General features: G+C 56.2%; 58 protein-coding genes, 1 tRNA gene and 1 riboswitch. Of the genes, 36 read left to right on the plus strand and 23 right to left on the minus strand.

Features of this window, described 5'->3' with window-relative positions; translation table 11 throughout:
- From T363_RS15985 to serC, 7 genes are all read right to left on the minus strand, one after another.
- On the minus strand, nucleotides 1–392 hold a 392-nt coding region (locus T363_RS15985; protein ID WP_031473929.1), incomplete at its 3' end, for a helix-turn-helix domain-containing protein.
- A 165-nt stretch (nucleotides 393–557) separates the two neighbouring features.
- Complete coding sequence (nagB, locus tag T363_RS0104960) at nucleotides 558–1,295, minus strand: glucosamine-6-phosphate deaminase (RefSeq protein WP_031473820.1); 738 nt, start codon at nucleotides 1,293–1,295, stop codon at nucleotides 558–560.
- A 122-nt stretch (nucleotides 1,296–1,417) separates the two neighbouring features.
- On the minus strand, nucleotides 1,418–1,675 hold the full coding sequence (locus T363_RS0104970) for an HPr family phosphocarrier protein (protein ID WP_031473822.1): 258 nt from the start codon (nucleotides 1,673–1,675) through the stop codon (nucleotides 1,418–1,420).
- Nucleotides 1,676–1,716: 41 nt separating this feature from the next.
- Nucleotides 1,717–2,211: a PTS sugar transporter subunit IIA gene (locus tag T363_RS0104975; protein ID WP_034971733.1), complete on the minus strand. Its 495-nt coding sequence runs from the start codon at nucleotides 2,209–2,211 to the stop codon at nucleotides 1,717–1,719.
- A 429-nt stretch (nucleotides 2,212–2,640) separates the two neighbouring features.
- Nucleotides 2,641–2,787 carry a hypothetical protein gene (locus T363_RS15990; RefSeq protein ID WP_154658744.1) on the minus strand — a complete coding sequence of 49 codons (147 nt, stop codon included), beginning with the start codon at nucleotides 2,785–2,787 and terminating at the stop codon, nucleotides 2,641–2,643.
- Between the two features lie 20 nt (nucleotides 2,788–2,807).
- On the minus strand, nucleotides 2,808–3,959 hold the full coding sequence (locus T363_RS0104985) for a 3-phosphoglycerate dehydrogenase family protein (protein WP_031473826.1): 1,152 nt from the start codon (nucleotides 3,957–3,959) through the stop codon (nucleotides 2,808–2,810).
- A gap of 240 nt (nucleotides 3,960–4,199) precedes the next feature.
- A complete protein-coding gene (serC, locus tag T363_RS0104990) occupies nucleotides 4,200–5,291 on the minus strand; it encodes a 3-phosphoserine/phosphohydroxythreonine transaminase (protein ID WP_031473828.1) in 1,092 nt (363 codons plus the stop codon).
- Nucleotides 5,292–5,554: 263 nt separating this feature from the next.
- Between serC and T363_RS0104995 the strand changes: the two genes are divergently transcribed.
- The 4 genes from T363_RS0104995 to T363_RS16695 all read left to right on the plus strand — a co-directional run bounded on the left by T363_RS0104995 (nucleotide 5,555) and on the right by T363_RS16695 (nucleotide 9,302).
- Nucleotides 5,555–6,976: an aminotransferase class I/II-fold pyridoxal phosphate-dependent enzyme gene (locus T363_RS0104995; RefSeq protein ID WP_051643104.1), complete on the plus strand. Its 1,422-nt coding sequence runs from the start codon at nucleotides 5,555–5,557 to the stop codon at nucleotides 6,974–6,976.
- Between the two features lie 25 nt (nucleotides 6,977–7,001).
- Nucleotides 7,002–7,325 carry a cyclic-di-AMP receptor gene (locus tag T363_RS0105000; protein WP_031473832.1) on the plus strand — a complete coding sequence of 108 codons (324 nt, stop codon included), beginning with the start codon at nucleotides 7,002–7,004 and terminating at the stop codon, nucleotides 7,323–7,325.
- Nucleotides 7,322–8,200 (plus strand): DNA polymerase III subunit, encoded by an 879-nt coding sequence (locus T363_RS15055; protein WP_051643105.1) that lies wholly within the window; start codon nucleotides 7,322–7,324, stop codon nucleotides 8,198–8,200. The genes T363_RS0105000 and T363_RS15055 overlap by 4 nt, the downstream gene beginning before the upstream one ends.
- A 67-nt stretch (nucleotides 8,201–8,267) precedes the next feature.
- Nucleotides 8,268–9,302, plus strand: coding sequence for a PSP1 domain-containing protein (locus T363_RS16695; RefSeq protein WP_078096919.1), 1,035 nt, complete (start codon nucleotides 8,268–8,270; stop codon nucleotides 9,300–9,302).
- A gap of 116 nt (nucleotides 9,303–9,418) precedes the next feature.
- Here the strand turns inward: T363_RS16695 and T363_RS0105015 are convergent.
- Nucleotides 9,419–9,494 (minus strand) — tRNA-Thr (locus T363_RS0105015).
- Nucleotides 9,495–9,789: 295 nt separating this feature from the next.
- Between T363_RS0105015 and rpsF the strand changes: the two genes are divergently transcribed.
- The 3 genes from rpsF to rpsR are packed head-to-tail and all read left to right on the plus strand — an operon-like array spanning nucleotide 9,790 to nucleotide 10,886.
- Nucleotides 9,790–10,086, plus strand: a complete 297-nt coding sequence (rpsF, locus tag T363_RS0105020) for a 30S ribosomal protein S6 (protein ID WP_031473838.1) — start codon at nucleotides 9,790–9,792, stop codon at nucleotides 10,084–10,086.
- A 14-nt stretch (nucleotides 10,087–10,100) separates the two neighbouring features.
- Nucleotides 10,101–10,592 carry a single-stranded DNA-binding protein gene (locus T363_RS0105025; RefSeq protein WP_031473840.1) on the plus strand — a complete coding sequence of 164 codons (492 nt, stop codon included), beginning with the start codon at nucleotides 10,101–10,103 and terminating at the stop codon, nucleotides 10,590–10,592.
- 21 nt (nucleotides 10,593–10,613) lie between these two features.
- A complete protein-coding gene (gene rpsR, locus T363_RS0105030) occupies nucleotides 10,614–10,886 on the plus strand; it encodes a 30S ribosomal protein S18 (protein WP_031473842.1) in 273 nt (90 codons plus the stop codon).
- Between the two features lie 713 nt (nucleotides 10,887–11,599).
- Here rpsR and gyrA read toward each other — a convergent pair.
- The 8 genes from gyrA to dnaA form a co-directional block, all read right to left on the minus strand.
- The gene (gene gyrA, locus T363_RS0105040) at nucleotides 11,600–14,152 is read right to left on the minus strand and encodes a DNA gyrase subunit A (RefSeq protein ID WP_031473846.1); all 2,553 of its coding nucleotides are present in this window, start codon (nucleotides 14,150–14,152) and stop codon (nucleotides 11,600–11,602) included.
- 157 nt (nucleotides 14,153–14,309) lie between these two features.
- Nucleotides 14,310–14,600 carry a GIY-YIG nuclease family protein gene (locus tag T363_RS0105045; protein ID WP_031473848.1) on the minus strand — a complete coding sequence of 97 codons (291 nt, stop codon included), beginning with the start codon at nucleotides 14,598–14,600 and terminating at the stop codon, nucleotides 14,310–14,312.
- Entirely contained in the window at nucleotides 14,601–16,541 is a 1,941-nt protein-coding gene (gene gyrB, locus T363_RS0105050) for a DNA topoisomerase (ATP-hydrolyzing) subunit B (RefSeq protein WP_242840234.1), read from the minus strand.
- 73 nt (nucleotides 16,542–16,614) lie between these two features.
- Nucleotides 16,615–16,875: an extracellular matrix regulator RemB gene (gene remB / locus T363_RS0105055; protein WP_031473852.1), complete on the minus strand. Its 261-nt coding sequence runs from the start codon at nucleotides 16,873–16,875 to the stop codon at nucleotides 16,615–16,617.
- 155 nt (nucleotides 16,876–17,030) lie between these two features.
- Nucleotides 17,031–18,131, minus strand: a complete 1,101-nt coding sequence (gene recF / locus T363_RS0105060; RefSeq protein ID WP_031473854.1) for a DNA replication/repair protein RecF — start codon at nucleotides 18,129–18,131, stop codon at nucleotides 17,031–17,033.
- A 41-nt stretch (nucleotides 18,132–18,172) separates the two neighbouring features.
- Nucleotides 18,173–18,379, minus strand: coding sequence for an RNA-binding S4 domain-containing protein (locus tag T363_RS0105065; RefSeq protein ID WP_031473856.1), 207 nt, complete (start codon nucleotides 18,377–18,379; stop codon nucleotides 18,173–18,175).
- Complete coding sequence (dnaN, locus tag T363_RS0105070; RefSeq protein ID WP_031473858.1) at nucleotides 18,372–19,481, minus strand: DNA polymerase III subunit beta; 1,110 nt, start codon at nucleotides 19,479–19,481, stop codon at nucleotides 18,372–18,374. Before dnaN ends, T363_RS0105065 begins: the two co-directional genes overlap by 8 nt.
- Nucleotides 19,482–19,759: 278 nt before the next feature.
- Nucleotides 19,760–21,040 (minus strand): chromosomal replication initiator protein DnaA, encoded by a 1,281-nt coding sequence (gene dnaA, locus T363_RS0105075; RefSeq protein ID WP_051643106.1) that lies wholly within the window; start codon nucleotides 21,038–21,040, stop codon nucleotides 19,760–19,762.
- 313 nt (nucleotides 21,041–21,353) lie between these two features.
- Here dnaA and rpmH point away from each other — a divergent pair, with 313 nt between their 5' ends.
- The 17 genes from rpmH (at nucleotide 21,354) to trxB (ending at nucleotide 36,401) form a co-directional block, all read left to right on the plus strand.
- Nucleotides 21,354–21,488, plus strand: coding sequence for a 50S ribosomal protein L34 (gene rpmH, locus T363_RS0105080; protein ID WP_031473862.1), 135 nt, complete (start codon nucleotides 21,354–21,356; stop codon nucleotides 21,486–21,488).
- 397 nt (nucleotides 21,489–21,885) lie between these two features.
- The gene (rnpA, locus tag T363_RS0105085; RefSeq protein WP_034971737.1) at nucleotides 21,886–22,230 is read left to right on the plus strand and encodes a ribonuclease P protein component; all 345 of its coding nucleotides are present in this window, start codon (nucleotides 21,886–21,888) and stop codon (nucleotides 22,228–22,230) included.
- Nucleotides 22,227–22,439: a membrane protein insertion efficiency factor YidD gene (yidD, locus tag T363_RS0105090; RefSeq protein ID WP_031473866.1), complete on the plus strand. Its 213-nt coding sequence runs from the start codon at nucleotides 22,227–22,229 to the stop codon at nucleotides 22,437–22,439. The genes rnpA and yidD overlap by 4 nt, the downstream gene beginning before the upstream one ends.
- A 75-nt stretch (nucleotides 22,440–22,514) precedes the next feature.
- A complete protein-coding gene (locus T363_RS0105095) occupies nucleotides 22,515–23,534 on the plus strand; it encodes a YidC/Oxa1 family membrane protein insertase (RefSeq protein WP_031473867.1) in 1,020 nt (339 codons plus the stop codon).
- A 3-nt stretch (nucleotides 23,535–23,537) separates the two neighbouring features.
- The gene (gene jag, locus T363_RS0105100) at nucleotides 23,538–24,506 is read left to right on the plus strand and encodes an RNA-binding cell elongation regulator Jag/EloR (RefSeq protein ID WP_031473868.1); all 969 of its coding nucleotides are present in this window, start codon (nucleotides 23,538–23,540) and stop codon (nucleotides 24,504–24,506) included.
- Nucleotides 24,507–24,523: 17 nt separating this feature from the next.
- Nucleotides 24,524–25,885, plus strand: a complete 1,362-nt coding sequence (gene mnmE, locus T363_RS0105105; protein ID WP_031473870.1) for a tRNA uridine-5-carboxymethylaminomethyl(34) synthesis GTPase MnmE — start codon at nucleotides 24,524–24,526, stop codon at nucleotides 25,883–25,885.
- Nucleotides 25,886–26,142: 257 nt separating this feature from the next.
- Complete coding sequence (gene mnmG / locus T363_RS0105110; protein ID WP_031473872.1) at nucleotides 26,143–28,020, plus strand: tRNA uridine-5-carboxymethylaminomethyl(34) synthesis enzyme MnmG; 1,878 nt, start codon at nucleotides 26,143–26,145, stop codon at nucleotides 28,018–28,020.
- A gap of 110 nt (nucleotides 28,021–28,130) precedes the next feature.
- A complete protein-coding gene (gene rsmG, locus T363_RS0105115; protein WP_031473874.1) occupies nucleotides 28,131–28,835 on the plus strand; it encodes a 16S rRNA (guanine(527)-N(7))-methyltransferase RsmG in 705 nt (234 codons plus the stop codon).
- Nucleotides 28,836–29,075: 240 nt separating this feature from the next.
- Entirely contained in the window at nucleotides 29,076–29,906 is an 831-nt protein-coding gene (locus tag T363_RS0105120; protein ID WP_031473876.1) for a ParB/RepB/Spo0J family partition protein, read from the plus strand.
- A 244-nt stretch (nucleotides 29,907–30,150) separates the two neighbouring features.
- Nucleotides 30,151–30,927, plus strand: a complete 777-nt coding sequence (locus tag T363_RS0105125) for a ParA family protein (RefSeq protein WP_031473878.1) — start codon at nucleotides 30,151–30,153, stop codon at nucleotides 30,925–30,927.
- Entirely contained in the window at nucleotides 30,927–31,805 is an 879-nt protein-coding gene (locus T363_RS0105130; RefSeq protein ID WP_031473880.1) for a ParB/RepB/Spo0J family partition protein, read from the plus strand. The genes T363_RS0105125 and T363_RS0105130 overlap by 1 nt, the downstream gene beginning before the upstream one ends.
- A 12-nt stretch (nucleotides 31,806–31,817) precedes the next feature.
- Nucleotides 31,818–32,378 carry a hypothetical protein gene (locus T363_RS0105135; protein WP_031473882.1) on the plus strand — a complete coding sequence of 187 codons (561 nt, stop codon included), beginning with the start codon at nucleotides 31,818–31,820 and terminating at the stop codon, nucleotides 32,376–32,378.
- Between the two features lie 30 nt (nucleotides 32,379–32,408).
- On the plus strand, nucleotides 32,409–33,704 hold the full coding sequence (gene serS, locus T363_RS0105140; RefSeq protein WP_031473884.1) for a serine--tRNA ligase: 1,296 nt from the start codon (nucleotides 32,409–32,411) through the stop codon (nucleotides 33,702–33,704).
- Between the two features lie 101 nt (nucleotides 33,705–33,805).
- On the plus strand, nucleotides 33,806–34,198 hold the full coding sequence (locus tag T363_RS0105145; protein WP_031473886.1) for a thioesterase family protein: 393 nt from the start codon (nucleotides 33,806–33,808) through the stop codon (nucleotides 34,196–34,198).
- 157 nt (nucleotides 34,199–34,355) lie between these two features.
- Nucleotides 34,356–34,967 carry a DNA-3-methyladenine glycosylase family protein gene (locus T363_RS0105150; RefSeq protein ID WP_031473888.1) on the plus strand — a complete coding sequence of 204 codons (612 nt, stop codon included), beginning with the start codon at nucleotides 34,356–34,358 and terminating at the stop codon, nucleotides 34,965–34,967.
- A gap of 157 nt (nucleotides 34,968–35,124) precedes the next feature.
- Nucleotides 35,125–35,448 carry a thioredoxin family protein gene (locus T363_RS0105155; RefSeq protein ID WP_031473890.1) on the plus strand — a complete coding sequence of 108 codons (324 nt, stop codon included), beginning with the start codon at nucleotides 35,125–35,127 and terminating at the stop codon, nucleotides 35,446–35,448.
- 32 nt (nucleotides 35,449–35,480) lie between these two features.
- A complete protein-coding gene (gene trxB / locus T363_RS0105160; RefSeq protein ID WP_031473892.1) occupies nucleotides 35,481–36,401 on the plus strand; it encodes a thioredoxin-disulfide reductase in 921 nt (306 codons plus the stop codon).
- A gap of 136 nt (nucleotides 36,402–36,537) precedes the next feature.
- Here the strand turns inward: trxB and T363_RS0105165 are convergent, their stop codons facing one another.
- The 3 genes from T363_RS0105165 to T363_RS0105175 all read right to left on the minus strand — a co-directional run bounded on the left by T363_RS0105165 (nucleotide 36,538) and on the right by T363_RS0105175 (nucleotide 40,265).
- Complete coding sequence (locus T363_RS0105165) at nucleotides 36,538–37,911, minus strand: penicillin-binding transpeptidase domain-containing protein (protein ID WP_031473894.1); 1,374 nt, start codon at nucleotides 37,909–37,911, stop codon at nucleotides 36,538–36,540.
- Nucleotides 37,912–39,663 carry an FtsW/RodA/SpoVE family cell cycle protein gene (locus T363_RS0105170; protein WP_031473896.1) on the minus strand — a complete coding sequence of 584 codons (1,752 nt, stop codon included), beginning with the start codon at nucleotides 39,661–39,663 and terminating at the stop codon, nucleotides 37,912–37,914. It lies immediately after the preceding gene.
- Nucleotides 39,664–40,046: 383 nt separating this feature from the next.
- The gene (locus T363_RS0105175) at nucleotides 40,047–40,265 is read right to left on the minus strand and encodes a putative signal transducing protein (RefSeq protein ID WP_031473898.1); all 219 of its coding nucleotides are present in this window, start codon (nucleotides 40,263–40,265) and stop codon (nucleotides 40,047–40,049) included.
- 265 nt (nucleotides 40,266–40,530) lie between these two features.
- A riboswitch (glycine riboswitch) is annotated at nucleotides 40,531–40,636 on the plus strand.
- A gap of 126 nt (nucleotides 40,637–40,762) precedes the next feature.
- Between T363_RS0105175 and T363_RS0105180 the strand changes: the two genes are divergently transcribed.
- Nucleotides 40,763–42,130, plus strand: coding sequence for an alanine/glycine:cation symporter family protein (locus T363_RS0105180; protein WP_031473900.1), 1,368 nt, complete (start codon nucleotides 40,763–40,765; stop codon nucleotides 42,128–42,130).
- 182 nt (nucleotides 42,131–42,312) lie between these two features.
- Nucleotides 42,313–42,684 (plus strand): DsrE family protein, encoded by a 372-nt coding sequence (locus T363_RS0105185; RefSeq protein WP_031473902.1) that lies wholly within the window; start codon nucleotides 42,313–42,315, stop codon nucleotides 42,682–42,684.
- Nucleotides 42,685–42,795: 111 nt separating this feature from the next.
- Here the strand turns inward: T363_RS0105185 and T363_RS0105190 are convergent, their stop codons facing one another.
- The gene (locus T363_RS0105190; protein ID WP_051643107.1) at nucleotides 42,796–43,383 is read right to left on the minus strand and encodes an ECF transporter S component; all 588 of its coding nucleotides are present in this window, start codon (nucleotides 43,381–43,383) and stop codon (nucleotides 42,796–42,798) included.
- A gap of 152 nt (nucleotides 43,384–43,535) precedes the next feature.
- Here T363_RS0105190 and spoVAC point away from each other — a divergent pair, with 152 nt between their 5' ends.
- From spoVAC to spoVAE, 3 genes are read left to right on the plus strand one after another with little or no spacing between them, the layout of a single operon-like run.
- On the plus strand, nucleotides 43,536–43,988 hold the full coding sequence (gene spoVAC / locus T363_RS0105195; protein ID WP_031473906.1) for a stage V sporulation protein AC: 453 nt from the start codon (nucleotides 43,536–43,538) through the stop codon (nucleotides 43,986–43,988).
- Entirely contained in the window at nucleotides 43,985–45,013 is a 1,029-nt protein-coding gene (locus T363_RS0105200; protein WP_031473908.1) for a stage V sporulation protein AD, read from the plus strand. The genes spoVAC and T363_RS0105200 overlap by 4 nt, the downstream gene beginning before the upstream one ends.
- Before the next feature lie 5 nt (nucleotides 45,014–45,018).
- Nucleotides 45,019–45,375 carry a stage V sporulation protein AE gene (gene spoVAE, locus T363_RS0105205; protein WP_031473910.1) on the plus strand — a complete coding sequence of 119 codons (357 nt, stop codon included), beginning with the start codon at nucleotides 45,019–45,021 and terminating at the stop codon, nucleotides 45,373–45,375.
- A gap of 278 nt (nucleotides 45,376–45,653) precedes the next feature.
- Here spoVAE and T363_RS0105210 read toward each other — a convergent pair whose 3' ends face one another.
- The gene (locus tag T363_RS0105210; protein WP_031473912.1) at nucleotides 45,654–46,577 is read right to left on the minus strand and encodes a calcium/sodium antiporter; all 924 of its coding nucleotides are present in this window, start codon (nucleotides 46,575–46,577) and stop codon (nucleotides 45,654–45,656) included.
- A gap of 284 nt (nucleotides 46,578–46,861) precedes the next feature.
- Between T363_RS0105210 and prfB the strand changes: the two genes are divergently transcribed.
- Genes prfB through T363_RS16700 form a run of 3 tightly spaced genes read left to right on the plus strand, consistent with a single transcriptional unit; the run spans nucleotide 46,862 to nucleotide 48,855 of the window.
- Entirely contained in the window at nucleotides 46,862–48,001 is a 1,140-nt protein-coding gene (prfB, locus tag T363_RS0105215; RefSeq protein WP_031473914.1) for a peptide chain release factor 2, read from the plus strand.
- A gap of 31 nt (nucleotides 48,002–48,032) precedes the next feature.
- A complete protein-coding gene (locus T363_RS0105220; protein WP_031473916.1) occupies nucleotides 48,033–48,698 on the plus strand; it encodes a Crp/Fnr family transcriptional regulator in 666 nt (221 codons plus the stop codon).
- A 25-nt stretch (nucleotides 48,699–48,723) separates the two neighbouring features.
- Complete coding sequence (locus T363_RS16700) at nucleotides 48,724–48,855, plus strand: hypothetical protein (RefSeq protein ID WP_278246990.1); 132 nt, start codon at nucleotides 48,724–48,726, stop codon at nucleotides 48,853–48,855.
- Nucleotides 48,856–48,963: 108 nt separating this feature from the next.
- Here T363_RS16700 and rny read toward each other — a convergent pair whose 3' ends face one another.
- The gene (rny, locus tag T363_RS0105225) at nucleotides 48,964–50,508 is read right to left on the minus strand and encodes a ribonuclease Y (RefSeq protein WP_031473918.1); all 1,545 of its coding nucleotides are present in this window, start codon (nucleotides 50,506–50,508) and stop codon (nucleotides 48,964–48,966) included.
- A gap of 284 nt (nucleotides 50,509–50,792) precedes the next feature.
- Here rny and pgeF point away from each other — a divergent pair, with 284 nt between their 5' ends.
- From pgeF to T363_RS0105245, 4 genes are all read left to right on the plus strand, one after another.
- Nucleotides 50,793–51,596 (plus strand): peptidoglycan editing factor PgeF, encoded by an 804-nt coding sequence (pgeF, locus tag T363_RS0105230; protein ID WP_051643108.1) that lies wholly within the window; start codon nucleotides 50,793–50,795, stop codon nucleotides 51,594–51,596.
- 19 nt (nucleotides 51,597–51,615) lie between these two features.
- Entirely contained in the window at nucleotides 51,616–53,241 is a 1,626-nt protein-coding gene (locus tag T363_RS0105235) for an ABC transporter substrate-binding protein (protein ID WP_031473922.1), read from the plus strand.
- A gap of 65 nt (nucleotides 53,242–53,306) precedes the next feature.
- Complete coding sequence (gene mnmA, locus T363_RS0105240) at nucleotides 53,307–54,335, plus strand: tRNA 2-thiouridine(34) synthase MnmA (protein ID WP_031473924.1); 1,029 nt, start codon at nucleotides 53,307–53,309, stop codon at nucleotides 54,333–54,335.
- 13 nt (nucleotides 54,336–54,348) lie between these two features.
- A complete protein-coding gene (locus T363_RS0105245; RefSeq protein ID WP_034971742.1) occupies nucleotides 54,349–55,254 on the plus strand; it encodes a DMT family transporter in 906 nt (301 codons plus the stop codon).
- A gap of 163 nt (nucleotides 55,255–55,417) precedes the next feature.
- Here the strand turns inward: T363_RS0105245 and T363_RS0105250 are convergent.
- A partial coding sequence (locus T363_RS0105250) for an IS3 family transposase (RefSeq protein ID WP_031473927.1) occupies nucleotides 55,418–55,672 on the minus strand: 255 nt, incomplete at its 5' end.

Raw genomic sequence — 55,672 nt, forward strand, 5'->3', positions numbered from 1 at the left:
CGCTCTTCCAGCGTTGTCTTTCTTCTTGCGTTTGCCATATAGACCTCCCGTTTCGGATCATAATCCTTGAGTTCTTTATTGGCATTATAACGCTGAATCCACTTTCGGAGCACCTCTCTGTTTGAAATATTGTATTTGGCTACGATATCATCCACACTGCCAATTCCGCTAAGATACTCTTCAATGCAATGAATCTTAAATTCCTTGGAATACCTTCTGTTTCCACTTACAAAGGCTTCAATACCGTTCGCTTCGTACTTGGATATCCATCTATATATCTCGTCACGATTCATTCCATAAACATCTTGTAATTGAGAATAGGCAACCTTACCCGACTTATACGCTTCTATGATTTCTATTTTCTTCTCTGGAGTGAATTTTATTTTGCCCATAAAAAATCCTCCTAAAGTAGATTTTGGTTTTTTCCATGGTCTACTTTAGGAGGATCATATCAGTATGCCTGACTTTTTTCATTTGCGCTGCAAATGCTGTTTCACATACGCAGCAGCGTGGTTTTGATCGAGAGACAGTCGAAAAACTGGATTTTTCGACTGTTTTCAAATCAGATCCCTGCACTTAGAGAACGCCGCTTCATCAGCTACCACCGTAACATCGGGGTGCAGCTGCAAAATAGAGGCCGGTACCTGCGGGGTGATCGGGCCAAAGAAGGCTTCGCGCACGATATCCGCCTTGTTTTCACCCGAAATGATAATCAGGATCTTACGCGCCTGCATAATGGTCTGCACACCCATGGTATATGCCTGACGCGGTACATCATCCGCCGAAGCGAAAAAGCGCTTGTTGGCTTCAATGGTCGAGGTGGTCAAATCGACACAGTGCGTCCCCTTAGAGAACACCTCATCCGGCTCGTTAAAGCCGATATGGCCGTTCAGACCCATGCCGAGCAGCTGCAGGTCCACGCCGCCCGCCGCAGCAATGGCTGCATCGTAGCGCGCACACTCGGCGGCGGCATCCATCTGTGCGCCGTCCGGCAGGTCGATGCGCTCGGCCGGGATATTGATTGCATCAAACAGGTGCTGATGCATGAAATAATGATAGCTCTGATCATGGTCGGCGGTCAGGCCGCGGTATTCATCCAGATTAAAGCTGCTGCACTGCGAAAAATCCAGATCGCCCTGCCGGTGCCAGACAACCAGCTGCTCATAAATGCCGATAGGCGACGAGCCGGTTGCCAGACCGAGGATGCTGTCCGGCTTCAAAACGACCTGCGCCGCAATGACCGAGGCAGCCTTACGGCTCATCTCCTGATAATCCTTTGCACAAATAAATTTCATTGATTTTTCTCCTTGCTGTAAACCAAAATCAGTAAATGGAAAGGCGGGCCGTCTGCGCCCGCCTTTTTCTGCACCTGCACGTCCGCCATGGTATAGGCCGGCCTGCCTGTGCCCGGACGGTTTTACAGATTTTCCTTCAGGAACTGCTCCAGCTTTTCTGCTGCTGCTGCCTCATCCTCACCCTCGATGGTCAGGCGGATGGCGTCGCCCTTCTTCACGCCCATGCTCATAACACCCATAATGCGCTTGGCGTCAACTTCCTTGGCAGGGCCGATCAGCTTGATGTTGGACTTGAACTGGGACGCTTCCTTTACCAGCATGCCGGCCGGACGCGCGTGGAGACCCAGTGCATCCGTAATGGTGTAGAATACAGTTTTCATAATACATTTTCCTTTCTAAAAAAAGCATTTTGCTTGGGTTATTATATTTTGCGCAGCAAGAACAGCGGCTCTCCCGCATGGATCCCGCCTTCCGGCGCCATACGGATCGCAGCATATTCGCCTGCATTGCACACAAGCACCGGTGTAATCGGATCGCACCCATCCGCCCGGATAGCCTCCGGATCAAATTCGACCAACGTCTGTCCCCGTGTGACCCAGCTTCCGCTTTCGCAGCACACCCGATAGTGTTTGCCGCACAGCCGCACCGTATCCAGCCCGATATGGATCAGCAGCTCCACGCCGTCCTCCGTTGTCATACTGACGGCATGACCGGTTTCCATCACCAGCTCGACCGTACCGTCCGCCGGGGCAATGACACGGCCTTCGTCCGGCCGGATTGCAACCCCTTTGCCGAGGATTCCTTGTGCAAAGGTTGGATCGGACAGCTCAGACAGCGGAATGACCACACCGGATACAGGTGCTATGATATGGATATCGGCGGGGCTGCCGGACAGCCTCTTCCATTTGCCAAACATGATAACACACCTTTTAACCGATCATCCTCTGTGAACAGCAGCAGATTTCAGCGTAAAAATGAAAAAAACCAAATTCCTGCGCTGCCGAACACCATTTTCAGGCTGGCCGCGAGAAATTTGGCATTGTCCGCCGTTACGACAGCAATCCAATCACAACGAGGACGATGTTCGCTTGTTAGTTTTATTTTAACAAACTGTTCCTATTTTTTCAACCCGCAGCGACCGTGCATTATGCCCGAAAAAATAATATAGTTTTATACAGTATGCACAATAAAAACAGAACTTATACCAAATGAACCAAAATAACTTCATAAAATAACACAAAAAAACCGGAAAGAAACAAAAATTCCCCTGCCGCTTGGCAGGGGAACACAGCTTGTCGAAAAGTATTTTGCCGATGAACGCGCACCATACGCGCCGCAGCGAGCATCAAACAGAAAATGGCAGCAAGCTGCCATTTTCATCAAAACCCGCAACCGGTGCGTGGATTTTATCCAAGATAACGGAGAATTTTACCCAACGGGTGCGGTTCGCAATCGCACATTCGATCGAAAACGCGGTTGCGATCGAGACCAAAGTCTCAATTCCCCTGCGGCTTACAGCGCACGAACCGAAATCATGCCTTCGATCGCGCGAAGCTCATTCAGATTCTCCTCGGTCGGCTGCTCGGCCGTGTCGATAATGGTATAAGCATAATCGCCCTTGGAGCGGTTGCCCATGTTTTCGATATTGCAGCGTACCGAATGGGTGATCGAAGAGATCATGTTCGGAATATTCTTATGGATCAGGCAGATACGGTAGCCGCCCTCATACGGTACCTTCAGGTTGGGGAAGTTGACCGAATTGCGGATGGTGCCCTTCTCCAGATATTCCGTAATTTCATAAACCGCCATCTTAGCGCAGTTGTCCTCGCTCTCGGGCGTAGAAGCGCCGAGGTGGGGCAGCGTGATCGCATTTTTCTGCGCAAGGATGCAGTCGGAAGCAAAGTCGGACACATACGCCGCGATTTTGCCGCTGGCCAGTGCATCTGCGACCGCCTGTTCATCCACCAGCTCGCCGCGCGCCAGATTGATCAGGCGCACGCCGTCCTTCATCTTGGCAATGGCTTCCGCCGAAATGGTGTGCTTGGTATCCGCATTGAGCGGCACATGGATGGTGATATAATCGCAGTTGGCAAAAATCTGATCCAGATCGGTCACGTGCTTGACCGAACGGGACAGGCTGAGCGCACCATCGACCGACAGGAAGGGATCGTAGCCCCAAACCTCCATATCCAAGCCAACCGCTGCGTTGGCAACCTTGACGCCGATCGCACCCAGACCGATAACACCCAGCTTTTTGCCGGCGATTTCCGGGCCGGCATAGGTGGCCTTACCCTTTTCCGCTGCGGGGCCGATATCCGGCGTACCCGCCAGACTGTTGACCCAGTTTGCACCCTGTACTACCTTACGCGAAGCCAGCAGCAGCGCGCAGACGACCAGTTCCTTCACGGCATTGGCGTTTGCACCCGGGGTGTTGAATACCACGATGCCCTCTTCCGAGCAGCGGTCGATCGGGATATTGTTTACGCCCGCACCGGCGCGCGCAATGCACTTAAGGTTTTTCGGGAACTGCACATCATGCAGCTTGGCCGAACGGACGAGAACCGCATCATATTCCTCAAAATCCTCTGCGCAGGTATACTTGGCGGCGTCCAGCTCTTCCAGACCGACCTTGGAAATTTTATTATACAGCTTTACGTTATACATGAGAAAGCACTCCTTTGTTATCTGTGCCTGCGCTTTTTAGAGCGCAGCGACGTAAAATGACAAATTTCCAAGGACTACGCCTTGGAAATTTGCCCGCGACTCAGCGGCCTTGGGCCGCGGGTATCAAAAATCGGTTTGGCCGCAGCCTTCTATCCTTTCACCGCCGCCGCGCAGCGTTTTAATGAGAACTCCGGAACCGATTTTTGTATATAGGGGATACCGGGTACCCCCTATCAGGTTTTACTTGTTTTCTTCTGCGAACTTCTTCATAAAGTCGATCAGATATTCCACGCCTTCCACCGGCATTGCATTATAAATGGAAGCGCGCATACCGCCGACCGAACGGTGTCCCTTAAGGTTGGACATACCGGCTGCTGCCGATTCCTTGGCAAACTTGGCGTCCAACTCGTCGTTTCCGGTGCGGAAGGTGACGTTCATATGGCTGCGGGAAGCCTTTTCCGCCACAGCCTTATAGAAATCCTGCGAATCCAGATAATCATACAGCAGGGAAGAACGCTTTTCCGCAAGCTTGCGCATGGCATCCACGCCGCCCTGCTCTTCGACCCACTCGAGCACCAGACCGAGCACATAAATCGCGTATGTGGGAGGTGTATTGTACATGGAGTCCTTTTCCGCCATGGTCTTCCAGTCCAGCATGACCGGGTACTTTTCCAGCGGATAATTGCCGAGCAGATCCTCGCGCACGATAACGACCGTAACGCCCGCAGGCCCCATGTTCTTCTGCGCACCGGCATAGATCACACCATACTTGGAAATATCCACCGGCTTGGACAGGATGTTGGAGGACATATCCGCCACCAGCGGCACACCGGCCGGGGTTTCGGGATCGTACTGCCACTCGGTGCCGTAAATGGTGTTGTTGGCGCAGATGTAGAAGTAATCCGCATCCGGACGGATATCCAGCTCAGCCTGCGTGGGCACGCGGTTGAAGTTGCCTTCCTTGGAGGAGAAGGCGACATGGATATCACCGAACTTCTTGGCTTCCTTATAGGCGTTGTTGGCAAAGTTGCCGGTCAGCGCGTAATCCGCCTTGCCGGTCTTCATCAGGTTCATCGGAATGGCGGCGAACTGGGTCGTCGCGCCGCCCTGCAGGAACAGCACCTTGTAATTTTCCGGAATGGAGAGCACACGGCGCAGACGCGCTTCGGTTTCCTTGATGACCGCGTCATATACCTTGGAGCGGTGACTCATCTCCATGACGGACATACCGGAACTCTTATAGTTCAGCATTTCGGAAGCACAGCGCTCGAGTACGGGGACCGGAAGCATAGAAGGACCCGCCGAAAAATTGTAAATACGATTGTCAGCCATAGTGATAGTTACCTGCCTTTCAAAATTCAGCATATTACTTCCCTGATAGGGAATATAATACCCATTATAATATACGGGATTGCAGATTGCTACGGAAATTTGTACGAAAATTCCGCCCGCAAAAGACGAATGTCTGCACATTATGGACATGGACGGATGTGTTTGCCGCGGCTTACACGGGTTTTCTGTATTTGCCTATGCAGGGCGCGCTGTGGTATACTGGTGAAAACCGCCCCCGCCATCCGGAAAGGAGAGATCCCCCCATGCCGCCGCGCAGACTGCCGCCCCACCGCCAGATCAACCGCCTGCTGCCGTTTACCAACGCGCCGCTGTTCCACGCGCTGCAATTACTGGCCACGGGTGATTCCGCCCGCTTTCACATGCCCGGACATAAGGGCGCGCCGCTGTTCAGCACCTATGCGGATATTTTCTCTATCGACTTTACCGAAACCTACGGCACGGGCAACCTGTATCTGGGCGACGGGCCGATCCGCGAAGCCGAGGTTGCCGCAGCGCGTTATTTCAGCGCGGAGGACTGCTTTTTCCTAACCGGCGGCTCCACGCAGGGCATTTTATCCATGCTCGCCACCGCCGTGGGGCAGGGGGGCAGCGTGCTGCTTGACCGGGAATGTCACAAATCCGTATGCCATGCCTGCGCCCTGCTGGATATCACACCGTACTTTGTTGCAGCGCCGCTGCTTGAGCCGTTTACGGTTTCGGGCGCGCTGCCGCAGGACGAGATCGAACGGCAGTTTGCCGCCCATCCGGAGATTCGCGCCCTGCTGGTCACCACACCGACCTATTACGGCATCCGCCGGCCGGTGCCCGCGCTGGCCGAGCTTTGCCACACGCATGGCAAAGCCCTATTGGTGGACAGTGCGCACGGCGCGCACTTCCCTGCCGTCGGCCTGCCCGCGCCTGTGCGCGAGGGGGCGGATCTGGCGGTGCTTTCCATCCACAAAACGCTGCCCTGCATGGGACAGGGGGCTGTGATCCTTGCCGCTGCCGGAACGGACAAACAGGTGCTGCGCGAAAACACCGCGCTGTTCGGCACTTCCAGCCCTTCCTATCCGATCATGGCGTCGATCGACCTCGCCCGCGCCTATACCGAAGGCCCCGGTCGGGAAGCTTACCGCCGTGCGGCAGCGGAATGCGGGCAGATGCGTCAGTTCATCCGCACGCACACGGTTTTTACCCCGCTGACACTGGAAGATTGGCCTGCGCTTGATCCCTGCCGCCTGACGGTATGCACAGCGGGAACCGACGTGACCGGACACCGGCTTGCCGATATGCTGTGGAGCGAATACGGCGTTGCCTGCGAAATGGCAGATGAACGCAATATCGTCTGCATCGTAACCGGATCGGACACCAACAGCTCGATGCGCCGTCTGCGGCGCGGCCTGCGCCGTCTGTCCGACCGGCGGCAGCCCGCCGCACCGCCCGCCCCTGCTGCGGCTTTTCCTCCCGCCGAACGGGTGATGTCCGTGCGGCAGGCGTGGTTTTCCAAAAACGGGCGGGTATCGCCCGCCGCTGCGGATGGTCTGATCTGCGCCCGTCCGGTCACACCGTATCCGCCGGGTGTACCGCTGCTGTGGCCCGGTGAGAAAATTACCCGGGCGCACATTGAACTTATCCGGGAAAGATGGTACAATGAAATCGACGAGATCACTGTGGTGATCCCGTGAAACACCTCAAAGGAGGGCATATCTTATGAAAATGGTACTTGCGATCATCAATTACGATGATGCACAGGACGTGATCAATAACCTGATGCAGGCCGGCTTCCAAATCACCAAGCTGGCAACGACGGGCGGCTTCCTCAAGGCCGGCAACGTCACCATCCTGATCGGTCTGGACGAAGAAAAGCTGGATGAATGCTTTGCCATCATCCGTGAACACTCCTCTTCGCGTAAGCAGATCATCCCGACGACCGCCGAGCTTGGCATGGGCTTTTTCCCTTCCACACCGGTGCAGGTCGATGTGGGCGGCGCAACGGTTTTTGTGCTGAACGTGGAGCGGTTTGAAAAGCTGTGATCTCATTTGATGCACTGCCGGGCAATGCCGCGCTGAAAACCAGCCTGCGTCATGCGCTGGCAGACCGCTTTCCGCAAGCTGTTCTGCTCACCGGGGATGACAGCGCCGGTTTGCAGCCGCTTGCCCTTGTTCTGGCTGCGGGCATCCTGTGTGAAAGTGCGGGTTCCCGCCCATGCGGGAGCTGCCTGTCCTGCCGCAAGGTCAGCGAAGCAGTCCATCCTGACCTGACCGTGGTGGACGAGGGCGAAAACGAACTGAAGGTGGATCTGGCACGCCGTATCAAAGCGGAAAACGCCATTATCCCGAACGACGGCGCCCGCCGTGTGACCGTGATCCATCACGCGCACAACCTCAATCCCATGGCGCAGAATGCCCTGCTGAAGGAGCTGGAGGAACCGCCTTCCTATGCGTTTTTTGTGCTGACCACCGAACAGCCGGATGCACTGCTGCAAACCGTGCGGTCGCGCTGCACCCGGTTTGCGCTCGAACCGCCGCAGGCTGCGGTATCAGATGAACAGGCTGTTGCCTTGCTCGGCCCTTTTCTGTCCGCCGTAGCGGAACAGCGTGAAGACCGCATGATGCTCGCCGCACTGGCGATGGAAAAAACGCCGCGCCGGGCGCTGCTCGGCGTACTTGGCGTGCTGCAAACCGCCCTGCGGGATGCCATCTTTGCGGCAAATCACCTGTCCCGGCCGCCGCTGCTGCCCGCACTGCAGCAGCAGACGCAGGCGCTCGCCCGCACGGTCAGTGCGGAACGGCTGCTCGCGGTTTACGACTGGATCGGCGTGCTGTCCGACCGGGTCGCACGCAACGCGGCTTCCGCCGCTGTAACCTGCTCGCTGACAAGCGATGTATACCAGCTTTGCTTTTTATAACACACAGCGGGAAGCGGCACGCCGCTCTTCCGGATAAATTTCCCTTAGGGAGGATAAATGATTGACGATGATTATCGGAGTCCGTTTCAAATCGAACGGAAAAATGTATTATTTTGACCCGCAGGAGCTGACCGTGTCCATCGGTGACGGTGTGATCGTGGAAACCGCGCGCGGGGTCGAATACGGCGAATGTGTACAGGGCAATACCGAGGTACCGGATCAGACCGTGGTGCAGCCGCTCAAACGGGTGATCCGTTTAGCGACTGAGGCCGACTGCAAAACGCTCGAACGCAACAAAAAACGTGCAGACGAGGCGTTTATCATCTGCAAGCGCAAAATTGAAGAACGCGGGCTGGAAATGAATCTGGTTACTGCGGAATGCACCTTTGATATGAGCAAAATGCTGTTTTATTTCACCGCGGACGGGCGCGTGGATTTCCGTGAGCTGGTCAAGGATCTGGCGGGGATCTTCCGCACACGCATCGAACTGCGCCAGATCGGCGTGCGCGATGAAGCCAAAATGATCGGCGGTCTGGGAAGCTGCGGCCGTGAGCTGTGCTGTTCCTCCTATCTGGAGGATTTCCATCCGGTCTCCATCAATATGGCAAAAGATCAGAATTTGTCGCTCAACCCGGCTAAAATATCCGGTGTGTGCGGCCGTCTGATGTGCTGCCTGAAATATGAGCATGAAGCCTATGCCGAGCTGCAAAAGGTGACTCCAAAACAGGGCAGTGTAGTCGATACGCCCGAGGGACGCGGCAAGGTGATCTCCACCCAGATGCTGCGCGGCACCTGTAAAGTGCAGCTTGATGACAGCCCCGAGCATACGCTGACTGAATTCCAGTGCACGGACTGCTGCATGGTCAAGGGCGTGTGCCGCAACCGGCAGAATGCCGCTGCCATGGCAGAGGAACGCCGCCGTCGTGAAGAGCAGGGTGCTGGCGACGTACCGCAGCCGGTACAGCCCCCTGTGGAAACTGCTCCGCAGGAAGAAACCGAAGAAAGCGCACCTGCGCCGCGGCGGAGACGGCGCGGCGGCCGGCGCCGCCGCAAGCCCACCGAAGAAGGGACACCCGCACCGGTGGAAGCATCCGAAGAATAACCGGCAAAAACAAAGCTCCTGCATTCCCAAAATGCAGGAGCTTTTCATATGCTAAGTGATAACACAAAACGGTTCCTATCAATAAAAATCCCGTCTGCCAATGACAGACGGGATTTTGGAGCTTGCGGCCGGACTCGAACCGGCGACCTGCGCATTACGAATGCGCTGCTCTACCAACTGAGCCACGCAAGCAGACGATATTGAATTGATTGGAAAATGCTGCATGCCTGCGTTTTGCGGGCGCGGCGCTGCTACACTCATCTGATCCGCGCACGGCGCGGGAATAAGGTCAGCGGCCTACGGGCTACCAACGGAGCCACGCAAGCAAATTTATTGTCAGCTTTGTTATTGTATCACGTATTTAAGATTTAGTCAATCTTTTTTTCAATTTTTCCTTGACTTTTTTCTATTGTTCGATATAATAGTAAGGTATCCTTGCTCACATCAAGGGATGTGGGCCAAAAGTCCAAAAGGAGGTGCGAAAGTTATGGCAAAGATCACTGGTAAGTACGAGACGATCTTCATTGTCAACCCCACGCTGGAAGAGGCAGCGGCTACCGCTGTTCAGGACAAGTTCAAGTCCCTCATCGAGGAGAACGGCACGAACGTAGAGGTTGAGGACTGGGGCAAGCGCCGCATGGCGTACCCGATCGAGGATCAGGCGGAAGGCGTTTACACGCTGGTCCGTTTCGAGTCCAAGCCCGAGTTCCCGGCTGAGCTGGACCGTATCTACAAGATCACGGACGGCATCATGCGTTCTATCATCGTCTGCCTGGATGACTAAGGCGGTGAACTAAAATGCTCAACAAGGCTATTCTGATGGGTCGTTTGACCCGCGATCCCGAGCTGCGCCACACGCAATCCAACATGGCTGTGTGCTCGTTCCGCCTTGCGATCGACCGCGACCGCAAAGGCCCGAACGGCGAACGCCAGACCGACTTCATTGACTGCGTCGCATGGGGCCGTCAGGCGGAATTCGTTGCACAGTGGTTTGCAAAAGGCGTAATGGCGATCGTCGTAGGCCGTGTACAGTCCCGCCAGTGGCAGGATCAAAACGGCAACAACCGTACGGCCATCGAAGTGAACTGCGATGAAGTTTCCTTCGGTGAAACCAAAAAGTCCCGCGAGTCCAATGCAGGCTACGCAGGCGGCGGTTACGGCGGTTATGATAATGGATCGCAGATGCGGCCCGAGCCTGCCGCGTCTCAGGTTACTCCCGCATTCGATCTGCCCGTTGGCGATTCGGATTTTCAGGAGCTGGCTGATGACGACGGCGATGTCCCATTCTAACAAAGAGGAGGTTACGCGACAATGGAAGAAACCAAGAAGGAATTCACGCCCCGTCCGGAGCGTGCAGAGCGCCCGCAGCGCGGCCGTCGCCGCCGCAAGGTTTGCGCTTTCTGTGTTGATAAAGTCGAGCACGTTGACTATAAGGATGCTGGCAAGCTCCGCAAGTATATGTCTGAGCGCGGCAAGATCCTGCCCCGCCGTATGACCGGTACCTGCGCGCATCATCAGCGTCAGCTGACTGAGGCGATCAAGCGTGCCCGTCACATTGCTCTGCTGCCCTATACCGCAGAGTAATTCGTTTTCGTTTTATAAAGGATACAAAAAGACCGTTTTCCATCGGAAAGTGGTCTTTTTTTTCATTTACTCGGTGTATTTTTCTATGCAGATGATTTTTTCTTACAGAAAGCGTATAATTCCTCATATAAGATGGTTTGCCGTCGGCGGGCGGGATTTCGCCGCCTGCGGGCGGCGGGAACGGTACCGCACGCGCGGCGGGCGCACAAGAGGGGAAATTCCCCTCTTGTGAATCACCCCTTTGATTGCTCGGACGGCGCACGCTTTGCTACCGCAAAGCTCCGCTGACCGGGACCGCTGCGAAAAATACGGGAGTGTTGCGGGAGGCCGGTGCGCATAGCAGCTCGGGAGAGAAGGATTTCTTAGATCGGTGCACTCTTTCTCCCCTTGGGGTGCGGAAAGGCAGGCTTTCTTTTGTTCGGTAAACGGGTTGAAGCTGTTTGGCGTTACCCGGCTTTACGCGCGCAGCGCGTCCTGAAGGAAGGGGAGGAGATTGACAAGAGGAGGGGGAACATGGGGTTCCCCCTCCTCTTGCCCGCCCGCGCCGCGCAGGCGCAGCGCATCCCGCCCGCCGCAGCGGGCGAAATCCCCCGTGCACCGGGGAGTGGGCATTTTCTGAAAAATGGATGCCGCCAATATCCTGTATTTTTGCAATAAAAAAGAAAAGTCAGGCAATCATACCTGACTTTTCTCATATTTAAGAAAATACGGTTTTATTCCGCTTCGCCGGCTTCAGACCCTTCCTCCGAAGGCTCCTCTTCCTCCTTGCTCGTGCGGGCAACCGAGATGACCTTCACGTCTTCTCCCGTGCGCATCACGATAACACCCTGCGACCCTCTGCCGCATTCGCGGATCTCTTCACAGCCGGTGCGGATGATCACACCGTCATCCGTAATGATCATCACATCATTTTCGTTATCCACCACGGCTATACCGGCTACTAGACCGGTTTTATCCGTCAGGTTATGCAGCATCATGCCGCCGCCGCCGCGGTGATGAATGGTGAATTCCTCCACCGGGGTACGCTTGCCGAAACCGTTTTCCGTAATGGAGAGCACATATGCGCCCTTACGTGCCCGACCCGCACCGATGACATAATCGCCCTCGTTCAGACGGATGCCGCGCACACCGGTTGCGGTGCGGCCCATTGCACGGACTTCGTTCTCATCAAAGCAGATCGCACGGCCTTCATGCGTAGCGATCAGAATATTCTGTTCGCCATCGGTCAGGCGGACATCCACCAGCGCATCATCTTCGTTGAGGTTCAGCGCACGCAGACCCGCACGGCGGATATTCTGCAGATCGGAAAGCACCACACGCTTGGCAATGCCCTGTCTGGTGACAAAGAACAGGAACTTATCATCCGCAAATTCCTGAATGGGGAACATCGCCGTAATTTTTTCGTCGCTCTCCAGCTCCAGCAGGTTTACAATGTTCATGCCCTTGGCCGACCGCCCGGTTTCCGGGATCTGATAGCCCTTAAGCTTATACACCTTGCCGCGGTCGGAGAAGAACAGGATGGTATCATGCGTAGAAGCGGTGAAAATATCCTTGGCAAAGTCCTCCTCACGGGTGGACATAGCCGAAATGCCGCGTCCGCCGCGCCGCTGCGCACGATAAACCGAGGTCGGCTGACGTTTGATATAACCGAAATGGGTGAGCGTATACGCACATTCCTGCTGTTCGATCAGATCCTCAATATCGATCTCATCCGCCACATTGGCAATTTCGGTATGCCGTTCATCGCCGTATTTCTGTTTGATCTCCTGCAATTCCTGTTTCACAACGCCCAGAATATGCGCGTCGCTCGACAAAATCTCTTCAAAGCCGAGGATTTTATGCTCCAGCTCCTGATATTCGTCATTGATTTTTTCCTGCTCCAAACCGGACAGGCGACCCAGACGCATATCGACGATTGCCTGCGCCTGCGGCTCATCCAGATGGAACTCGAAATGCTCCGAACCATCCACAATGCCGAGCAGCGCGATCTGATCGATCCAGAACGGCTCAGCCATCAAATTTTCCTTGGCATCGGCTTCGTTCTTGGACGCGCGGATAATGGCAATAATGCGGTCAATATTATCGGTTGCAACCTTAAGACCTTCGAGAATGTGGGCGCGGTCGCGTGCTTTTTTCAGATCGAAGCGCGTGCGGCGCTCGACCACATCCTTCTGGAATGCGATGTACTGGTCGATGATCTGTCGCAGTGTCAGCACACGCGGCTGTAATTTGCCCTGCGTACCGGTCGGCACCAGCGCAATATGGATCATCGAAATGGTATCTTCCAACTGGGTATAGGTGAACAACTGGTTCAGAATGACCTGCGCGTTGGCGTCGCGGCGGATATCGACCACGATCTGCATCCCTTCGCGCGAAGAGTGATCCTGAATATTGGTGATGCCGTCCACGCGCTTATCCTTGACCAATCCCGCCATGGACTCGACCAGACGTGCCTTGTTGACCATATAGGGGATCTCGGTGATCAAAATCTGGCTTTTCCCGTTCGGCAGTTCGACGATCTCTGTCTTGGCACGCACCTTGATCTTGCCGCGGCCGGTCGCATAGGCAGCGCGGATACCGCTGCGGCCCATGATCACACCGCCGGTCGGGAAATCCGGCCCCTTGATAAACTGGCAGATCTCATCCATTTCGGCTTCCGGGTTATCGATCACATAACAGATGCCGTCGATCACCTCGGTCAGGTTATGGGGCGGGATATTGGTCGCCATACCGACCGCAATACCCGACGAGCCGTTGACCAGCAGATTGGGGAAACGGGAGGGAAGCACCAGCGGCTCCTGCCGTTCTTCATCGAAGTTCGGGCCGAAATCCACCGTGTTTTTCTTGATATCCGCCAGCATGTAGTTGGAGATCTTCGCCATGCGGGCTTCGGTATAACGGTAAGCCGCCGGGGGATCGCCGTCCACCGAGCCGAAGTTGCCATGGCCGTCGATCAGCGGATAATGCAGCGAAAACGGCTGCGCCATACGCACCAGCGCATCATATACCGATGCGTCGCCGTGCGGATGATACCGGCCGAGCACATTACCGACCGTGGTTGCGGACTTGCGGTACGGCTTATCCGAGGTCAGGCCGTCCTCGTACATCGCATACAGGATGCGGCGATGAACCGGCTTCAGGCCGTCGCGCACATCGGGCAGCGCACGGCCGACGATTACGCTCATTGCATAATCGATATAGCTCTTTTTCATCTCGCGTTCGAGATCGACCTGTAAAATATTTTGCTGTTCGTATTCTTGACTCATTCCCTGCCTCCAAATGGTGCACTTTTCCATTGTCATTCTGAGAAGGCCAAAGGCCGCCGAAGAATCTCGCGCTTGCGCGTTCCGTTTTGCTGCCTTTTAACAGCAGCGCGCAAGCGCGAGATCCTTCGCTGCGCTCAGGATGACGATCGAAAAGTATCTACTGTATGATATCAGGATACAGATCACGCCAGGTCGGATTCATTTGCCGGATCAGCTCCAGCTTCTTTTTTCTCGTCCAACCCTTGATCTGTTTTTCGCGTGCAATGGCTGCATATACATCGGTCGTTTGTTCATAATAAAGCAAACGATCAACCTGATATCGCGCTGTAAAGCCTGTTATAATATGCGATTTATGCTCCTGCATTCGACGTATCAGATTATTGGTAACACCAACATACAATACATGATGATTTTTATTCGTCAATACATAAACATAATAATACTGCATTTAAACATCCAAATTCATCACGTATTTTGCATTTCTTTCGATGAATTCCCGTCTCGGCTCTACCTTTTCGCCCATCAGCAGAGCAAAGGTCTCGTCCGCTGCGGCGGCGTCCTCCATCGTGACCTGCAGCAGCGTGCGGTTTGCCGGGTCCATAGTGGTTTCCCAAAGCTGCTGGGGATCCATCTCACCCAGACCCTTATAACGCTGTACGCGCACGCCATCGCCCATTTCGGCGATGCAGTCGCGCTGCTGTTCCTCCGTATAGGTATAGCGCACATCCTTGCCCTTTTCATTTTTGAAAAGCGGCGGCTGCGCAATATATACATGCCCGTGCTCAATAAGCGGGCGCATAAAACGGAAGAAGAATGTCAGCAGCAGGGTACGGATATGGCTGCCGTCCACGTCGGCATCCGCCATCAGGATGATTTTGCCGTAACGCAGCTTGGCAAGATCAAAATCCTCGCCGAAGCCCGCGCCGAAGGCCGTGATCATCGGCGTCAGCTTATCGTTGCCATACACACGGTCGAGACGCGCCTTTTCCACGTTGAGCATTTTGCCCCACAGCGGCAGAATGGCCTGATGCCGCCGGTCGCGGCCTTCCTTGGCGGAACCGCCTGCGGAATCACCCTCGACGATGTAAATTTCGGTATAGGTGGGATCTTTCTCGATGCAGTCCGCCAGCTTGCCGGGCAGCGCTGCGGAATCGAGCGCGGATTTGCGCCGCGTCATCTCACGCGCCTTTTTAGCCGCCTCGCGGGCGCGGGCTGCGGTCTGTGCTTTTTCAATGATGGAACGCGCGACCTGCGGGTTTTCCTCAAAGAAGGTCATCAGCTTGTCAGAAACCATGCTGTCCACCAGCGTGCGCATATCGCTGTTGCCCAGCTTGGTCTTGGTCTGCCCTTCAAACTGGGCTTCCTGCAATTTAACCGAGATGATCGCAGTCAGACCCTCACGGGCATCCTCGCCCTTGAAGGACTCATCCTCCTTGAGAAGCTTATATTTTTTGCCGTAATCGTTGAGCACACGGGTCAGCGCAGCCTTGAAGCCGGTCTCGTGCGTGCCGCCCTCGGTGGTGTTGATGTTATTGGCAAAGGACAGGAACATTTCGTTATAGCTGTCCGTATACTGCATTGCAACCTCAGCCATCGAGGTATCGCGGCTGCCTTCCATATAGATGACCTGCTCATGCAGCGGCGTTTTGGTGCGGTTAAGGTGCTGCACAAACTGGCGGATACCGCCCTCGTAATGCATGACGTCCTCGGTCGGCTCGTCATCGCGCTCATCCCGCAGCGTGATTTTGAGACCTGCGTTCAGGAAAGCCTGCTCACGCAGCCGCTTTTCCAGCACATCATAATCAAACACGGTGGTTTCAAATATCTCAGGGTCGGCATGGAAGCGGATGGTCGTGCCGGTTTCGCTTTCACAGGGGGTATCCCGCATTTTCACCACGGTTACACCGCGCTCAAAGCGCATATAGTGTTTCACATGCCCATCGCGCACCTCGGCCTCCATCCAGTCGGACAGAGCGTTTACGACCGACGAACCGACGCCGTGCAGACCGCCGGACACCTTGTAGCCCGATCCGTCAAACTTGCCGCCCGCGTGCAGCACGGTCAGCACGACCTCAAGCGTTGGAATCCCCATCTGCGGATGGATGCCGCAGGGGATGCCGCGGCCGTTATCGGTCACACGGATGATATCGCCCTGCTCGATCGTCACCTCGATATGGGTGCAGTAGCCGGCGAGCGCCTCGTCGATCGAGTTATCGACGATTTCATACACCAAATGGTGCAGACCGCGCGCCGAGGTCGAGCCGATGTACATACCCGGACGCTTGCGGACAGCCTCCAGCCCCTCCAGCACTTGGATCTGGCTCTCATCATAGGTATCGGTCACCTTCAGATCGAGCATTTCATCCTTGATTTCCAGTTCTTCACTCATAATTTATAAAATTTCCTTTCCAGAAACTCAATAGGCTTCAAAACGGGGCCTTCTACGCTGCTGTCTGCCATCCTCAAACGGCATAACCCTTTTCTGCCCGCCGCTGCAAGGCCTGCGGGGAAAGCTGGGTCAGGTACAGTGTTTCTCCGAGCGTATCCTCGCACAAAACTGCTGCGCGCGGCAGATCCTCGTACAGTTCGATGATCCGCCCTTCCTCCTGCAGCCGGGTGAGCAGACGCTGCGTCCGTTTGGACACGGTTGCCGTATCCATATCAAACACGCAGACAACCTGCTGCAGCGGTACGATATAATCCTGTCCCAAATGCAGATACATCCAAAATCCCCCGGCGATTTTTATGGACAATGGAAAATGGAGAACGGAGAATGAAGGTATAGCAACACGCCGTCATTCTCCACTTTCCATTGTCCATTTTCAATTTATATTATACCACTTTTTTCATTGTTTGTGTAGCAAAAACCTTGTCAAGGTCAAATTATTTTGCCGTTTTGAATACAAAATACCGCGCCTGTCCGCAGCTTCTCCGAAATCCCGTCCTCGCAGCAGGTGATCAGCACCTGCCCGTCGGCGATCCGGTTGAGCACAAAGTCCTGCCGCCGGCGGTCCAGCTCGGAAAGCACATCGTCCAGCAGCAAAACCGGGTACTCGCCGTCCTCGTCAAAAAACAGCTCGCGCTCGGCCAATTTGAGCGATAGGGTACAGGTGCGTACCTGTCCCTGTGAGCCGAAGGAGGCTGCGCTGCGGCCGTCCAGCAGGATCTCCAGATCATCCTTATGCGGGCCGGACAGACAACTGCGCGCCGCAAGCTCGGCCGGCTTGTGCCGCATCACATGGTCGATCAGCTCCTGCTCGATCTGCCGGGCCGGGGCGAACGGATCGGTCACCGCGGACACCGTGCGGTACACGCCGGACAGTTTTTCCTGCGGCGCGATATCCGCATACACCGCCGCCGCATGCGCCAGCAGCTTATTGCAGTAATACGCCCGGTAACGGATGATCTGCGCCCCGATATGCGCCATCCGCAGGGAAAAATCCTCCCACATGGAAAGCAAAGAGGGCTTTTCCTCGCTGTCGCGCAGGATGCGGGTTTTGTGCTCGTGCAGCCGGTTATATTCCTCCAGATAACGCGCATAGTACGGCCGGAGCTGACACAGCGCAGTATCCAGAAACCGACGGCGCGCGCCTGCTCCCGCACGGATAAGCGCAAGATCCTCGGGACAAAATAAAACAGTTTTCAAAAGTCCCTGCACATCTGCCTGCCGTTTTTGACGCACGCCGTTTTTGTATATTTCCATTGCTTTTAAGCGTGAAAAACGCAGTTCCAGCGTATTTTCGCGCCCTTTCGCAGTGAAGTCAGCCTGAATAAAGGCATGTTCTGAGCCGAAGCGCAAGCCTTCCTTTTTTTGTGAGGTGCGGAACAGCCGCATCGTCGAGCAGGCCGCTGCCGCCTCGAGCAGATTGGTTTTGCCCTGCCCGTTTTCCCCGCAGATCAGGTTGACCGCAGGATCGAGTATGAACCGCTCGTTTTCATAATTGCGGAACTGCCCGAGTATAAGCGATTGGATATTCATAACTGCCTGCCCTTACCATGTATATTTTTGGTATCCCGCTGTCAAACGATCACGGTGGTCTGTCCGTCCAGTGTTACCCGGTCGCCGGGATACAGCTTTTTGCCGCGCATTGTGCAAACCGCATCGTTGACCAGCACCTCGCCTTCCGCAATGCGGAGTTTGGCTTCACCGCCGGAGCAGACCAGATTGGCAAATTTGAGAAGTGCGTCCAGTTTAATGAATTCGGTTTGAATTTTGATCTCAGTCATTGGCTTTCAACCTCACAGGCAGCACAAGATAGGTGTATTTGTCTCCTTCCAGCGGCGAAATGACGATCGGGTTAAGCGCACCTTTCAGCTGCAGTTTGACCTTTTCATCGCCGGCTGCACGCAGCGCGTCCAGCAGATAGCGGTTGTTAAAGCCGATCTCCAGATCCTCAATTGCACCGTCAAAGGAAAACTCATCATAGCTTTTACCGACCGCTGTAATGCAGGACATCTGCACATAAGAGCCGTCAAAATGCAGACGAACCGGATTTTTCAGCTTTTCGGAAACGATCAGCGACACACGTTCGATGCAGGTGATCATTTCATGCCGGTCGGCCTGCACCACGTGCTCAAACTCTGCCGGAATAGCGGCACGGTAATTGAGGAATTCGCCATCGATCAGGCGGGTAATCAGCGTTGTGCCGCCGATACGGAACAAAATGTTCTTTTTATCCGGGAAAATATCAACCGAACCGTCGTCATCGGTCAGGATGCGTTCGATTTCGCGCAGGGAAGAGCCGGGTACGACAAATTTCATATTGCCGAACACCCCTTCAACGGTTTCCCGGCGCACGGAGAGGCGGTAGCCGTCTACTGCAACCACATTGAGACGGTTTTCTTCCAGTTCAAACAGGCAGCCGGTGTGGATCGGCTTGGATTCGTTGTCCGAAACCGAAAAAATCGTTTGCGCGATCATGCTTTTCAGGATCGCCTGCGGCAGGGTAAAGCCGGTTTCGCTGGAAACCTCAGCCAGTGCGGGATATTCATCGGCTTCGGTAGCGATCAGGTTGAATACCGAACGGCCGCATTTGATGGTAGTCTGCAAATTTTCATTGCATTCCAGATAAATTATATCTTGCGGCAGTTTGCGCACGATATCGTACAGCAGGCGTGCGTTCAGTACAATACTGCCGGGTTCTACCACATCTACTTCGGTTGTTGTACGGATACCGATGGAAAGGTCGTAACCGGTGATGGTCAGTGTATTATTTTCTGCGGTCAGCAGCAGACCCTCAAGCAGCGGCATGGCGCTTTTGCCGGTAACGGCACGGGAAGCAGTGCCGATCAAACCGAGAAGGGTTTCTTTTTCACAGGAGAATTTCATTTACAGTCCTCTTTTCTCGGAAAACGTAAGAATAAAAAAGAATAGAATTTTATAGTAGTCATAGAGCTTGGGGAAATTGGGGAAAACCGTTGGAAAGCCCGTAACTATGGGAAAATTGTCGTACACAGGAGGTTGTGGATGGTTGTGGATGATTCCACAGGTTATTTTCCCCGTATTTTTATCCACAGGACAGGCGTTGTGGAATCCACAGGCTTGCTGTGGATAATATAGGCAGGTTGTGGATGGAATAAAGCTGTTGTGCTGGGGGAGCGGATCAGTTATTCCCCACGGATGTTGTTATGCAGTTTTTTGATCACTTCTTCGGTTTCCCGCGTGTTTTTGCGCTCTTCTTCGATTTTGTTGCAGGCGTGCATAACCGTGGTATGGTCGCGTTTGAAGATCTTGGCGATATCCGGGAAGGAATATTCCAGCTCTTGCCGGATCATGTACATGGCCATCTGGCGCGGATAGGCGACGTCTTTGGAACGGTTCTGCGAGATCATCTGCTCGACCGGGATGTAGAAATAGTTGGCGACTGCTTCCATGATGCGTTCGGGGGTGGGGTTGAGGCCGGGATTTTCCGTGCGCAGGGCGTCGATCGCGTTTTCCGCCAGCGGAATGGTGATGCGCTCGCCCATTAGCTCGTGCATAGCCTTGATTTTTTTCACCGCGCCCTCGAGCTGCCGGATGTTTGACTGGATGTTTTCCGCAATGTAGTTGGAAACTTCGTCAGGCAGGTCAACACCCATTTTGAGCGCCTTGTCGCGGATGATCGCGATGCGGGTTTCAAAATCGGGCGGCTGGATATCGGCAAGCAGACCCCATTCAAAACGGGTCTTCATGCGGTCTTCCAGAGTATTGATTTCCTTGGGCGGCCGGTCAGAGGTGAGGACGATCTGTTTTTTTGCTTCGTACAGTGCATTGAACGTGTGGAAGAATTCCTCCTGTGTGCGCTCCTTACCGGCAATAAACTGCACGTCGTCCAGCAGCAGCAGATCGACCATGCGGTATTTGTTGCGGAAGGTCTGTACGTTGCCTTCCTGAATGGCAGTGATCAGCTCGTTGGTAAAATCCTCGCCCTTGGTGTAAATGATGCGGTATTCCGGATGTGTACGGCGGATCACATTGGCGATTGCGTACATCAGATGGGTTTTGCCGAGACCTGAGTTGCCGTAGATAAACAGCGGATTATTTTCCGCTGCCGGCCGCTGCGCCACGGCCAAAGCTGCCGCATGGGCGAATTTATTGGAAGAGCCGACGATAAACCGTTCAAATGTATAATCATCATACGGGGAAGAACTAGTAGCGGGAGCCGTATACTCGCCCGTTACCACAACAACCGCAACAGGATCGCCGGTCAGCTCATGCAGCACATTTTGCAGCGGCTCGGTGAAGCGCTGCTCAATGAAATCCTTCTTAAAATCGTTGGGGGAATGCAAAATCAAACGGTTGTCCGCAAAGGAAACAACCGTTACATCGTCGAACCAGGCCGAAAGGGTGGACGGCGGAAAATCTCGCTCAAGAAATTCGAGCGCCATTTCCAGTATGTTGTTGGCCATAGGGCGCCTCCTGTCGATATTGATACAATTCTATAATAGCATAAGTTATCCACAGTTTCAAATGCAAATTGTGAATAAGTCGCCTGCCTTATCCGGGCAGCAGCCCAATTTATAGTGTTTTTTTTGAACTTGCACCCAAGATATTGAAAGGCGTGGAAAAAATAAAAAATCCTTGACATTTTGGCGCTTTTATAGGATAATAATTAGCGTATCCTATTATGCGGACAGGCAGCGGCATGTGCCCGCAAAAGAGCGCCGGACCTATGCCGGTGCCCATCCGTAACGATTATTGTAACAGGGAGGTGCACGAAAGATGAAGAGAACTTATCAGCCCAAGAAGCGTCAGCGTTCCAAGGAGCACGGCTTCCGCAAGCGTATGCGTACCGCGAACGGCCGTAAGGTACTGGCTCGCCGCCGCGCGAAGGGCCGCGCGAAGCTGAGCGCCTAATATCCGAAGAACTTCCAAAGTCCTCCGGATATGAATGACAGATCTTAAATAAGCTGTCATTTGATCCCCGAATATCGCCGCCCGGAGGGGCTGCGTCGGGGGGTAAAAAGTCAGGCCACATGCCTTGGCTTTTATGAAAATGACGCGGTCATTTTCTATTGAATACGCGCCTGCGGCGCGGAAAGTAAAGTGCAGCGAGCCGCTTATTGCAAGCGGCTCGTTTTTTCCAGTACGGAAAAACGGCAGAATATGATTGGGGCGGAATGCGCCGTGCACATTGGCATTCCGTCGGCTTTGCAAACCAGTTTGCTGCAAAGAACTGAAAAAGGAAGTCCGCTTGCGGACGGCCTTTCGTTTTTTTCACGGGCATCGGAAAAAACGAGGAGCAAAAGAAAAGATGAAACACACCATATCCTTAAAGGAAAACCATGAGTTTCGGCGGTTGTATTATCGCGGCGTTTCCACGGCGGGCCGGCACTTAGTGCTGTACTGCCGCAAAAATAAACGCGGCTACAATCGGTTGGGACTGACGGTCAGCGCCAAAATGGCAGGTGCGGTGCAGAGAAACCGCATCAAACGTCTGCTGCGGGAAGCATATCGCCTGCATGAGGACGAATTTGCCACCGGCGTGGATCTTGTGCTGGTCGCACGCAGCCGTGCGGTCGGCGCAACTTATTGGGAAATCGAAAAATCGCTGTTGCGCGCCCTTCGGGAAAACAAGGCCGCAGCGGCTCAGCCGTGAAGCGGCTGCTGCTGGCGGGGATCCGTTTCTACCGCCGTTATATTTCACCGGCCAAACCGCCCTGCTGCCGCTATATCCCAACCTGCTCGCAGTATGCACTCGAAGCGATTGAGAAATACGGTGCGCTTAAGGGAGGGTGGCTTGCCGTTAAGCGGATCTGCCGGTGTCATCCGTTTTCCAAGCATGATCCTTATGATCCGGTGCCGTAACGGCACAGAGGGATCGTTTTCCATGCAAATTATCAAGTTTTTTGGGGCGTGTTCCCCAATTGTTGGAGGTTAATCATGACAGCAGAACAACTGGCAAGTTTGGTCAAAGATCCCGGTTTCTTTGGCCTTGCGATCGTGCGTCCGTTCGGCCTCATCCTGCTTTGGATCTATGAGTTCGTTCAGAATTACGGTCTTACTGTTATCATTTTTGCACTGCTGGTCAAGCTGATCTGCATCCCGCTCTCGATCAAGAGCAAAAAAAGCATGATGGCGATGACCGCAGTCAACGCGGAGCTGCAGCAGCTTCAGAAAAAATATGCAAACAACCGTGTCAAGCTGAATGAAGAGATGCAGAAGCTGTACGACCGTCACGGCGTCAATCCGATGTCGGGCTGTCTGCCGCAGCTGATCCCGCTGCCGATCATGATGGGTCTGTACTATGCCGTGCAGCAGCCGCTGCAGTACATTGTCGGCCTGGGCCGGGAGAGCGTGATCAATCTGGCAAACTTCATCGGTCTGGATCAGTTGGCCGGCGCCAATTATACGGTACAGATCGTGATTGCGGAAAAGCTCAGCCAGCTTGCCGATGCGGCGGGCAATTTTCCTGCAGAAGTGACCCGGTGCATTGTGGATGAAGGCGCAAGCCTGATCCCGCTGGACTTTAATTTCTTTGGTCTTAACCTTGCGACGACCCCGTCGCTTAAGGAGCCCGGCCTGATGTGGCTGATCCCGATCCTTTCCGGCCTGACTGCCTTCCTTTCCAGCTATATCATGCAGCGGATGCAGCAGGGCAAGAATCAGGCGCCCAATCCGGCTGCCAGCCAGATGAAGATGATGAATATTATGATGCCGCTGATGTCGGTATACTTTGCCTTTATTCTGCCGGGCGCAATCGGTATTTACTGGATTTTTAACAACGTGTTCTCCGCTGTGCAGGAGGTTATTTTGACCAAAACCCTGCGCGGCAAGCAGGAAAGAAAGCAGGCCGAGGAAGAAGCGCGGATCGAGGCAGAGAAGGAAGCCCGCCGCGCCGCGCATAAGGCTGCCCAGCAGAAGCAGGCGGAAAATGCGCACAAGAAAAAGGGGGGGAAATAAACTATGCAGAAGTTTATTGAAACAACGGGCGAGACCCGCGATGCTGCGATCGAAGCGGCGCTGCGTCAGCTCGGTATGGACCGTGACGATGTTTCGGTTGAGGTGCTGGATAACGGGAAAAAGGGTTTTCTCGGCTTTGGCGCAACACCGGCCCGCGTGCGCGTGACCTATGAAGCGCCCGAAGAGCCGGCGGCAAAGCAGCCCGCTGCACCTGTCCACACCCCTGTGCAAAAACCGGCGCAGCCCGCGCGGGAGGAAAAGCCCGCTGAAAAGCCGGTTAAGCTCTCCGTTACGGATGAGGATGATACCCCTCGGCTGGTGAAGGCCGCCCCGGCGGATTTTGTGCCGGAAAAGCTTGAGATCGAGCGTCCGCCCCGCCGCGAGCGTCCCCGCCGGGAGCGCGGCGGCCGCCGCGAACGCCGTCCGCGCGAAGAGCGTCCGGTCACGCCGTCCGTTCCCAAGGAGCGTGAGCTGATCCCGGTTTCCGAGGAAGGCATGAAGCAGGCGGAAAAGCTGGCAACCGATTTTATCACCGGCCTGCTGGAAAAAATGGGTGTAGAGGGTCAGGTGACCACGCTGCCGCAGATCGAGTGCGACCAGCTGCGCTTGGATATTTCCGGCCCGGATATGGGCCCGATCATCGGCCGCCGCGGCGATACGCTGGACGCCATCCAGTACCTCGGCTCGCTGGTGCTGAATAATGCGCTGGAGGAGCATGTCCGTCTGTCGGTCAACACGGAAAATTACCGTGAAAAGCGGATGGAAAGTCTGGAGCGTCTGGCACGAAAAATGGCGATGAAGGTGGTTAAATCCCACCGTTCGATGACGCTCGAGCCTATGAACCCGTATGAGCGCCGCATCATCCATGCGGCTTTGCAGGATTTTAACGGCGTTACCACGTATTCGACCGGCACGGAGCCGGGACGCCGTGTTGTTATTGCACCGGATAACAGCTCCCGTGCGCATCACTGATTTGGGGCGGGTATCTTATGAATGATACAATTGCCGCTATTTCCTCCGCAGGCGGGCCGATCGGCTTGATCCGGGTTTCGGGTGAACGGGCGGTGCAGGCGGTATCCGCGGTGTTCCGTGCAAAAAACGGCCATCCGATGACCGAAGCGCCCAGCCAAAAGCTGGTTTACGGCACGCTGCATGATAAAGCCGGCAAGGTGATCGACTGCTGCTATGCAGTGGTCTTTCACGCGCCCTATACCTATACCGGCGAGGATATGGCCGAATTGCAGTGCCATGGCTCGACCGCTGTGCTGACGCAGGCGCTGGATGCGCTGTTTGCGCAGGGTGTCCGGCAGGCGGAGGCAGGCGAGTTTACCCGCCGGGCGTTTCTGAACGGCAAGCTCGGTCTGTCCGAAGCCGAAGCGGTGCACGACCTGATCACTGCCCGCACGGCGGAAGCCGCGCAGAATGCAGCCGCGCAGGTAATGGGCGCAGTTGGTTCGCCCGTGCAGGAGATGCGGGACGATCTGATCGGTATGGTCGCGCATTTTCATGCGGTGGTGGATTTTCCGGATGAGGATATTGATCCGGTGCTGTTTGAGGATGCAGCCGCGCTGCTACACCGCACCACCAGCCGCCTGTATGCCATGGCGGAAAGCTATGAACGCGGGCGTATCCTGCGCGAGGGTGTGCCGTGTGTGATCCTCGGACGGCCGAATGCGGGCAAATCCACGCTGCTCAATACGCTGCTTGGACGTGAGCGTGCAATCGTGACCGATATCCCGGGTACAACGCGCGACCTGATCGAGGAAAATGTCAAGGTTGGTCAGGTATTGCTGCGGGTGACCGATACCGCCGGTCTGCGCGATACTGAAGATCCAATCGAGCAGGCGGGCATTGACCGGGCGATGGCAGAGGCCTCGGCCTCTTCGCTCATTTTGGCGGTGTTTGACGGCTCGCGCCCGATCGGGGAGGACGATATGCTCGTGCTTGCGCGTTCTGCGGGGCATCGCGCGATCGCCGTCATCAACAAGGTGGATCTGCCGCAGCAGTTGGATGAAAAGCTGCTCAAAAAGCATTTTCTGCACATCGTTCCGATCTCTGCCAAAACCGGAGAGGGGATGGAGCGTCTGCTTGGGCTGATCCCGCGTACCGTCGGTATGGGGGATGGCGCGTTTGACGGCGCATTGATCACCAATGCCCGGCAGGCCGCTGCACTGGCACGCGCCGCCGAACGGTGTGAGGCTGCGCTGTACGCCGCCCAGTCCGGCATGACGCCGGATGCCGTTGTTATGGATGCGGAGGGTGCGATCGCCGCGCTTGGCGAGATCACCGGGGAAACCGTAACCGAAGCGGTTGTTTCCCGCATTTTCAGCGATTTCTGCGTGGGAAAATAATCGAACGATTGAGCCAAAAAGGGCCGTCTGCCGCGCGCAGCGGCTCTTTTTGCTCTCATCCGTTTGGCAGTATACTTATATTACGATTTGTAATATAAGTATCAATATATAAACACATATGAATCAATTTTTTCTGCCAGAGTGCAAGTTATCCAAAGTTTACACAGAGTTATCAACAGGTATGCACAAAGTGAAACAAGTCAATGTTGAGTTTATACAAATCATCATGCGAATTTTCAGATGGGGGAGGACGAGCCATGCGCAGCTTTGAAGCGGAAGCATTTGATGTTGTTGTGATCGGTGCAGGACATGCGGGAATTGAGGCCGCGCTGGCTGCAGCACGTTTGGGCTGTAAAACCGCCTGCTTTACGATCAATCTGGATGCGGTTGGCAATATGCCGTGCAATCCGGCAATCGGCGGCACGGCCAAGGGGCATTTGGTGCGTGAGATCGACGCGCTCGGCGGCGAAATGGCACGGGCAGCGGATGCCGCGTGTATCCAGTACCGGATGCTCAACCGTGGGAAAGGGCCGGCGGTGCACTCGCTGCGTGCACAGGCTGACCGGATCGCGTACCGTTCCTATATGAAGCACGCGTTGGAATTGCAGCCGGGCTTGCAGCTCATGCAGGATGAGATCGTTGCGGTCGAGGCAGAGGACGGTGCGGTCAGTGCAGTGGTCACCGCAATCGGTGCACGGCATCCGGCGAGGGCGGTTATCGTGGCATCGGGCACTTTTCTCGGCGGTCGCATTATCATCGGTGACTACGCGCGCGAAAGCGGGCCGGACGGCATGGCAGCGGCAAAACCGCTGACCGATAGCCTGCGTTCTCTTGGCCTGCGGCTGCAGCGGTTCAAAACCGGTACGCCGCCGCGCATCCATCGCCGGTCGATCGACTTTACCGGCTTGGAGCTGCAGCAGGGCGAAGAAGAGATTATTCCCTTTTCGTTTGAAACAACACAGCCGCCCGCAAACCGCGTGGTTTGTCATTTGACCTATACCACATCCGAAACGCATGCGCTGATCCGCGCAAATTTGGATCGTTCTCCCCTGTACGGTGGTAAGATCGATGGGATCGGTCCGCGCTACTGTCCTTCGATTGAGGATAAGGTGGTGCGCTTTGCGGATAAGCCCCGTCATCAGTTGTTCCTTGAGCCGATGGGACTGGATACCGAAGAGATTTACGTGCAGGGCTTTTCCTCTTCCATGCCGTTTGATGTGCAGCGGGATATGCTGCACACGGTAAAGGGCTTGGAGCATGCGGAGATCATGCGCCCGGCGTATGCGATCGAATACGACTGTATTGATCCGCTGGAGCTGCTGCCTACGCTCGAAACCAAAAAGGTGCATGGTTTATACGGCGCCGGTCAGTTCTGCGGTTCCTCGGGCTATGAAGAAGCCGCTGCTCAGGGTCTTGTGGCGGGGGTAAACGCTGCATTATGGCTCAAGGGAGAGCCGCCGCTGGTGCTCGACCGGGCGGACGGTTATATCGGTACGCTGATCGATGATCTGGTGACGCGTGGGACGAATGAGCCGTACCGCATGATGACCTCGCGTTCGGAATACCGGCTGCTGCTGCGTCAGGACAATGCGGACGAGCGGCTCGTGCCGATCGGTGTGCGGATCGGTCTGAATCCACCGGAGCGCGGGGAGGCGGTGCGCCGTAAGTACGCGCAGGTACAGCAGGAGATCGACCGTCTTTCGTCTGTCGGCATTGCGCCGTCGGACACGCTGAACGGGTTTTTGGCGGGACAGAACAGTGCGCCGGTCAAGGATGGCTGTAAGCTGATCGATCTACTGCGGCGTCCCGAACTCAGCTACGCGGTGCTTGCGCGGTTTGACCCGGATCGTCCGGTGCTGCCTGCGGTCATCCGCGAGCAGGTTGAGATCCGTGTGAAATACGCAGGGTATATCAGTCGGCAGGAAAAAGATGTAGAACAATACCGCAAGCTGCAAAGCCGTGCACTGCCGCCCGATTTGGATTATCAGGCGATCGACTCGCTCCGTTTGGAAGCCCGCCAGAAGCTGGATCAGGTGCGTCCGCTGAATTTCGGGCAGGCGGCTCGTATTTCGGGTGTGTCCCCGGCGGACATCACCGCACTGATGATTTATATCAATACAAAAATGGAGAATTGATAATGGAGAATGGTGGGGCGGGGGAAGCGTATATCGTGATTGCGCTTGGTGATTGATCTGCTATTTTCCATGATCCATCCTTCATTATCCATTCAGAAAGGGGTGTTCTTATGACAGCGTGGGAACTGCTGGAAAGCGGCCTGCACGAGATGCATGTTTCGTTTTCTCCACAGGCTGTGGAAAGATTGCTGCTGTTTTCCGATTTGCTGCTGGAAAAAAATAAGGTGATGAACCTGACGGCGGTAACGAGATCCGAGGAAGTGATCACCCGGCATTTTTTGGACTGCGCAGCGCTCGTGCCTTGGCTGAAAGCAGGACAGTCGGTGCTTGATGTCGGTACAGGGGCAGGTTTTCCCGGTTTACCGCTGGCGATCCTGTGCCCGGATGTACAGTTCACACTGCTTGATGCACAGCGTAAACGGATCGACTTTTTGAACGAAGTGATTACAATGCTTGGACTGACTAACTGCACCGCGGTGCATGGCCGTGCGGAGGAATTTGCTGCGGCGCACCGTGCTGCATTTGATGTGGCGGTATCCCGTGCGGTCGCGGAATTGCGTATGCTGTGCGAGCTGGCTCTGCCGATGGTTAAAACCGGTGGTGTGTTCTATGCGATGAAGGCGGCTGACTGTCTGGATGAGATTGGTTCGGCTGCAAATGCTTTTTCCGTGCTGGGTGCACCGGCGGCTGAACTGCTGCGGTATATTGTGCCGCACGATGGGGTGGAGCGTGTTCTGGTGCGCCTGCATAAAATCGCAGAGACGCCGGAAAAGTATCCGCGTCGGTTCAAAAAAATCCAGACCGATCCGCTGTGATTCAATATATTACAAATCGTATCCCCTCCGTATGGAAATTACGGAGGGTTATTTTTTGTCCGAAAAACAGAGGAAATGTGGTATTTATCCGTGGAAATGACAGATGAACGTCGAATCAGGCGGGTTTTGCGGTCGATTTTGCTTGCCAATATGTAATAATATGGTAATCTATTACCGAAGGACATAAGAACATATGGTTCGGAGAACTGTATTTTCGGACACACTGAGGGAGGAGCAAGCATGATGTCTGTGTTGTCATTGGTAACCGGTCGGGAAGACCGAACACTGCGCCGCATTCGTGTAAGTGATATTGCGCGTAATCCAAATCAGCCGCGTAAGTATTTTGATCCGGAGGCGATTGCGCAGTTGGCGGAAAGTATTCGGCAGTATGGGGTGCTCAATCCGTTAACAGTGCGCCGATTACCGACTGGCGGATATGAGTTGGTTGCGGGGGAGCGCCGATTGCGGGCGGCCCGTGTAGCAGGGTTAAATGATGTGCCTTGTCTGGTGATTGCAGCGGATAATGAAGATTCGTCTGCGATTGCGCTCGTCGAGAATTTACAGCGGCGTGATCTTGACTTTTTTGAGGAGGCGCAGGGATTCCGTCGGCTGATCGACCAGTATGGTTTAACGCAGGAAGAAGCTGCACGTAAGGTTGGCAAAACGCAATCCGCAGTTGCTAATAAGCTGCGGCTGCTGCGGCTCTCCGCTCAGAATATGGAGCTGATTCGCAGTGCTAATTTAACCGAGCGGCATGCACGCTGTCTGCTGCGGTTAGAGGAGGAGAGTGACCGCATCAATGCAACCAACTATATCATCGAGCATGATTTGAATGTTAGCCGGTCAGAGCAATATATCGAATCGCTGCTGGCGCAGGAGCAGGAGCCGGAAACTGCATCCGGCGGAGGGCGCAAGGTCGTGCGGTTGATTAAGGATGTGCGGTTTTTTTTGAATACCCTCAATCGTGCTGTGGGCGTTATGGTAGATGCAGGCGTCGGCGCTACGGTTGAGCAGCAGGAAAGTGATGATGGTTTAACATTGACCATCAACATTCCACATGTACATGCCTGAGCGATGTTTCACGTGAAACATCGGCAGTATAACGAAAGGGGAGAGGGCGCAACTTTGGCTCTCTCCCCTTGTTTCACGTGAAACAAAAGAGAAAAGGAAACAGATATGTTTCACGTGAAACAAAAAAATAGAAGAAATGCAGCAGTGAAAACAAGAATTTTATATGAATTGCTTTGCTTTGCCAAATAGGTGTGATATAATAAAATCCGTAGGAAAATCTGCAAAGAATAGAAGGGATTCCACTATGGGTAAAATAATTGCGTTTGCCAATCAGAAAGGTGGTGTCGGCAAAACGACGACCGCGATCAATCTGGCAGCAGCGCTGGCAGAGCGCGGAAAACGTGTTTTGCTGTGTGACTTTGATCCGCAGGGAAATGCGACATCAGGTTTTGGCGTTGATCCGCGTTCTCTGCAAACCTCTATCTATGATTTGATTGTGGCGGATGAACCGGATGTGAAAAGTGCAATCGTGTCCACCAAGTGGGTTGATTTAATTGGAGCCAATGTCAATCTTGCCGGTGCAGAATTGGATCTGATTGCATTGGAGAACCGTGAAAAGCGCCTGAAAAGCGTATTGGATCATGTGCGGGAGGATTATGATTATATTTTCATCGATTGTCCGCCGTCACTTGGCTTGCTGACACTCAACTGTCTGTGTGCATCGGATAGCTTTTTGGTGCCGCTGCAATGCGAATATTATGCATTGGAAGGTCTCAGTCAGCTGATGACGACTGTCCGCATGGTTAAAAAAGGCATGAATCCGGCATTGGAAATGGAAGGTGTGCTGCTGACCATGTTTGACGGCCGCACCAATCTATCCATTCAGGTGGTGGAAGAGGTTAAAAAACACTTCCCGGGGGAGGTATTCTCTTCGGTCGTGCCGCGTAATGTACGTCTGAGCGAAGCACCCAGCCATGGAAAACCAATTACCGATTATGACCGGATGTGCCGCGGTGCAGAGGCGTATCTCACACTGGCAGATGAGATTTTGAAGAAAAATGCACGAAAGGGGAGGGGCTGATGGCAGCAGGCAAAAAGGGTCTGGGCGGCGGCTTGTCCAACCTATTCGGTGACGATGCTGCCGATCTCCGTGCGGAAAACGCACCGCAGGATGGGAGTATTTCCAGTCTTGCGCTTTCCAAGGTAGAGCCAAACCCGAATCAGCCGCGTAAGATATTCGATCCGGACGCCTTGCAGGAGTTGGCAGAAAGCATTCGGCAGCACGGCGTGATTACACCAATCACCGTGCGCCCGGCAGAAAAAAACGGATACTATCAAATCATCGCAGGTGAGCGGCGTTGGCGAGCGGCGCGTATGGCAGGCTTGCAGGAGATTCCCGCAATGGTGCTGGAAGCGCAGGAGCATGAGGTGATGGAGCTTGCGCTGATTGAAAACCTGCAGCGGCAGGATCTAAACCCGATCGAAGAAGCCGAAGGTTACGAACAGCTGATGCAGCAGTTCGGCTTGACGCAGGAGGAGGTCGCGCAGCGTGTGGTCAAATCCCGGTCGGCGGTAGCTAATGCACTTCGGCTGCTCGGTTTACCCGGTGAGGTACGCACAATGGTAGCGGATGGAAAACTATCCGGCGGCCATGCCCGTGCGGTGCTTGCCGTAGCGGAAGCGGACAAGCGTGTAATGGCAGCACAGCAGATGATCGGCCTGAGCGTGCGTCAGGCAGAAGCGCTGGCTAAACGCATCAATAAAAAACCAGTGGAAAAACCGCAGCCGCAGGGATTTGCAGTTGATTATATTGCTGAACTGGAAAAAGAACTGGAAACCGTGCTGGGACGCAAAATCAGCATCCAGCAGGGAAAAAACAGCGGACAGCTTGCACTGGAATACTACGGCGCAGAGGATCTGGAACGTTTGGCCGATGCGCTGCGCAGTCTGCGCGTGTAAGGGAGGAAGCCTATGGAAGAGCAAAATAAGGCGTCGGAACAGTCTAAGCCGCAGAAAAAACTCAGCCGTACCACGCTGACCTTTTATATCGTCGGCCTATTTTCAGTGGCGATCGCACTGATTTTAATTAGCTATGTGGCGCAGGCACGGGCGGACAAGCAGCTCGATACGCTGAACGATAAGCTGACCGAGCAGCAGACGGTAGCACAAGGGGCGACCCAAAAAATGGAAGAATTACAGCGGCAATACGACACCCAGCAGCAGCTGATCGATGGCGCAAAGCAGGCATTTGGCAAGGATGCACTGCTTGCTGCTGCGGACGAGCAGACGCTGGATATACAGGCCGGCCGTCTGGCAGCACGGAGCAGCGCACTTTCCCTGTTGACAAAATTGCAGCAGGAGCTGCTGCGGGAGGATTACACCGCTGCGCAGGAATTGTATGATGAAATGGTGAAAACCTATACCGAAGCGGCGCTGACGCGGGAAGGCTCGGATGAGACCCTGTGGCTGCTGACCGAGGAAGAAGCCAAAATTTTTCAGGCGATACAAAAGCAGCTGAATACCAATTCGTAAATCAAATCCATAAGGAGAGAAAATAAAGCCATGCTGGATATCAAATTTGTCCGACAGAATCCGGACGTTGTTAAGGAAAACATCAAAAAGAAGTTTCAGGACGAAAAGCTGCCGCTGGTCGATGAGGTCATCGACTTTGACGCCAAGTTCCGCGCAGCCAAGACCCGCTGCGACGAGCTGCGCGCCCAGCGCAACAAAAAGTCCAAGGAAATCGGCGGCCTGATGGCTAAGGGCATGAAGGACGAAGCTGAGCAGGTCAAGGCGGAAGTGAAGGCCATGGCGGATGAAATGGCAAAGCTCGAAGAGGACGAAAAGATTTTTGCCGAGGAAGTCAAAAACCGCATGATGGTCATTCCGAACATCATCGACCCCTCGGTGCCGATCGGTAAGGATGATTCCGAGAACGTCGAGATCGAAAAGTTCGGCGAGCCGGTCGTACCGGAGTACGAAGTGCCCTATCATGTGGACATCATGGAAAGCTTTGACGGCATTGATCTGGATGCGGCGCGCCGCACCTCGGGCAATGGTTTCTACTATCTGAAGGGCGATATTGCACGGCTGCATTCGTCCATCCTGTCTTACGCGCGCGATTTTATGATCGACCGCGGCTTTACCTACTACATCCCGCCGTTTATGATCCACGGCGATGTGGTAAAGGGCGTTATGTCCTTCAAGGAAATGGAAAACATGATGTACAAGATCGAGGGCGAGGATCTGTACCTGATCGGCACTTCTGAGCATTCGATGATCGGCAAGTTTATCGATACCATCAATGACGAGGAGACCCTGCCGCAGACGCTGACCAGCTATTCGCCCTGCTTCCGCAAGGAAGTTGGCGCGCACGGCATTGAGGAGCGCGGCGTATACCGCATCCATCAGTTTGAAAAGCAGGAGATGGTCGTCGTCTGCAAGCCGGAGGAATCCCCGATGTGGTACGATAAGCTGTGGCAGAACACGGTTGATTTCTTCCGTTCGCTCGATATTCCGGTGCGCACGCTCGAGTGCTGCTCGGGCGATCTGGCCGATCTCAAGGTCAAGTCCTGCGACGTAGAGGCATGGTCGCCGCGCCAGAAGAAGTATTTCGAGGTCGGCTCCTGCTCCAATCTGGGCGATGCACAGGCGCGCCGTCTGGCGATCCGCGTGCGCAGCAAGGAAAACCCGAAGGAGCTGTATTTTGCCCACACGCTCAACAACACCGTAGTAGCGCCCCCGCGCATGCTGATCGCGTTCCTGGAGAACAACCTGCAGGCGGACGGCACGGTAGCCATTCCGGTGCCGCTGCGTCCTTATATGGGCGGCAAGGAAAAGCTGATCCCCAAAAAGTAAAAATAATTGAGAATGGACAATGGAGAATGAAAGCGTCACGCAGCTTTATCATTCTCCATCATCCATTCTGCATTCTCCATTTTAGTTAGGGAGGCAATAGAATGGAAGTTGGCATTAAGGGTGAAAAGAAATTCACCGTAACCGAGGAGCAGCTCGCAGCACATGTCGGCAGCGGTCTGGTCAATGTATTTGCAACCCCGATGATGATCGCGGCAATCGAGAACACCGCGGCGGGCAGCGTAGCGCCCTATCTGGAAGAGGGCAAGACCACGGTCGGCACGCTGGTGAACGTCAGCCATGTATCCGCTACACCCGCAGGCATGGAAGTGCGCGTGGAGACCGAGCTGACCGAGATCGCGCCGAACGGCAAGATTTTCACGTTCAAGGTAGCGGCCTATGACGAAGCCGGACTAATCGGCGAGGGCACGCATCAGCGCGCGGTCGTTGCCAAGGAGCGCTTTGAGCAGAAGGCGCAGGCCAAGAAAAACGCATAAGGAAGCTGTCGGAAAATAAAATTTTTCCGACAATCTGTATCTGGGTTTTGCCAGACACGGACGAGAAAAAGTATAAAAGCTGAGGTACACGCCCTCAGCTTTTATGCATTTGTCCCTATTTTCCATTTTTCATTCTCCATTGCAAGGAGGTTTTTGTATGGAACAGCCAATTTATCAATACGGAAAAACCGAAACCGACGCGCTTTCCGCCGCCGATCCGGTGCTGGGTGCAGCGATAGAACGCATCGGCCCTATTGAACGCGCAGTGATGCCCGACCTGTTTGAAGCGCTTATCAACGCTATTGCCGGGCAGCAGATCTCATCCAAGGCGCTGGCGACCGTGTGGGCACGGCTGTGCGATGCGGTCGGGTCGGTCACGCCGAATAATTTGCTTGCGATAGGAGAGGAGTGCCTGCGCGCCTGCGGACTGTCCGGCAGGAAGGTGCAGTATATGCGGTCTGTCGCGCAGGCGGTGGCAAGCGGTGCGTTGGATATCCACAGCCTTGTGGACAAAACCGATGAAGAGGTCATCCGCACCCTGACCGCACTGCCCGGCGTCGGCCAATGGACGGCGGAAATGCTGCTGATTTTTTCTTTGCAGCGTCCGAATGTGCTCGCCTATGACGATTTGGGCATCCGCAGGGGCATGTGCCGCCTGTACGGGATGGATACGCTCTCCAAAGCGCAGTTTGATGTATATTACGCGCGTTATACACCCTATGCCACGGTAGCCGGACTGTATTTGTGGGCGGTGGCGGCTGAACCGTAGCTTTGCGGCAGCAGGGAGGAACGGTTATCCCTAAAAGTTATCCCAAGCCTGTGGAAAAATATCCGCTGCCACTGTGTGATAAAATCACGGTGGGGTTGAAAAAAAGGGGTATAATAAAGCCATAAACAAAATATAAACGAATAAGAGGTGCTGATCGATGTCTATGCTGCAGATCAATCAAAATAATTATCGCGAATTAGTGGAACAGGCGGGCCAGCCCGTACTGCTCGAATTCTGGGCGCCGTGGTGCGTTTACTGCCGCCGTATTGCAGGTGTGGTAGCAAAGCTGCCCGAAGCGTACGCAGGGCGTGCCGCAGTCGGTCAGATCAATATTGATGATGACCCCGCGCTGGCACAGCAGTTTGAAGTGGATACCATTCCGTCGCTTATTCTGGTGCGGGATGGTAAACCGGGCGAAAAGCTTGTCGCACCCGGCTCCAAGGCGGAAATCGACGCTTGGATGCAGGCGCAGTCGGTCTGACCGCGCGGCAGGATCAGAAGGAGGCAGGTCAAATGGCAACCATCTACGATATGCTGGTCATCGGCGGAGGGCCGGGCGGTTATACCGCCGCCCTGTATGCCGCCCGTGCGGGACTGCGCGTGCTGGTGATCGAAAAGCTTTCGGCCGGCGGGCAGATGGCGACCACCGAGCAGGTGGAGAATTATCCCGGTTTTGATGAAGGCGTGGACGGCTTCGAACTGGGCGAACGGATGCAGCGCGCGGCGGAGCGCTTCGGCGCGCAAAGCCTGCTGGCAACGGTCAGCCGCTTGGAATTGTCGGGTGAGATCAAACGTGCACACACGGATGAAGGCGTGGTCGAAGGGCGCACCGTCGTCATCGCAACCGGCGCTTCGCCCCGTCCGCTCGGCTTGCCGGAGGAGCAGGGGCTGATCGGCAGGGGTGTTGCCTACTGCGCCGCCTGCGACGGAATGTTCTACAAGGGCAAAACAGTCGCAGTGATCGGCGGCGGCAATACCGCCGTAGCAGATGCCCTGCTGCTTGCCAAGCTGTGTGAAAAGGTCTATCTGGTGCACCGCCGTGATACTTTGCGGGCAACCAAGGTATACGAAAAAGCGCTGGCGGCAGCGGAAAATCTTGAAATCGTCTGGGACAGCCGTCCGGCCGCCCTGCTGCATGCAGAACGGGTCAACGGCATCCGTTTGGAAAACGTTAAAACCGGTGCGCAGCGTGAGATCGCCGTGGACGGCGTGTTTACCGCCATCGGCCGTGTGCCGGATACCGGCCTGCTGGAAGGACAGGTCGAGCTGGACGCACAGGGCTATATCGCGGCGGATGAAACCACGCGCACCAGCCTGCCGGGTGTATTTGCGGTAGGCGATGTCCGCACCAAGGCGGTGCGGCAGATCGTCACCGCTGCGGCAGACGGCGCGGTTGCCGCCCACTTTGCGGAAGATTACCTGAATGGGATCTAAAGCGCTCTTTGTATTTCTCTCTCTGTTTTATAACATAAATCCTGTATTTCTCCATCTGTGTTGGAGCTGTGCAGGTGATAAAAAAAGTCAGGCATATCGCCTGACTTTTTTTGCATTGCAGTATATGATTTTGAATTTAATACGCTTTTTCCACTGCCGCGGTCAATACGCGCGAGGCGACTGAGCCCGCAACCGACGAGCCGCCGCCGCCGTTTTCTACCAATACGATAAAAGCGTACGGTGTGGCACTGTCCCGCAGAAAGCCGGTGAACCATGCGTTCGGGGTCTTGTCCGGTCCGACCTCGGCTGTGCCCGATTTGGCGCAGATGTCCATGCCGGGGAAGCGGTCCTGTCCGTAGGTTTCAATAACGTTGTTGTGCATCATGTCCGCAATGGTGCGGGCGGTCGTGCCGTCGATCAGCTCGCCCGATTTGCGCGGCGCATAGATGCCGGTCGGCAGTCCGTAGGCGGTGGTGGATTTTTCAATGAGACGCGGCATGGCAGCCTTGCCGCCGTTTGCAATCGCGCCCATATACAGCATCATGTTGATCGGGCACATGGTGTCCTGTCCCTGACCGACGCCCGACCAGGCAAGCTGGTTGTCGTTGCCGGTAAAATCAAACCGTCCCTGCGAGGTGTTGATGCCGTCCACCTTGATGGATTCGGTCAGCCCAGCGGCATCGGTGTATTTCTGCATGGTGTCCCCGCCCAGCTCGACCGCGAGCCGGCCAAACACACCGTTGCACGAAACTGCAAGCGCGTCCTCAATATCCAGTTCGCCGTGGGCGTAAGGGCAGGTCACAACGTCGCCGCCGATTTCCGTCGAGCCGGTGCAGCTCCATGTGCGCGAAAACAGATCGGGGATATTCTCGATCGCGGCGTTAAGTGTCACGACCTTAAAAATCGAGCCGGGGATGGAGTTGGCGGACAGCAGGCGGTTGACATACACGCCTTCCCACGAGGGATCGTCCGGATCAATGGACGGGGGATCGGCGGGGTCAAATGTCGGCGTGGAGACCATGCAGAGGACTTCACCTGTTTTGTAATTGTATACGCCCACCGTGCCGCGCATTCCGCCGAGCGCCTGATAGGCGACGTTGTTGAGATAAGCGTCGATGGTCAGGTAAAGCTGGTTGCCCGTGCCCAGCGGGGAATACACGCCGGTCAGCAGGTTGTAGCCCGCAAGCTTGTCGGCAAAGGCGGTCAGCGCACCTGCGCCGATGTTGCCCGCCGGGTCGCCGACCGCGTGCAGGGTCGCCCGGCGGATATCGCCGTCCGGATAATAGGTGCGGTTGCCGTTTTCATCGAGCGAGGAGAGCACGTCTCCGTCACGGTCGAGGATGGTGCCGCCCTTGAGTGCACCGCTGTTCGAATACAGGTGACGGTTGTAGGGATAGGAGGCCCAGTCGCCGCCGTCCACCACAAAGCGGAAGCAGAACACCGCAAGACCAAGGCCGAGCAGCGCGGCCAGGATCAGGCAGAACACGCCGCGTTTTTCGATTTTCCGCATTTATTCCACCTCCCCGCGCAGCTCACGCCTCGAAGGCAGCCGGACAGCAAACGAAGCGTTCTGCCGCGTATCCGTCGCCTTGAGGAAGGCCAGCATGCCCCATGCCGACAGCATGGACGAGCCGCCGTTGGATACGAACGGCAGGGTCACGCCGGTAAACGGCAGGATATCGACCGCGCCGAACACATTCAGGCAGGTCTGAAACACCAGAAGGCTGGTTGCGGCGCAGGCCGCAATGGTGTAAAAGCTCGACCGTCCCGCGCGGCACGCCCGCACGGCAAATACCGCCAGCGTGATGATGCACAGAATGGTGAGCACCGCGATGATCAGGCCCCATTCCTCGCACAGCATGCCGAATACGATATCGGTATCCGCTGCCGGCAGACCGGAAAGCCAGCCCTTGCCCGCGCCCACACCGATCATGCCGCCCGAAGCAGCGGCAGTCAGCGTGTGGGTCTGCTGGAAGCCGGTGTCGTATACATCCTCCCATACATGACCCCACGAGGCAAAGCGCGCGGCAACGTGCGGCTTGATCGTCAGCATGACCATGCCGCCGCCGAAGCAGCCCGCGCAGATCAGGCCAAGGGTGGCAAAATCGCCCGAGCGCAGATAGGCAATGACGAGGAAGGTGACGAAAAACACCAGTGCGGTGCCAAAGTCGTTTTGTAATGCCAAACAGCCGCCGCAGATGCCGGTCAGGCCGATAAACATCCACAGGTTGCGCTTGTTGAACAGGCGGTCGAGCGTGGCCGCGCCCGCGAAGATATAGCAGATCTTGGCGATCTCCGAGGTTTGCAGCGACAGCGGGCCGAGCCGCAGCCATGCCTTGGCGCCGCCTTCCGACGAGCCGATCAGCAGCGTGATGGCAAGCAGGCCGACTGCCGCCGCCCCCATGAACCAGCGCACCTTCTGCGCGCGCGTCAGATCGCGCAGGAAAAAGCCGAGGATGAGGAAGAGCACCAGTCCCATCAGGATGGCAACAAGCTGCTTGGGCATTTCCTGCGGTACGGTCGAGCCGGTTACGGCAAGCGACAGCGTACACAGGAAAAATGCGATGGTCTCCATCTCAAAACCGATGCGGCGGAACGAGCGCATCACAATAAAGTAGCCCCAGCAGACCATGGTCAGCACCAGAAAGGTCAGCGGGATGGTGACAGTGGCTTCCGGCCCTGCCGCCACGATGAGCTGCAGCGCGGTCAGCACCTGAAACAGCGTCAGCAGAACAAGCGAACCCCACATACCTGCGGGACGGCCTTCCATGCGGCGTTCCGCCATCTGGCGGCGCTTTTCCTCGGCCGAGATAGGAACCAGCATGGTCGGGATGCCGCCGAAGGCGACGGTGTCGCCGTCCTCTACCACGGCATATTCGTCCACAGGCAGGTCGTTTACGGTTACACCGCCCTTGGAGCCGAGATCGTATACCGTCCACGAGCCGTCATCCTCGCGGATGAGCGCTGCATGCTGGCGGGATACCGAGGGATATTCAAGCTGCACATCGCAGGACGGCGCGCGGCCGATGATATTTTCCCAGTGGGTCAGCGGCAGACGCACGCCGTTTGCCATGCCCAGATAGCCCCAGACTTCGTCCGGGTGTTTGACCTTCCACAATGAGCGGATCGCGCCGACCAGAATCATCAGTGCCAGCACGGGGAAAATGAACCGCACAACCGTGGTGTACCATGCGCCCACCAGCGGGTTTTCCGCAAGGAATGCGGTTACCGTATCCAGCAGGCGCTGTAAAGCGTCGGTCATTTGTTTTCCTCCCTTCCGGAGAACCGAATCGAAATGTACGGTTACAGACACAACCTGTCTATAACCTTTATATTATAGCATATTTGTCAAGCCATAAAGCAGAAAAAAGCTGCCTGCGGTATCCCACAGGCAGCACAGTCTGTCGAAAAAGCCTTCGCGCGAGCCGCGCGCATCCAATAGAAAATGGCAGCAAGCTGCCATTTTCATAAAAACCCGCGACACGTGCGTGGGTTTTTATACAAGGGGACGGAAAATTGTGCCCAAAGGGCGCGATTCGCAGTCACAAATTCGAGCGAAAGCGTGGTTTCGATCGAGAGACTGTTCGAAAAACGAAGTTTTTCGACAGTCTCAGTTGCCTGCGGTATCCCGCAGGCAGCATGGCCTTACAGCAGGGCGGCGGCGCGCTCGTAATCCTCATTGCGGACATACAGATCGTAAGCCGTATTGTATTCAGGCAGCTGGCCGACTGCGCCTGTCTGCATATTGGAGTGGTGCATTTTAACGTCAAAGGCAATGCCGCTCGCTTTGAGCACCTGTTTGCGCCGGTCGATCTCCTCAGCGGAAAAACTGGAAAATACACAGCGGTGGGTAAATGCATACATGGCGTTCTCCTCCTTTTATCACAATGTGTGTGGGATTTGCTCTGCTTTGTCTGCATCATAACACAATTTTTCCATTTTTTCAACGGAAACAGGCGGAAATACACCTGATCTTTCCCGCGCAGGGCTTGACAGAATGCAAAACCGATGGTACACTAAATTCCTAAAATCATATCAGCGACAAACGAAGTTTGCAGGAAAAAGCCGCAAGGCTTGCCGAAGGAGCAAAACTCTCAGGCGTCCGGTATACCGGATGAGGACTGTAAATGGATGTGGCTCTGGAGAACGTCCCATACAGGGGGCTGCCGAAGGTGCAAAGCGCAGGTCAGGGGAATCCGCGCTAATCTCTCAGGCGAAAGGACAGAGTAAGGCTGCCGGAACGCAAAGGCGCGATGCTGCGCCGTATTTTGTCGTTCGGCCGTTCTTTGTGAGCCAGAACCATGCGGTTCTGGTTTTTTGTTTGCCGCAAAACACAAAAAAGGGGTATGAAACAAATGTCAATGGATCAACTGGCCGCTGTGGTAGATAAAATCAGCGGCATCGTGTGGAACAGCATCCTGCTGTATTTGCTGGTCGGCACGGGCATCATCTTCACCATCCGCACACGGTTTGTGCAGGTGCGCAAGTTCGGCGAGGGCTGGCGCCGTCTGTTTGGTGGTTTTTCGCTCAAGGGCGATAAGGCCGGTAAGGAGGGCATGAGCTCCTTTCAGGCGCTGACCACCGCGATCGCTGCGCAGGTCGGCACGGGCAACATCACCGGCTGCGCAACCGCGCTGTACTCCGGCGGCCCGGGCGCGATTTTCTGGATGTGGCTGTCCGCGTTTTTCGGCATGTCCACCATCTACGGCGAGGCTGTGCTCGCGCAGAAGTATAAAACCGTGGGCGAGGACGGACATGTTACCGGCGGCCCGATCTACTACATCAAGGCACGTTTTCAGGGCAAATTCGGCAAATTCCTGGCCGGGTTCTTCTCTCTGGCAATTATTTTCGCGCTGGGCTTCACCGGCAACATGGTGCAGGCCAACTCGATCAGCTCGGCCTTCAAAACGGCATTCCATATCGATCCCCGTATTGTCGGCGTGATCTGTGCGGTCATCGCGGCGTTTATCTTCCTCGGCGGCGTGCGCCGCATTGCGTCCTTTACGGAAAAGATCGTTCCGGTCATGGCCATTTTCTACATGGTTGGCTGCGTGATCATCCTGTTCATCAACCATGATATGCTGCTCCCGGCGATTAAGTCGATCTTTGTAGCGGCGTTCGATCCCCGCGCGATCCTCGGCGGTGCGGTGGGTATCACCGTGCGTGAGGCGATGCGTTTCGGCGTAGCGCGCGGCCTGTTCTCCAATGAAGCCGGCATGGGCTCCACCCCGCACGCGCATGCGCTTGCCAAGGTGGAAAAGCCGCAGGATCAGGGCGTCATCGCCATGATCGGTGTGTTTGTGGATACTTTCATCGTGCTGACGCTGACCGCGCTGGTTATCCTGACCTCGGGCCAGCTGCAGGCGGGCGTGCCCGGCGCATTGCAGGGCACCGATCTGGCGCAGGCGGCGTTCAACTCCGCGTTCGGCGGCTTCGGTAACATCTTTGTTGCGGTCTGCATGCTGTTCTTCGCGTTCTCTACCATCATCGGCTGGTATTTCTTCGGTGAAACCAACGTCAAGGCGCTGTTCGGCAAAAAGGCGGTCAAAATTTACGCGGCAATCGTTGTGCTGTGCATCATTGCCGGTTCCGCACTCAAGGTACAGCTGGTGTGGAACCTGTCCGACCTGTTTAACGCGCTGATGGTATTCCCCAACCTGATCGCACTGCTGGCGCTTTCCGGCATTGTAGCCAAGGCTGCGCGCGGCGAGGACATTTTGAAAAAGTAAAGGCAGTTTCATCTGCTGCAAAAACACCGTCCGCAAGCGGCTGCTCGCGGACGGTGTTTTTCAATATCCTTCTTCCGGTGACTTGGTCACGGAAAATACCGCTGCGGTGCGGTATAGTAAAGCTATCAAAACCAAACGGCGCCGGCCGCAAGGCCATATCACCGGAAAAGGAGACAGTTAAGATGAAGCAGACCGATTTTGTTGTGACCCTTTTTGAGGGCAAGGATAACCCGAATAACCTGACCGTTGCAGTCGTCATGGCGCTCAACGCGCTCAAGCAGGGCCATTCATCCACCATTATCCTGATGGTCGAAGCGGTGGCACTGGGACAGCCCGGGGCGGCTAACGGCGTGGATATTGGCGCTCCCTTCCCGGAGGTTGGCGGCCAGCTGGAGGAATTTTTGAAGCTGGGCGGCCAGGTCTGCATCTGTAACGCCTGTATGCAGCATAACGGCTTTTCCGCCGAGCAGATGGATCCGCGCTATGTGCTCATCAATGCGCCTGATGTGGTCAGCCTGCTGATGGGTGCGAAGGGCTCACTGCAAATCACCTGATGAAAACCGATTCGGGAAGCGCCCGTGCTTTCCGGCAGAATAAGACAATGCCCGCGGCTCATGGGAAGCAGAGCCGCGGGCATTGTCTTGAAAAAAAGGGGGATGCCGGAATTAGATAGTATCTTTTTCAAATCGGCGGGCAAATGAGGTTGATCGCATGGCCTTTTGCAGCGCAGGCAGCAGAGCTAATGCAACTACAACGGCAATAATTGTGTTAGGAGGAGAGGTCATTAGCTTAGGCAGGTTGGCAATGAAAGCGGGCGCCAGTGCGCTGCCGCCGATCATCAGCTCAGCAATACCCTTGACCATGTAAAATACCGAGGAAAAGACCGCCGCTGCAATGCAGGCAATCAGGTTGCGGGAAAATTTTTTTGCCATTGCTGCACCGGCGTAGGCGATCATGCCGCACAGCCATGCCATCAGGAAAAACCGGATAAAGGTGATCCATGCTTCGGGCGCGTATTCAGGGGTCATCAGGTCGAACAGCATCGAGCCGAAGCCGGCGGCCAGACCGCCGCGCACCGGGCCGAGCAGCAAACCGCACAGCAGCACAAAGGCGTTGGCGAGCTTGATCATAGTCGTACCCGTTGGGGTAGGGATGCGGATGGATAAAAACATCGTAACAACGAATACAACGGCAGCCATCAGGCCGACCGCAACAATATCATACAGCGTAATCTTGTTCTTTTTGGCTTGCATAAGGCACACTTCCTTGTTTTGGTCTATTGACAGCATACCGCAGATATGACTATATGAAAATAACCAATTTATGATTATTTTATAAGGTCAGATGGATAAATCCGCGTTTGCTGCGCAAAATAGGCGAAACAGCCGAAGGAAGGAGATCACATATGAAGCTGGATCAACGCAAATACCAGCAGCTGCTGGCGCGCAAATGTCCGCGCTCGCCGCTGTGGAAGGATTGCCTGAAGGCATTTTTGTTCGGCGGGGCAATTTGCACCGTAGGGGAGGGAGTCAGCAACTTTTGGCAGTTCCGCGGGCTGGATACCGCAGATGCCGCTGCCGCTACTGCAATTACCATGGTATTTTTCGGTGCGCTGCTCACCTGTCTGCACTGGTATGAAAAACTGGCCAAGCACGCAGGTGCGGGCACGATCGTGCCGATCACCGGCTTTGCCAACGCGATCGTGTCGCCTGCGATGGAGTTCAAAAGCGAGGGGCTGGTGCTTGGGCTGGGCGCGAAGCTGTTCGTCATTGCGGGGCCGGTGCTGGTATACGGCATTGCGGCCAGTGTGGTGTACGGGCTGATCCTGTATGCAATGGGAGGGGGCGGCGCGGCATGATCGAACGCATCGGACAGCGTACCCTGCGCTTTGCCGGCCAGCCGGTGCTGTTGTCGCACGCGGCGGCGGTGGGAAAAAAGGAAGGAGAAGGCCCGCTGGGCAGCCGCTTTGATTTTGTTGCGGAAAACGACCGTATGGGACAGAAATCCTGGGAACTGGCGGAAAGCGAGCTGCAAAAAACGGCGATCCGGCGTGCGCTCGACAAGGGCGGTGTGCGCGGGGAGGAGCTGGATGCCGTGCTGGCGGGCGATCTGCTCAATCAGTGCATCGGCTCGTTTCTCGCTTCGATGCACAGCAATGTGCCGTATTTGGGACAGTACGGCGCCTGCTCAACCATGGCACAGGGATTGGCGTTGGGCGCCTGTTTGGTAGAAGGCGGCGCGGCGCGCCGCGCACTGGCTGCCGCGTCCTCTCATTTCTGCTCGGCCGAGCGGCAGTACCGTTTTCCGCTGGCCTACGGCGGACAGCGCACACCGACCGCCCAGTGGACGGCGACTGCCGCAGGGGCGGCGGTGCTGACCGCGCCCTCCTATGCACCCGCAGGGGAGGGGCTGCGTATCACCCATGCCCTGTTTGGCAAAATGGTCGAATTGGGCGTAACCGATGCGAACAATATGGGCGCGGCGATGGCGCCTGCGGCTTATGATACGCTGTGTGCACTGCTGAACGACCTGCACGCCGCGCCGTGTGATTTTGACTGCATTGTGACCGGGGATCTTGGCCGTGTCGGTGCGGATCTGCTGCTGACACTGCTGCGGGAGGATGGGATCGACCTGTCGCCGGTGTATTCGGACTGCGGCAGCCTATTGTTCAGCGACGGGCAGGATACGCACGCAGGCGGTTCGGGCTGCGGCTGCTCGGCGGCGGTGCTGTGCGGCCCGCTGCTGCGCGATATGCGGGAAGGAAAGCTCCGCCGGTTGGTATTTGCGGGCACGGGCGCGATGATGAGCCCGACCTCGGTGCAGCAGGGACAGCCCATTGCGGGTATCTGCCATGCAGTGGTGATCGAAAGGAGCGGCGCATGAACGGGATGGAGTATTTTAATGCGTTTTGGGTGGGCGGTGCGATCTGCGCGGCCTGTCAGGTATTGATTGACAAAACCAAGCTGACGCCGGCGCGTATTCTGGTCAGTTTGGTTGTGCTGGGCGTATTTTTGCAGGGGATCGGTGTGTATCAGCCGGTGGTGGATTATGCGGGCGCCGGTGCGACCGTGCCGCTGCTGGGCTTTGGATACTCGCTGGCCAAGGGGGTGGCGAAGGCGGTCGCAGAGAGCGGTCTGCTCGGCGTATTCACCGGCGGCGTGACCGGCGCTGCGGGCGGGATCGCTGCGGCGATCGTGTTCGGTTGTCTGTTTGCCTTGCTTGCCAAGCCGCGTTCCAAAAGCTGATCCGACCGAGAGACTGTCAAAAATCTTTGTTTTCCGACAATTTTTGTTTGGACTGCGCATGTCACAAACGAGAAAATATAAAAGCTGAGGTACACGTCCCCAGCTTTTATGCATTTGCGCTGCAAATACTGTTTGATGTGCGCCGCCGCGCGTATGGCTGATGCCCATTGACAAAATACTTTTCCGATAAGCTGACCGCCGCCGCAGGTGTTTCCCTGCGGCGGCGGTTTGGGCTTGTGAAAAAGTATGTTGGACGGCAATGCGTTATGATATGTGGTTTACCGCATAATCAGGTAGACCGTGTATACCACATACGCCAGTGCCATCACCGCGCCGGGCGCGCGGCCGAGCTTGCCCTTGCGGGCGGGGATGTAGCACAGGACGCTTGCAGCGATCAGCACCAGTGTGTCGATCACTGCGGTCGGCTGCACATGGATGGGCGAGATCGCAGCGGATACGCCCAGAATGAGCAGGATGTTGAACAGGTTGGAGCCGATCACGTTGCCCATGGCGATTTCATTCTGTCCCTTGCGGGCAGCCACCAGCGAGGTGACCAGCTCGGGCAGACTGGTGCCGATGGCGACGATGGTCAGGCCGATCAGCGTTTCGGACAGGCCGAACATCCGCGCGATCCCGGTGGCGCCGTTTACCGAAAGCTGGCCGCCCAGAATGATGCAGGCAAGGCCGAGCACGATGTTGACGGCGATCATGAGCGGACGCATGGGGGCTTCAGCCGGTTCCTCGGCGGCGGAGCGTTCTTTGAGCGCCGCGCGGATCTGGGCTGTGAGCACGACCGCGAACAGCGCCAGCAGCAGCACGCCTTCCAGACGGGAAATACCACCGTCGAGCGATACCATCACGCACAGGATAACGGCGGCCAGAATGGACAGGGGCCAGTCGCGGCGCAGCAGCACGCGGTCGAGCACGAGCGGGCACAGCACGGCGGACAGGCCGGCCACCACCAGCAGGTTGAAGATATTCGAACCGACCACATTACCGACGGCGATTTCGTTTGCACCCTGAAGAGCCGCCGTTAAGCTGACTGCCAGCTCGGGCGCGGATGTACCGAAGGCGACGACCGTCAGGCCGACGAGCAGCGCGGATACGCCCAAGCGCAGCGCCAGCGCGGAGGCGCCGGCTACAAATTTATCCGCACCCCAAACGAGCAGGACAAAGCCGAGCACCAGCATGACAAATGACATAGCAAACACCTCTACAATAAAATAACATAGCCGCACACAAAAAAAGAGACCTTTATTGCGGCTGAAGCAATAAAAGTCTCGCTGCTTACGGTAGGCACGGGCCGGTACTTCCCGGCCGGATTGACGACGCCAACCACGCATTCCTGCGTGAGCTACTCCCTTTTGTATCACACAGTATATCGGATTTTTGTGCTCCCGTCAAGAGAAAGCAAGAAAAAACTTTACATTTTGCCCACCAAACGGTATACTATAAGATACTGAAAAATTCGTGAAGGAGCATTTCCATGCTGCAATTCGAGGAATACAAGGTCAAACTGAACAACCTGAAGCCCGAGCTGGAGAAGCTGTACCAGTCGCTCGGACTCGAGCGCGCGGGGCGCGAGGTCGAGGAGCTTGAGCTCAAGTCCTCCCAGCCCGGATTCTGGGACAATCCGGAAGAAAGCCAGAAGATCGTGTCGCGGATGGGCGCACTCAAGGGCAAGATCGAATCCTATGAAAAAATGCACAGCCTGTGCGAAGATCTGCTCACCATCTGCGAAATGGCGATCGAAGAGAACGACGAATCCATGCTCGAAGAGCTGGAGGCCGGTTATCAGGAACTGGAGGAAGGTGTGGCCGAGCAGAAGCTTTCCACCCTGCTGACCGGCGAGTACGATAAAAACAACGCGCTGGTTTCCTTCCACGCGGGCGCGGGCGGTACCGAAGCGCAGGACTGGTGTGAGATGCTGTACCGCATGTATACCCGGTGGGCCGAGCGCCACGGCTTTACCTATAAGATCATGGACTATCAGGACGGCGAAGAGGCCGGCCTCAAGTCCGCCGATATCATCATCGAGGGCGAAAACGCCTACGGCTTCCTCAAGGGTGAGTCGGGCGTGCACCGTTTGGTGCGCATTTCGCCGTTTGATTCCTCCGGCCGCCGTCACACCTCGTTTTCCGCGGTCGAGGTCATCCCGGATATCCCGGATGATTCCGGTGATTTCGAGATCAAGCCGGATGATTACGAGATGCAGGTGTTCCGCTCTTCGGGTGCGGGCGGCCAGCACATCAATAAAACCTCGTCCGCGGTGCGCCTGATCCATAAGGCGACCGGCATCGTGGTTTCCTGCCAGACCGAACGCAGCCAGTTCCAGAACAAGGATAACTGTCTGCGCATGCTGCGTTCCAAGCTGGTCGAGATCAAGGAGCGCGAGCATCTGGATAAAATTTCGGATATCAAGGGCGATCAGAAAAAGATCGAGTGGGGCAGCCAGATCCGCTCTTATGTTTTTATGCCCTATACCTTGGCGAAGGATACGCGCACAGGCTTTGAAAACGCCAATATCGGTGCGGTGATGGACGGCGAGATCGACGGCTTCATCAACGCCTACCTGTCCGCCTTGGCCACCGGCGTGTGGGAAGGCAGCAAGGGCGGCAATAACTGAGCATACAGCCGGCAAACGGGGAGGCGCTGACGTGGAGATACAGGAATATCTGCCCTTTTGGGGCAAGCTGACCGATGCCCAGCGTGCGCTGGTGCGCGATACCGCGCGGCCGATGCAGTTTGCACGCGGCGCGGTGCTGCATGAAGGCGGCACCTGCACCGGTCTGGTGATCGTAACGCAGGGGCGGCTGCGCGCCTACACCCTGTCCGGCGAGGGGCGGGAGCTGACGCTGTACCGCCTGCTCGAGTGGGATATCTGCCTGTTTTCAGCATCCTGCGCCCTGCGCGGGCTGGATGTGGACATCACGCTTTCGGCAGAGACCGATACCGAGATCCTGCTGCTGCCCTCTGAGGTATTTAAGGAATTGCAGGATCAGTCCGCCGCTGTGGCAGGCTTTGCAAACGAGATGATGGCAACGCGGTTTTCCGATGTGATGTGGCTGATGGATCAGCTGCTCAACCGCAAGCTGGACAGCCGTCTGGCGGCCTTTTTGCTGGAGGAAAGTAACCTTGAGGGCGCGGAAACGCTGTCCATCACGCATGAGCGCATTGCCGCGCATATGGGCAGTGCCCGCGAGGTGGTTACGCGCATGCTCAAGTATTTTCAAAATGAAGGGCTGGTGCAGCTCGGCCGCGGCAGCGTGACGCTGCTGGACGCCGGCCGTCTGCGCACCGTTGCGGGGGACAGCCTGCGGTAAGCGCAGCAATCACGCGGCAAAGACAATGGAAAACGAAAAGCAGGCATGTTGTCATGCCTGCTTTAGCTTTGCGAAAAGTATTTTGCCGATGGATGCCAGCAATACGCGCAGCAGCGCGTATCCAATAGAAAATGGCAGCAAGCTGCCATTTTCATAAAAACCCGCGACCGGTGCGTGGGTTTTTATACAAGGGGACGGAGAATTGTGCACAAAGGGCGCGGTTCGCAGTCTCAAAAGGACAGAGCGAAAGCTCTGTCCTTTTTGATTACTTGGCGTAGTCGATGGCGCGGGTCTCGCGCACCATGTTGACCTTGATCTGGCCGGGATAGTCCAGCTCTTCCTCGATCTTCTTGGCGATATCGCGGGCAAGCAGCACCATGGCATCATCCGAAATCTTTTCGGGATTGACGATGATGCGGATCTCGCGGCCGGCCTGAATTGCAAACGAACCGGAAACGCCGGGGGTTTCGTTGGCAATGCTTTCAAGCTTTTCCAGACGCTTGATGTAGTTTTCCAGATTTTCGCGGCGTGCACCCGGACGTGCTGCCGAAATCGCATCCGCTGCCTGTACCAGACAGGCGATCGTTGTTTTGGCTTCCACGTCGCCGTGGTGCGCTTCGATCGCGTGGATGATCGGCTGTGCTTCCTTGTAGCGGCGTGCCAGATCGACGCCGATCTGTACGTGGCTGCCCTCGACCTCGTGGTCGATCGCCTTGCCGATATCATGCAGCAAGCCGGCGCGGCGGGCGGGAACCGGATCCAGACCCAGCTCGCTGGCCATCATGCCGGCAATGTGCGCCACTTCGATGGAGTGCTGCAATACATTCTGTCCGTAGCTGGTACGGTAACGCAGGCGGCCGAGCACCTTGATCAGTTCGGGATGGATGCCGTGGATACCGGTTTCGAACGTTGCACGCTCGCCTTCGGACTTGATAATCTGCTCGACCTCGCGGCGGGCTTTTTCCACCATTTCCTCGATGCGTGCGGGATGGATGCGGCCGTCCACGATCAGCTTTTCCAGTGCCAGACGCGCGATTTCGCGGCGCACCGGATCGAACGACGAAAGCGTGATCGCTTCAGGCGTATCGTCAATGATCAGATCGACGCCGGTCAGCGTTTCCAGCGTGCGGATGTTGCGGCCCTCGCGGCCGATGATGCGGCCCTTCATCTCATCGTTGGGCAGCGGCACAACCGAAACAGTCGCTTCGGATACATGGTCCGCCGCACAGCGCTGGATCGCGGTCGAGATGATCTCGCGCGCGCTCTGCTCGCATTCGTCCTTGAGACGCTGGTTGATCTCGCGCACCTTAACGGCGGCGTCGTGTGTCGCTTCGGATTCGATCGACTGCACCAGCATTTCACGCGCTTCGTCGCGGGTCATGCTGGCGATCTGCTCCAGCTTTTCGAGCTGTTCGGCCTTAATGCGCTCGAGCTCGTTCTTTTCCTTGTGTACGGTTTCAAGCTGACGGGTCAGCTCTTCGTTCTTGCGGTCAAGGGTATCGCTCTTTTTGTCGAGCGCTTCTTCGCGCTGGATCAGGCGGTGTTCGAGCTGCTGGGTTTCGTTGCGGCGCTCCTTCAGCTCGCGGTCGGCCTCGCTGCGCTGGCGATGGATCTCGTCCTTCGCTTCGAGGATGGATTCGCGCTTTTTGGTTTCTCCGGCCTTGATGGCTTCGTTGATGATGCGTGTCGCTTCTGTTTCAGCGGAACCGATCTCTTTTTCCGCAACGCTTTTGCGGTACTGGAAACCGATGACGACGCCCACAACGAGACACACAATACCGGTGATAATCGGTATGATGATGTCGAGCATTGTTTTGGTGTGTCCTCCCTGTTTGTGAATTTTTCATATTTGGTGGCGCCCACCAGCGGACGCCGGTGATAATGCCCTTGAAAAAAGCCATGCGCCGGCAGGCGCAGGCTATATTACAGCAGGTATTATACTATATTTAATTGTAAAGCCTGCCCGTCAAACTGTCAAGAAAAACACAGCTTTACCCATGGGTATTTTGGCGTTTTTTTAGAACCGTCCGCCCGCGCCCTTGTCGAGCACAGGGCGATTTGTTATAATGAATCCGATACAGCAGGAGGTTGAAAATGATGCACAGCTCTATGTGCCGCGTTCAGCGCGGCTCGTTTGTTTATTATACCTGCCGCCGTCTGCCGGTGCGCCATGCGTTTACAACCAAGTCCGGCGGGGTGAGCACCGGCGCGTGCGAAAGCCTGAATCTGGGTTTTAACCGTGGTGATACCGAACAGAATGTGCGCGAAAACTACCGCCGCTTGGCGGAGGAACTGAACGTGGACGGTGCGCGCTTCACCCTGACACGGCAGATCCATGAGGCGGAAGTTTCGGTCGTGCGCGAAAGCGAGGCCGGTATGGGACTGACCCGCCCGATGGCGTGGCAGTCGGATGCGATCGTCACCGCGCTGCCGGATACGCCGCTCATCGGCTTTTACGCGGACTGTGTGGTAACGCTGCTCTACGATCCTGCGACCCATGCGGCAGGCGTGTGCCACGCGGGCTGGCGCGGCATGGCCGCGGGTATCCTGCCCAAAACCGCCCATGTGATGGCGGAAAAGCTGGGTGCACACCGGGACAGCCTGATCGCGGTGCTCGGCCCGTCCATCCGGCAGGAGTGCTTTGAAACCGATGCGGATGTGCCGCAGGCCATGGAGCGCCAGCTCGGTGCGCAGGTGCAGCCGTTCATCGCGGAAAAAGGTGCGAAGTTCCATGTGGATTTACAGGGCATCGGCGCAAAGCTGCTGCGGGATGCCGGCCTTTCGCCGGAAAATGTGATCGACAGCGGTATCTGCACGATGTGCCACGCGGATACGTTCTGGTCGCACCGCGCCACGCACGGCGTGCGCGGCGTGCAGGGCGCAGTGATCTGCCTGTAACGGAAAAGGAGGGCGCTTTTTGAAACAATGGAAAAAACGCGCAGCCGCGGCGCTGACCGCGGCGTTCTGCCTGCTTGCAGGCTGCGGTATGCTCGGCGGAGCGGGCGAAGAGGCGCGTGTGGATAACGTAAAGGTATCGGATGCGTATTTCGGCATGGCGTGGTATCAAAGCGGCGTGCTCGATCCCGTATTGGACAGCACCGGCATCAACCGTCTGCTGAGCGAGGCGATGTATGAGGGGTTGTTCGAGGTCACCTCGAATTTTACGGCGGAAAACGTGCTGTGCGCGGATTATACCGGCGACGGTACGACCTTTACCTTCACCCTGCGGGAGGATGCGGTGTTCTGGTCGGGCGAGCCGCTGACGGCGGCCGATGTGGTGGACAGCCTGCAAACCGCTCAGTTCAACGAAAAATCGCCGTATCACAACCGGTTGGTTGAGGTTTCCACGATCGAGGCGGTGAGCGACCGTGAGGTACGCATCCGCTTATCCTCGCCCAATATCAATTTTCCGCGGCTGCTGGATATCCCGATCCGCCGTGCTTCCGGCAGATCAGATGCCGGTTTTTCTGCCGGCACCGGCCCCTTCCGTCCGACCGAGGAGGACCGAAACTGGTATCTGGTGCCCAATGAGAACTGGCACGGCGGCTTCCTTGGCTCGATCCGTCGGATCACTCTGGTTCCGCTGACTCACGCGGACGCGGCGCTGTCCAGCTTCCAGACCGGGGATGTTTCGCTGCTGCGCGCTGCCCGGATCGCCACAAATCCGCCCAATATCGGCGGTTCGGTGCATACTGTGCAGACCGAGGGCGCGGTCCTGCATTATCTGGGGATCAATTATGAAAACAGTGGGCTGGCGCAGACACATGTGCGGCAGGCGCTTTCCGCCGCGCTGGCGCGGCAGAGCCTGTGTGATACCCAGCTGCAAACCTTTGCCACACCGGCGGTGCTGCCGGTCAATCCGCAGCCGGACAATACCGGAATAAACCTCAGCATGGCGGCGGATACCAATTTGGCACAGTCCCTGCTGCGCGGCGGGGAACCGGCGGCGGACGGTCAGACAGCGGAGGACGATACCGATGATCCGGACAGCGGCAGCGACCCGGAGGGAGATACCGGCGATCCGGATGAGGACACCGGCGGTGAGGACGGCAGCGGGACCGAAGACGGGGACGGCAGCGGTGAAACCCTGTCCTTTACGCTGCTTGTCAATGCAGACAATGCGTTCAAGGTCGCAGCAGCCGAGCAGATCGTGTCCTCATGGAACGCGCTCAAGGGCGTGTCGGTCACAGTGGACCGGCAGCCGTACGAAACCTTTGTCTCCCGGCTGCAGTCGGGTTCGTTTGATATGTATTACGGTGAGACCCAGCTCACCGCAGATTTTGACCTGCGTCCGCTTATCAGCTCGGGCGGCAGCCTGAATTACGGCGGCTACGCAAATGAACAGATGAGCACGGCGGTTGCAGCGGCGCGCAGCGGTGAAAATGTGGCGGCGCTGTATGAGCGCTTCGCAGAGGAGCTGCCGTTTATCCCGCTGGCGTTTGAGCGGGGGCAGATCATCATCCGCAAGGGGCTGATCGATCACTATACCCCGGCGCCGTACAACGCCTTTGCGGGGCTGGAGCACTGGACGAGTACGGACTGACCGCTGCCGGATCTGCCGTGCGGCGGTCATCCAACAGAAGAATATGCGATCAGGAGAGGACTGTTATGGCAGAAAAGGTGGTTTTGGGCTTATCCGGCGGGGTGGACTCGGCGGTGGCGGCGGCGCAGCTGCGCCGGCAGGGATATGAGGTACACGGCCTGTTCCTCGAAGTTGGGCTGGGCGGCGAGCAGGCAGCGCAGCGCGCGGCAGAGGAACTGGAGATCCCCCTGCATCTGGCGCACCGGCGCGCGGATTTTGAGCGCGAGGTGTGTGCGTATTTTGCGGAAACCTTTCGGCAGGCGGGCACACCGAACCCGTGTGTGGTATGCAACCCGCTGATCAAATTCCGCGCGCTGACCGATTATGCGGACGAGATCGGCGCGGCGTACATCGCCACCGGCCACTATGCCCGTACCGGACGGGACGCGGACGGCCGTGCACTGCTGCTGCGTGCCCACGCGGAAAAGGATCAGAGCTATATGCTGCACCGCCTGCCGCGCGAAACCGTGGCGCGGTGCCTGTTTCCGCTGGGCGGGCGCACCGGTAAGGATGAGGTGCGCGCGGATGCCCGCAGCCTGGGACTGACCGCGGCGGACAAGCCGGACAGCATGGATATCTGCTTTATTCCGGATGGGGACGTATCCGGCTGGCTGGAGCGGCACGGCGCGGCCTGCCCGCCGGGCAATTTTGTGGATGAAACCGGCCGTGTGCTCGGGCGGCATAAAGGGCTGCACTGCTATACGGTCGGCCAGCGCAAGGGGCTGGGCGTGGCGGCCGAGGGGCGGCTGTTCGTCCATGCGCTGCGGCCGGAGACCAACGAGGTCGTGCTGTCGCTTTCCGATGTGTACCGCAGTGAGATCACCGTGCGCGCGATGCACTATATCGCGCCCGAATACGCGGCAAACGGCCCGTTTTGCTGCGAAGTGCGCGTGCGCTATTCCAAGCGCAGCGACCGGGCAACGGTGTATCCCACGGAAAACGGCGCACGCATTGTGTTTGAGAGTGCGGTGCGCGCCCCGGCAAAGGGGCAAAGTGCGGTGCTGTATGACGGGGATATCGTCATCGGCGGCGGTTTTATTGAATCCGAGCAGTAAGGGGGAGAAAAGCATGGAGGACATGCAGAAAAACAGGCTGCAGGGGCATCTGTGCAGCCTGTTTACCATATCGGTATGGGGGCTGACCTTTGTATCGACCAAGGTGCTGCTGCGCACCTTTACGCCGCTGGAGATCATGATCGCGCGCTTCGGGCTGGGTTTTCTCGTGCTGCTGCTCGTCGGGCACGGCTGGCTGAAGGCCCAAAAGCCCATACATGAAGTTTTGTTCGCACTGGCGGGACTGACCGGCGTGACGCTGTATTTTCTGATGGAGAATATCGCGCTGACCTATATCTCGGCGTCGCTCGTCGGCGTGATCGTTACGGCGGCGCCGCTGTTTACCGCGCTGTGCGCGGCGGCGGTGCTGCGGGAAAAACTCAGCCGCCGGTTTTTTGGCGGATTTGTGTGCGCCATGGCGGGTGTGGCACTGGTTTCGCTCGCCGGGGTGACCGAGCTGCATTTCAGTCCGGTGGGTGCGCTGCTCGGCGTGGGCGCGGCGCTGGTATGGGGCATGTATTCCGTGCTGGTGCGGCGGCTTGGGGAGATGGGCTACCGCACGATCCCGCTGACCTGCCGCATTTTCGCCTACGGGCTGCTGTTTTTGCTGGTGCCGGCGTGTATCGAGGGTTTTCCCGCAGACCTTGCGCCGTGGGCAGAGCCGCTGCATCTGGGCAATTTGCTGTTCCTCGGTCTGGGCGCGTCCGCGACCTGCTTTGTCACCTGGAACCGCGCGGTGTCGCTGCTCGGTCCGGTGGGCACCAGCGTGTATATCTATGCACAGCCGATCGTGACCATCCTGTGCTCGGCTGTTATCCTGCATGAGACGATGACACCGGTCATGTGGCTGGGCACGGCGCTTGCACTGGGCGGGCTGATTTTGTCCGAGCATCGGGATAAAACGCCGCCGCAGGCTTCCTGAAAATGAAAAAGCGTTTTACCGGCGGGCATTCGCAATACGCGCGGCAGCGCACATGAAAAAAGTCAGGACATGTGATCCGCCCCTGTCAAGGTAGACCGGAGAAATAAATAAAATATAGTGCGGTTATGCTCGCCGTTTCCTTTTTCGGGAACGGTGAGCTTGTTTATGCAGCGAACTTTTCTTTGTATTTTTGAATACGCTTATTTTCAGGAATGGGATACAGTGCAGGAGTATCGGAGTTTAATGCCTCCGTGCGGACTTCCATCGGAGTGCGGGTTTCAAAGCGCTCCTGAAAACGCTCGTAGTTGTAGAAATGGATGTATTTCTCAATGGCCGAGCGAAGGGATTTCTCGTCCTTGAACGTTTGCAGATAGTACATTTCGGATTTAATGATTCCCCAGAATCCCTCGGTTGGACC

The sequence above is a fragment of the Agathobaculum desmolans ATCC 43058 genome (genome assembly GCF_000701665.1).
GTDB lineage: Bacteria > Bacillota > Clostridia > Oscillospirales > Butyricicoccaceae > Agathobaculum > Agathobaculum desmolans.

What these genes read in the sequence shown, in the direction of transcription:
- nagB (WP_031473820.1), bottom strand. Translation starts at nt 1,295, where the DNA reads ATGAAATTTATTTGTGCAAAGGATTATCAGGAGATGAGCCGTAAGGCT.
- T363_RS0104970 (WP_031473822.1), bottom strand. Translation starts at nt 1,675, where the DNA reads ATGAAAACTGTATTCTACACCATTACGGATGCACTGGGTCTCCACGCG.
- T363_RS0104975 (WP_034971733.1), bottom strand. Translation starts at nt 2,211, where the DNA reads ATGTTTGGCAAATGGAAGAGGCTGTCCGGCAGCCCCGCCGATATCCAT.
- T363_RS0104985 (WP_031473826.1), bottom strand. Translation starts at nt 3,959, where the DNA reads ATGTATAACGTAAAGCTGTATAATAAAATTTCCAAGGTCGGTCTGGAA.
- serC (WP_031473828.1), bottom strand. Translation starts at nt 5,291, where the DNA reads ATGGCTGACAATCGTATTTACAATTTTTCGGCGGGTCCTTCTATGCTT.
- T363_RS0104995 (WP_051643104.1), top strand. Translation starts at nt 5,555, where the DNA reads ATGCCGCCGCGCAGACTGCCGCCCCACCGCCAGATCAACCGCCTGCTG.
- T363_RS0105000 (WP_031473832.1), top strand. Translation starts at nt 7,002, where the DNA reads ATGAAAATGGTACTTGCGATCATCAATTACGATGATGCACAGGACGTG.
- T363_RS16695 (WP_078096919.1), top strand. Translation starts at nt 8,268, where the DNA reads ATGATTATCGGAGTCCGTTTCAAATCGAACGGAAAAATGTATTATTTT.
- rpsF (WP_031473838.1), top strand. Translation starts at nt 9,790, where the DNA reads ATGGCAAAGATCACTGGTAAGTACGAGACGATCTTCATTGTCAACCCC.
- T363_RS0105025 (WP_031473840.1), top strand. Translation starts at nt 10,101, where the DNA reads ATGCTCAACAAGGCTATTCTGATGGGTCGTTTGACCCGCGATCCCGAG.
- rpsR (WP_031473842.1), top strand. Translation starts at nt 10,614, where the DNA reads ATGGAAGAAACCAAGAAGGAATTCACGCCCCGTCCGGAGCGTGCAGAG.
- gyrA (WP_031473846.1), bottom strand. Translation starts at nt 14,152, where the DNA reads ATGAGTCAAGAATACGAACAGCAAAATATTTTACAGGTCGATCTCGAA.
- T363_RS0105045 (WP_031473848.1), bottom strand. Translation starts at nt 14,600, where the DNA reads ATGCAGTATTATTATGTTTATGTATTGACGAATAAAAATCATCATGTA.
- gyrB (WP_242840234.1), bottom strand. Translation starts at nt 16,541, where the DNA reads ATGAGTGAAGAACTGGAAATCAAGGATGAAATGCTCGATCTGAAGGTG.
- remB (WP_031473852.1), bottom strand. Translation starts at nt 16,875, where the DNA reads ATGTATCTGCATTTGGGACAGGATTATATCGTACCGCTGCAGCAGGTT.
- recF (WP_031473854.1), bottom strand. Translation starts at nt 18,131, where the DNA reads ATGAATATCCAATCGCTTATACTCGGGCAGTTCCGCAATTATGAAAAC.
- T363_RS0105065 (WP_031473856.1), bottom strand. Translation starts at nt 18,379, where the DNA reads ATGACTGAGATCAAAATTCAAACCGAATTCATTAAACTGGACGCACTT.
- dnaN (WP_031473858.1), bottom strand. Translation starts at nt 19,481, where the DNA reads ATGAAATTCTCCTGTGAAAAAGAAACCCTTCTCGGTTTGATCGGCACT.
- dnaA (WP_051643106.1), bottom strand. Translation starts at nt 21,040, where the DNA reads ATGGCCAACAACATACTGGAAATGGCGCTCGAATTTCTTGAGCGAGAT.
- rpmH (WP_031473862.1), top strand. Translation starts at nt 21,354, where the DNA reads ATGAAGAGAACTTATCAGCCCAAGAAGCGTCAGCGTTCCAAGGAGCAC.
- rnpA (WP_034971737.1), top strand. Translation starts at nt 21,886, where the DNA reads ATGAAACACACCATATCCTTAAAGGAAAACCATGAGTTTCGGCGGTTG.
- T363_RS0105095 (WP_031473867.1), top strand. Translation starts at nt 22,515, where the DNA reads ATGACAGCAGAACAACTGGCAAGTTTGGTCAAAGATCCCGGTTTCTTT.
- jag (WP_031473868.1), top strand. Translation starts at nt 23,538, where the DNA reads ATGCAGAAGTTTATTGAAACAACGGGCGAGACCCGCGATGCTGCGATC.
- mnmE (WP_031473870.1), top strand. Translation starts at nt 24,524, where the DNA reads ATGAATGATACAATTGCCGCTATTTCCTCCGCAGGCGGGCCGATCGGC.
- mnmG (WP_031473872.1), top strand. Translation starts at nt 26,143, where the DNA reads ATGCGCAGCTTTGAAGCGGAAGCATTTGATGTTGTTGTGATCGGTGCA.
- rsmG (WP_031473874.1), top strand. Translation starts at nt 28,131, where the DNA reads ATGACAGCGTGGGAACTGCTGGAAAGCGGCCTGCACGAGATGCATGTT.
- T363_RS0105120 (WP_031473876.1), top strand. Translation starts at nt 29,076, where the DNA reads ATGATGTCTGTGTTGTCATTGGTAACCGGTCGGGAAGACCGAACACTG.
- T363_RS0105125 (WP_031473878.1), top strand. Translation starts at nt 30,151, where the DNA reads ATGGGTAAAATAATTGCGTTTGCCAATCAGAAAGGTGGTGTCGGCAAA.
- T363_RS0105130 (WP_031473880.1), top strand. Translation starts at nt 30,927, where the DNA reads ATGGCAGCAGGCAAAAAGGGTCTGGGCGGCGGCTTGTCCAACCTATTC.
- T363_RS0105135 (WP_031473882.1), top strand. Translation starts at nt 31,818, where the DNA reads ATGGAAGAGCAAAATAAGGCGTCGGAACAGTCTAAGCCGCAGAAAAAA.
- serS (WP_031473884.1), top strand. Translation starts at nt 32,409, where the DNA reads ATGCTGGATATCAAATTTGTCCGACAGAATCCGGACGTTGTTAAGGAA.
- T363_RS0105145 (WP_031473886.1), top strand. Translation starts at nt 33,806, where the DNA reads ATGGAAGTTGGCATTAAGGGTGAAAAGAAATTCACCGTAACCGAGGAG.
- T363_RS0105150 (WP_031473888.1), top strand. Translation starts at nt 34,356, where the DNA reads ATGGAACAGCCAATTTATCAATACGGAAAAACCGAAACCGACGCGCTT.
- T363_RS0105155 (WP_031473890.1), top strand. Translation starts at nt 35,125, where the DNA reads ATGTCTATGCTGCAGATCAATCAAAATAATTATCGCGAATTAGTGGAA.
- trxB (WP_031473892.1), top strand. Translation starts at nt 35,481, where the DNA reads ATGGCAACCATCTACGATATGCTGGTCATCGGCGGAGGGCCGGGCGGT.
- T363_RS0105165 (WP_031473894.1), bottom strand. Translation starts at nt 37,911, where the DNA reads ATGCGGAAAATCGAAAAACGCGGCGTGTTCTGCCTGATCCTGGCCGCG.
- T363_RS0105170 (WP_031473896.1), bottom strand. Translation starts at nt 39,663, where the DNA reads ATGACCGACGCTTTACAGCGCCTGCTGGATACGGTAACCGCATTCCTT.
- T363_RS0105175 (WP_031473898.1), bottom strand. Translation starts at nt 40,265, where the DNA reads ATGTATGCATTTACCCACCGCTGTGTATTTTCCAGTTTTTCCGCTGAG.
- T363_RS0105180 (WP_031473900.1), top strand. Translation starts at nt 40,763, where the DNA reads ATGGATCAACTGGCCGCTGTGGTAGATAAAATCAGCGGCATCGTGTGG.
- T363_RS0105185 (WP_031473902.1), top strand. Translation starts at nt 42,313, where the DNA reads ATGAAGCAGACCGATTTTGTTGTGACCCTTTTTGAGGGCAAGGATAAC.
- T363_RS0105190 (WP_051643107.1), bottom strand. Translation starts at nt 43,383, where the DNA reads ATGCAAGCCAAAAAGAACAAGATTACGCTGTATGATATTGTTGCGGTC.
- spoVAC (WP_031473906.1), top strand. Translation starts at nt 43,536, where the DNA reads ATGAAGCTGGATCAACGCAAATACCAGCAGCTGCTGGCGCGCAAATGT.
- T363_RS0105200 (WP_031473908.1), top strand. Translation starts at nt 43,985, where the DNA reads ATGATCGAACGCATCGGACAGCGTACCCTGCGCTTTGCCGGCCAGCCG.
- spoVAE (WP_031473910.1), top strand. Translation starts at nt 45,019, where the DNA reads ATGGAGTATTTTAATGCGTTTTGGGTGGGCGGTGCGATCTGCGCGGCC.
- T363_RS0105210 (WP_031473912.1), bottom strand. Translation starts at nt 46,577, where the DNA reads ATGTCATTTGTCATGCTGGTGCTCGGCTTTGTCCTGCTCGTTTGGGGT.
- prfB (WP_031473914.1), top strand. Translation starts at nt 46,862, where the DNA reads ATGCTGCAATTCGAGGAATACAAGGTCAAACTGAACAACCTGAAGCCC.
- T363_RS16700 (WP_278246990.1), top strand. Translation starts at nt 48,724, where the DNA reads ATGGAAAACGAAAAGCAGGCATGTTGTCATGCCTGCTTTAGCTTTGCG.
- rny (WP_031473918.1), bottom strand. Translation starts at nt 50,508, where the DNA reads ATGCTCGACATCATCATACCGATTATCACCGGTATTGTGTGTCTCGTT.
- pgeF (WP_051643108.1), top strand. Translation starts at nt 50,793, where the DNA reads ATGATGCACAGCTCTATGTGCCGCGTTCAGCGCGGCTCGTTTGTTTAT.
- mnmA (WP_031473924.1), top strand. Translation starts at nt 53,307, where the DNA reads ATGGCAGAAAAGGTGGTTTTGGGCTTATCCGGCGGGGTGGACTCGGCG.
- T363_RS0105245 (WP_034971742.1), top strand. Translation starts at nt 54,349, where the DNA reads ATGGAGGACATGCAGAAAAACAGGCTGCAGGGGCATCTGTGCAGCCTG.